Annotated in this window: 44 protein-coding genes and 2 pseudogenes (1 of these 46 running past the window's edge); 10 read left to right on the top strand and 36 right to left on the bottom strand. The window is 38.7% G+C overall.

Annotation, left to right across the window (positions count from 1 at the left end):
• From ACSBRB_RS04575 to ACSBRB_RS04565, 3 genes are all read left to right on the top strand, one after another.
• Window positions 1–1,062 carry the 3' portion of a gluconate:H+ symporter gene (locus ACSBRB_RS04575; protein WP_435031824.1) on the top strand. Its footprint begins 297 nt before the window's first position, so the window shows 1,062 of its 1,359 coding nt (coding positions 298–1,359); its start codon lies off the left edge, out of view; the stop codon is at window positions 1,060–1,062.
• Window positions 1,063–1,086: 24 nt separating this feature from the next.
• On the top strand, window positions 1,087–1,932 hold the full coding sequence (locus ACSBRB_RS04570) for a class II fructose-bisphosphate aldolase (RefSeq protein WP_435031823.1): 846 nt from the start codon (window positions 1,087–1,089) through the stop codon (window positions 1,930–1,932).
• Between the two features lie 232 nt (window positions 1,933–2,164).
• A complete protein-coding gene (locus tag ACSBRB_RS04565; protein WP_059106271.1) occupies window positions 2,165–2,515 on the top strand; it encodes a DUF3139 domain-containing protein in 351 nt (116 codons plus the stop codon).
• 237 nt (window positions 2,516–2,752) lie between these two features.
• Here ACSBRB_RS04565 and ACSBRB_RS04560 read toward each other — a convergent pair whose 3' ends face one another.
• A complete protein-coding gene (locus ACSBRB_RS04560; protein ID WP_258026025.1) occupies window positions 2,753–2,875 on the bottom strand; it encodes a hypothetical protein in 123 nt (40 codons plus the stop codon).
• 207 nt (window positions 2,876–3,082) lie between these two features.
• Here ACSBRB_RS04560 and ACSBRB_RS04555 point away from each other — a divergent pair, with 207 nt between their 5' ends.
• Window positions 3,083–3,232, top strand: coding sequence for a hypothetical protein (locus ACSBRB_RS04555; RefSeq protein ID WP_435031822.1), 150 nt, complete (start codon window positions 3,083–3,085; stop codon window positions 3,230–3,232).
• A 327-nt stretch (window positions 3,233–3,559) separates the two neighbouring features.
• On the opposite strand, the gene gtfB is transcribed toward ACSBRB_RS04555, so the two are convergent.
• From gtfB to ACSBRB_RS04515, 8 genes and pseudogenes are all read right to left on the bottom strand, one after another.
• Window positions 3,560–4,939 (bottom strand): accessory Sec system glycosylation chaperone GtfB, encoded by a 1,380-nt coding sequence (gtfB, locus tag ACSBRB_RS04550; RefSeq protein ID WP_435031821.1) that lies wholly within the window; start codon window positions 4,937–4,939, stop codon window positions 3,560–3,562.
• Window positions 4,932–6,440, bottom strand: a complete 1,509-nt coding sequence (gtfA, locus tag ACSBRB_RS04545; protein WP_435031820.1) for an accessory Sec system glycosyltransferase GtfA — start codon at window positions 6,438–6,440, stop codon at window positions 4,932–4,934. Before gtfA ends, gtfB begins: the two co-directional genes overlap by 8 nt.
• An 18-nt stretch (window positions 6,441–6,458) precedes the next feature.
• Window positions 6,459–8,845 (bottom strand): annotated as a pseudogene (gene secA2, locus ACSBRB_RS04540) (accessory Sec system translocase SecA2).
• Entirely contained in the window at window positions 8,829–9,596 is a 768-nt protein-coding gene (gene asp3 / locus ACSBRB_RS04535; RefSeq protein WP_435031819.1) for an accessory Sec system protein Asp3, read from the bottom strand. Before asp3 ends, secA2 begins: the two are co-directional and overlap by 17 nt.
• Entirely contained in the window at window positions 9,580–11,142 is a 1,563-nt protein-coding gene (asp2, locus tag ACSBRB_RS04530; RefSeq protein ID WP_435031818.1) for an accessory Sec system protein Asp2, read from the bottom strand. Before asp2 ends, asp3 begins: the two co-directional genes overlap by 17 nt.
• Window positions 11,132–12,691, bottom strand: a complete 1,560-nt coding sequence (gene asp1 / locus ACSBRB_RS04525; RefSeq protein ID WP_059106264.1) for an accessory Sec system protein Asp1 — start codon at window positions 12,689–12,691, stop codon at window positions 11,132–11,134. The genes asp2 and asp1 overlap by 11 nt, the downstream gene beginning before the upstream one ends.
• A gap of 10 nt (window positions 12,692–12,701) precedes the next feature.
• Window positions 12,702–13,913, bottom strand: coding sequence for an accessory Sec system protein translocase subunit SecY2 (gene secY2 / locus ACSBRB_RS04520; protein ID WP_435031817.1), 1,212 nt, complete (start codon window positions 13,911–13,913; stop codon window positions 12,702–12,704).
• 159 nt (window positions 13,914–14,072) lie between these two features.
• Window positions 14,073–18,179 (bottom strand): annotated as a pseudogene (locus ACSBRB_RS04515) (LPXTG cell wall anchor domain-containing protein); the annotation flags it as partial.
• Between the two features lie 769 nt (window positions 18,180–18,948).
• Here ACSBRB_RS04515 and ACSBRB_RS04510 point away from each other — a divergent pair.
• Window positions 18,949–19,221 carry a hypothetical protein gene (locus ACSBRB_RS04510; protein ID WP_435031816.1) on the top strand — a complete coding sequence of 91 codons (273 nt, stop codon included), beginning with the start codon at window positions 18,949–18,951 and terminating at the stop codon, window positions 19,219–19,221.
• Between the two features lie 573 nt (window positions 19,222–19,794).
• On the opposite strand, the gene ACSBRB_RS04505 is transcribed toward ACSBRB_RS04510, so the two are convergent.
• The 3 genes from ACSBRB_RS04505 to ACSBRB_RS04495 form a co-directional block, all read right to left on the bottom strand.
• Window positions 19,795–20,877 carry a KxYKxGKxW signal peptide domain-containing protein gene (locus tag ACSBRB_RS04505; protein WP_435031815.1) on the bottom strand — a complete coding sequence of 361 codons (1,083 nt, stop codon included), beginning with the start codon at window positions 20,875–20,877 and terminating at the stop codon, window positions 19,795–19,797.
• A 399-nt stretch (window positions 20,878–21,276) separates the two neighbouring features.
• On the bottom strand, window positions 21,277–22,698 hold the full coding sequence (locus ACSBRB_RS04500; protein WP_059106258.1) for a sodium:solute symporter family protein: 1,422 nt from the start codon (window positions 22,696–22,698) through the stop codon (window positions 21,277–21,279).
• Window positions 22,699–22,906: 208 nt separating this feature from the next.
• Entirely contained in the window at window positions 22,907–24,145 is a 1,239-nt protein-coding gene (locus ACSBRB_RS04495) for an aminoacyltransferase (RefSeq protein WP_435031814.1), read from the bottom strand.
• A gap of 469 nt (window positions 24,146–24,614) precedes the next feature.
• Here ACSBRB_RS04495 and ACSBRB_RS04490 point away from each other — a divergent pair, with 469 nt between their 5' ends.
• Window positions 24,615–25,115, top strand: coding sequence for a GNAT family N-acetyltransferase (locus ACSBRB_RS04490; RefSeq protein ID WP_059106256.1), 501 nt, complete (start codon window positions 24,615–24,617; stop codon window positions 25,113–25,115).
• Window positions 25,116–25,180: 65 nt separating this feature from the next.
• Here the strand turns inward: ACSBRB_RS04490 and abc-f are convergent, their stop codons facing one another.
• Together abc-f and ACSBRB_RS04480 are read right to left on the bottom strand one after the other, a co-directional pair.
• Complete coding sequence (abc-f, locus tag ACSBRB_RS04485) at window positions 25,181–26,797, bottom strand: ribosomal protection-like ABC-F family protein (RefSeq protein ID WP_435031813.1); 1,617 nt, start codon at window positions 26,795–26,797, stop codon at window positions 25,181–25,183.
• Window positions 26,798–27,184: 387 nt separating this feature from the next.
• Window positions 27,185–27,517, bottom strand: a complete 333-nt coding sequence (locus ACSBRB_RS04480; RefSeq protein ID WP_107393071.1) for a YflT domain-containing protein — start codon at window positions 27,515–27,517, stop codon at window positions 27,185–27,187.
• A gap of 317 nt (window positions 27,518–27,834) precedes the next feature.
• On the opposite strand from ACSBRB_RS04480, the gene ACSBRB_RS04475 reads away from it, so the two are divergent.
• Both ACSBRB_RS04475 and ACSBRB_RS04470 read left to right on the top strand, forming a co-directional pair.
• A complete protein-coding gene (locus ACSBRB_RS04475; protein WP_059106253.1) occupies window positions 27,835–28,023 on the top strand; it encodes a helix-turn-helix transcriptional regulator in 189 nt (62 codons plus the stop codon).
• A gap of 5 nt (window positions 28,024–28,028) precedes the next feature.
• On the top strand, window positions 28,029–28,532 hold the full coding sequence (locus tag ACSBRB_RS04470) for a hypothetical protein (protein ID WP_150888224.1): 504 nt from the start codon (window positions 28,029–28,031) through the stop codon (window positions 28,530–28,532).
• Window positions 28,533–28,595: 63 nt separating this feature from the next.
• On the opposite strand, the gene ACSBRB_RS04465 is transcribed toward ACSBRB_RS04470, so the two are convergent.
• From ACSBRB_RS04465 to ACSBRB_RS04445, 5 genes are read right to left on the bottom strand one after another with little or no spacing between them, the layout of a single operon-like run.
• The gene (locus tag ACSBRB_RS04465) at window positions 28,596–30,329 is read right to left on the bottom strand and encodes an ABC transporter ATP-binding protein (protein ID WP_435031812.1); all 1,734 of its coding nucleotides are present in this window, start codon (window positions 30,327–30,329) and stop codon (window positions 28,596–28,598) included.
• Window positions 30,330–30,361: 32 nt separating this feature from the next.
• Window positions 30,362–32,116, bottom strand: coding sequence for an ABC transporter ATP-binding protein (locus tag ACSBRB_RS04460; RefSeq protein ID WP_435031811.1), 1,755 nt, complete (start codon window positions 32,114–32,116; stop codon window positions 30,362–30,364).
• Between the two features lie 28 nt (window positions 32,117–32,144).
• Window positions 32,145–33,599 (bottom strand): ABC transporter ATP-binding protein, encoded by a 1,455-nt coding sequence (locus tag ACSBRB_RS04455; protein WP_059106249.1) that lies wholly within the window; start codon window positions 33,597–33,599, stop codon window positions 32,145–32,147.
• Complete coding sequence (locus tag ACSBRB_RS04450; protein WP_059106248.1) at window positions 33,596–34,324, bottom strand: energy-coupling factor transporter transmembrane component T family protein; 729 nt, start codon at window positions 34,322–34,324, stop codon at window positions 33,596–33,598. Before ACSBRB_RS04450 ends, ACSBRB_RS04455 begins: the two co-directional genes overlap by 4 nt.
• Entirely contained in the window at window positions 34,321–34,899 is a 579-nt protein-coding gene (locus tag ACSBRB_RS04445; RefSeq protein ID WP_059106247.1) for an MptD family putative ECF transporter S component, read from the bottom strand. The genes ACSBRB_RS04450 and ACSBRB_RS04445 overlap by 4 nt, the downstream gene beginning before the upstream one ends.
• 654 nt (window positions 34,900–35,553) lie before the next feature.
• Here ACSBRB_RS04445 and ACSBRB_RS04440 point away from each other — a divergent pair.
• Entirely contained in the window at window positions 35,554–35,688 is a 135-nt protein-coding gene (locus tag ACSBRB_RS04440) for a hypothetical protein (RefSeq protein WP_258026017.1), read from the top strand.
• Window positions 35,689–35,747: 59 nt separating this feature from the next.
• Here ACSBRB_RS04440 and ACSBRB_RS04435 read toward each other — a convergent pair whose 3' ends face one another.
• The 17 genes from ACSBRB_RS04435 to ACSBRB_RS04355 form a co-directional block, all read right to left on the bottom strand.
• Window positions 35,748–35,987 carry a DUF3923 family protein gene (locus ACSBRB_RS04435; protein ID WP_435031810.1) on the bottom strand — a complete coding sequence of 80 codons (240 nt, stop codon included), beginning with the start codon at window positions 35,985–35,987 and terminating at the stop codon, window positions 35,748–35,750.
• A 156-nt stretch (window positions 35,988–36,143) separates the two neighbouring features.
• Window positions 36,144–36,347, bottom strand: coding sequence for a TM2 domain-containing protein (locus tag ACSBRB_RS04430; protein ID WP_059106244.1), 204 nt, complete (start codon window positions 36,345–36,347; stop codon window positions 36,144–36,146).
• A gap of 117 nt (window positions 36,348–36,464) precedes the next feature.
• Window positions 36,465–36,788: a hypothetical protein gene (locus tag ACSBRB_RS04425; protein ID WP_059106243.1), complete on the bottom strand. Its 324-nt coding sequence runs from the start codon at window positions 36,786–36,788 to the stop codon at window positions 36,465–36,467.
• Window positions 36,789–36,874: 86 nt separating this feature from the next.
• Window positions 36,875–38,617, bottom strand: a complete 1,743-nt coding sequence (locus ACSBRB_RS04420; RefSeq protein WP_435031809.1) for an ABC transporter ATP-binding protein — start codon at window positions 38,615–38,617, stop codon at window positions 36,875–36,877.
• Entirely contained in the window at window positions 38,614–38,814 is a 201-nt protein-coding gene (locus ACSBRB_RS04415; RefSeq protein WP_435031808.1) for a hypothetical protein, read from the bottom strand. Before ACSBRB_RS04415 ends, ACSBRB_RS04420 begins: the two co-directional genes overlap by 4 nt.
• Window positions 38,815–38,819: 5 nt before the next feature.
• On the bottom strand, window positions 38,820–40,340 hold the full coding sequence (locus tag ACSBRB_RS04410) for an ABC transporter ATP-binding protein (protein ID WP_435031807.1): 1,521 nt from the start codon (window positions 40,338–40,340) through the stop codon (window positions 38,820–38,822).
• Window positions 40,341–40,747: 407 nt separating this feature from the next.
• The gene (locus ACSBRB_RS04405) at window positions 40,748–41,911 is read right to left on the bottom strand and encodes a nitrate/nitrite transporter (protein ID WP_150888230.1); all 1,164 of its coding nucleotides are present in this window, start codon (window positions 41,909–41,911) and stop codon (window positions 40,748–40,750) included.
• A gap of 504 nt (window positions 41,912–42,415) precedes the next feature.
• On the bottom strand, window positions 42,416–43,069 hold the full coding sequence (nreC, locus tag ACSBRB_RS04400) for a nitrate respiration regulation response regulator NreC (RefSeq protein ID WP_239206953.1): 654 nt from the start codon (window positions 43,067–43,069) through the stop codon (window positions 42,416–42,418).
• A 2-nt stretch (window positions 43,070–43,071) separates the two neighbouring features.
• Window positions 43,072–44,115 carry a nitrate respiration regulation sensor histidine kinase NreB gene (gene nreB / locus ACSBRB_RS04395; protein ID WP_435031806.1) on the bottom strand — a complete coding sequence of 348 codons (1,044 nt, stop codon included), beginning with the start codon at window positions 44,113–44,115 and terminating at the stop codon, window positions 43,072–43,074.
• Between the two features lie 17 nt (window positions 44,116–44,132).
• Window positions 44,133–44,585, bottom strand: coding sequence for a nitrate respiration regulation accessory nitrate sensor NreA (nreA, locus tag ACSBRB_RS04390; RefSeq protein WP_435031805.1), 453 nt, complete (start codon window positions 44,583–44,585; stop codon window positions 44,133–44,135).
• A gap of 13 nt (window positions 44,586–44,598) precedes the next feature.
• On the bottom strand, window positions 44,599–45,279 hold the full coding sequence (gene narI, locus ACSBRB_RS04385; protein ID WP_059106238.1) for a respiratory nitrate reductase subunit gamma: 681 nt from the start codon (window positions 45,277–45,279) through the stop codon (window positions 44,599–44,601).
• A complete protein-coding gene (narJ, locus tag ACSBRB_RS04380) occupies window positions 45,272–45,847 on the bottom strand; it encodes a nitrate reductase molybdenum cofactor assembly chaperone (protein WP_059106237.1) in 576 nt (191 codons plus the stop codon). Before narJ ends, narI begins: the two co-directional genes overlap by 8 nt.
• Window positions 45,840–47,393 carry a nitrate reductase subunit beta gene (gene narH / locus ACSBRB_RS04375; RefSeq protein ID WP_435031804.1) on the bottom strand — a complete coding sequence of 518 codons (1,554 nt, stop codon included), beginning with the start codon at window positions 47,391–47,393 and terminating at the stop codon, window positions 45,840–45,842. The genes narJ and narH overlap by 8 nt, the downstream gene beginning before the upstream one ends.
• Window positions 47,383–51,066, bottom strand: coding sequence for a nitrate reductase subunit alpha (locus ACSBRB_RS04370; protein ID WP_435031803.1), 3,684 nt, complete (start codon window positions 51,064–51,066; stop codon window positions 47,383–47,385). Before ACSBRB_RS04370 ends, narH begins: the two co-directional genes overlap by 11 nt.
• Before the next feature lie 298 nt (window positions 51,067–51,364).
• The gene (locus ACSBRB_RS04365) at window positions 51,365–52,195 is read right to left on the bottom strand and encodes a CPBP family intramembrane glutamic endopeptidase (RefSeq protein ID WP_435031802.1); all 831 of its coding nucleotides are present in this window, start codon (window positions 52,193–52,195) and stop codon (window positions 51,365–51,367) included.
• A gap of 39 nt (window positions 52,196–52,234) precedes the next feature.
• Window positions 52,235–52,567 carry a helix-turn-helix domain-containing protein gene (locus ACSBRB_RS04360; RefSeq protein WP_435031801.1) on the bottom strand — a complete coding sequence of 111 codons (333 nt, stop codon included), beginning with the start codon at window positions 52,565–52,567 and terminating at the stop codon, window positions 52,235–52,237.
• 389 nt (window positions 52,568–52,956) lie between these two features.
• Complete coding sequence (locus ACSBRB_RS04355) at window positions 52,957–54,783, bottom strand: acyltransferase family protein (RefSeq protein ID WP_435031800.1); 1,827 nt, start codon at window positions 54,781–54,783, stop codon at window positions 52,957–52,959.
• 348 nt (window positions 54,784–55,131) lie between these two features.
• Between ACSBRB_RS04355 and ACSBRB_RS04350 the strand changes: the two genes are divergently transcribed.
• A complete protein-coding gene (locus tag ACSBRB_RS04350) occupies window positions 55,132–57,378 on the top strand; it encodes a LysM peptidoglycan-binding domain-containing protein (RefSeq protein ID WP_435031799.1) in 2,247 nt (748 codons plus the stop codon).
• Window positions 57,379–57,671: the final 293 nt, after the last annotated feature.

Genomic DNA, 57,671 nt, shown 5'->3' with positions numbered 1-57,671 from the left:
TACGTCACATGGGCGATGCTCATTACGTCCTTCATCATCGGAATTTCACTCTTCTTAGAGGTCGCATTCGTGTTACTCGTACCCCTTGTCTTTACATTAGCGAAAAAACTGAACGTGTCTAATCTGAAAGTCGGTCTACCAATGGCTACATCTATCGCCATCACACATGGGTTCTTACCACCCCATCCTGGACCGGTTGCGATTTCACAAGCAGTAAAAGCCAATATTGGTCACGTGTTACTCTACGGCATTATTATCGGTATTCCAATCGCGATCATCGTCGGTTGGTTGTTCCCTAAAATAGCATACCGTCTTGCGCCTTCAGCCTTCACCAAAGAAGGTAAACAGGAAGATTTAGAAGAAGCAAGTGCCCTCAGCAACGGTAGCACGCCAGGTTTCGGTATCAGTTTACTCACTGCCTTAAGTCCAGTCATTCTGATGTTATTTTCTACTGTTGTTCAACTCATCACTGGGAATGAAGACGGTAAAGCATCAGGACTCGAAGGATTCATCTACTTTATCGGATCTTCTACAACAGCCATGCTCATCGCGGTGTTATTTGCGATTTATACGATGGGCATTCGTCGTAAACAAAAAGTATCTGACATCATGGATACGGTAGCCAACGCGATTACACCGATTGCGATGTTATTACTCATCATCGGTGGTGGCGGTACCTTTAAACAAGTACTGATCGATGGCGGTGTAGGCGATACGATTTCTGAACTGTTCCACGGTACAGAAATGTCACCGATTATCCTAGCATGGTTAGCGGCAGCCATCTTACGTGTTGCACTCGGTTCTACAACTGTTTCAGCTATTTCTTCAGTTGGTATTGTTTTACCACTACTACAATCTGTCGACGTCAATATTTCACTTGTCGTGTTAGCGATTGGTGCTGGTAGTGTGTTCTGTTCTCACGTGAACGATGCCGGGTTCTGGATGTTTAAAGAGTACTTCGGCTTATCTATGAAAGAAACGTTCTTAACATGGACATTATTAGAATCAGCCATTTCAGTCATCGGACTTGGATTGATCTTAGCTATTAATATGGTGATATAGAGAAATAAATGAGGAGGTCATGGGATGACTTATAACGAAATGTTACAAGAAGCGAAAGCCAATCACTACGCTGTGCCACAAATCAACATTAACGACGCAATGTGGATTGAACCGATTTTAAAAGCTGCAATGTCAATGCGTTCTCCCATCATTATCGCAACGTCTGATAAACTAATTGATGCATTTGGCGGATATCACTTCATCGCGCAAACAATTAAACAAACGATTCAAACGATGGATATCGATATTCCTGCGATGATTCATTTAGATCACAGCTTATCCGTTGATCACTGTAAACAGGCGGTTGAAGCAGGCTATGACTCTGTGATGTTTGATGGTTCAAAATTAAGCATCGACGATAATGTGAAGTATACAAGCGAAGTCGTTGAAGCTGCACACCCACAAGGGATTGCGGTTGAAGGAGAAATCGGTGGTGTCGGTGGTCAGGAAGACGGCATCGAAGGCGAAGTGAAATACGCACGTCTAGAAGATTGTCTACGTTTAGTAAACGAAGCTCAAGCCGATGTCATCGCACCTGCGTTAGGTTCTGCCCACGGAGAGTACAAAGGCGAACCGAAATTAGGTTTCGACTTAATGTCTGAAATCAATGACGCAGTACAAGTGCCCCTTGCTTTACACGGTGCCACAGGTATTGGTGATGACGATTTGACCCATGCGATTCAGTTAGGACACGCGAAAATCAATTTTAATACCGAAGTCAAAAAAGCTTGGGCTCAAAAATTGCGTGAAGTATTAGATAATGACCCATCACTTTATGAACCACAAAGCATTATTCAACCCGCAAAAGATGCGATTGAAGCAGCGGTCACTAGATTAATTCAAACTTGTCATTCTGATGGAAAAGCTTAATTTAAGAAATGTAATTATATTAGACATGAACGTGCCGATTTTTTGAAACCGTCATGCACTAATCAGTCATTTAACCCCCTTATGTATGAATGTTGTCATCACATAAGGGGTTTTTATAGGTGTGCGCATCGCTTATCATTTCACCTCTCACTTGTATTTTTACATTTATAAGTATATCGTAATAAACGATAATATTAATAAAAAATCAAATTTTATTTTTAAGGAGGTTGAGATGAAAAAAGTATTAAAAATTTTATTTTCTGTGGTCATCATTGTGATTATATTTATTATATTAGTTGCTATCGACATGCACATGTACCAAGAACATGAAGAGGCAAAAGTTCGAGATAGAGTTCATCATGTCCTCAAACAAAAAGGGTGGGATGATAAAGTCGAAAGTGAAGAAAATATTTTCACTTTCAATACGGGTCATAACTTTTTATACGTGACTTTTAAAGATGAACCTTATAATACGTATACCTATTTTATTGATGAAGATAATAAAGTGAAGGGACATCCTGTTTTAAAAGACGAATATAATAAAAAGCCAAAGCATTATAAAAAATCCTATGTGTTGGAATAATGAAGTATACTAAATAATCCTCCCTTTACTATGTGCTGAACCTTAAACGTTGTATTATAGTATTATTTAATTTCAGAGGTTTGTTCCCTATAACTTTTAGGAGACAAGCCTTTTAATTCTTTCACTATTATAGTAATCAATATTTCTTTAAAATTAGCCTCTGATATAAGTTCCTACTCTTTTTGATTTTATAATGAAATTTCTTTTTCCCGATCGACTTTCTTCATCGGATTGCTCTTATTTTTGTTGTTCCTGCCATTCTTGTTCAGCTGTACGTCCAAATTCTTCTTTTTCTGTACGATCTCTCTTGGATTTGTCTCCACTACTCTTCTGTAATTGATTTGGATACAGTGCCTTCATCTTGGAGCTTTTTCAAAGAATGAGTACTTGTTGAACTATCAGTTTCAGCGTTAACACTTCCAGTAGTTAAAATTACGCCACATAATAACCTAACGAATCATTTTTTATGTCATTTCACCTCTCACTTGTATTTTTTACATTTATAGGCATATCGTAATAACCGATAATATTAATAAAAAATCAAATTTTATTTTTAAGGAGGTTGAGATGAAAAAAGTATTAAAAATTTTATTTTCTGTAGTTATCATCGTGATCATATTGATTACGTTAGTTGCTACCAACATGCACATGTACCAAGAACATGAAGAGGCAAAAGTTCGAGATAGAGTTCATCATGTCTTCAAACAAAAAGGTTGAGATGCTAAAGTCGAAAGTGAAGAAAATATTTTCACTTTTAATACAGGTTATAATGATCTAGAAGTAACTTTTAAAGATGAGCCATATAACATATATACTTATTCAATTGATGACGATAATAGAGTGACCGGAGAACCTGTTTTAAAAGACGAATATAATAAAAAGCCAAAGCATTATAAAAAAACCTATGTGTTGGAATAAAACAATATACCAAATAAAACGGACTGATAAGATTTGAAAATGACTCAGCTTATACGGCAGAGTTCAGTTTGTCTTACCAGTCCGTTTTTTATTTATAACTTTTTATAAAATACGTATGATTTCATTTTATTTTGAACGTTTACGTGGTTTGCGTTTCGTTTTGGTTTTCTTAAACACTTGATTTAACACGGTATTGAATTTTCTTCGTGTCACTGCATTCGCATGATCTTTTTGTAGTGAAAGGTAATCTTTAAACTGCGCTTGATCATGACCAATTTCATATAACACTTTAATCAAACGATCCGGTTGATCTTCAAGTGGGAACAACAGCTCAGGTGCCGTCTTCACTCGATTATGTGCTGTCGCTTCATAACTTATGATTAACATGTCATGTAAATAGGCTTCTTCCACTGCATTTAAGATTTCGCCACCATGATTGATGTCTAAATAAATATCGCATCGTTTAAATAGCTGTGCTGCAGTATCTAAATCGATCGCTGGGAACAGTCTCACATTGTTGTATTGTCCTAAGCGCAACAGTTTCGGAGACATTTCAGTCACTGCACCGATGTGGAACGTGTAGTCCGGACATGCTTTCACTGTCTCTTCAAGATAAGCGATTTGGTCTGAGTTCGTCATCGTCAAAATTTCTTTATTGTAGTTGTTTTGCTTGTGATAGTGATAAACATAACCACCACGATGGAGTTTCTTGTGTGCAGATGAATCAGTATGTTGCTTAATGACCTCGTATTCCGCTTGTTCTGGGACGATGACATCAAACTCACGTGGTACGCCACCTTCAAAGATTAATTCCATATTGCCAGGGGTGTTACCCTCGCATGATTCTTGCCAGTACAACACGTCATGACCTGGGTCATCCATGTTATACAATACCGCAAAGGACGTTGCGAGTGAGTTGATCGTAAACTGCTCGTTATCGATACCCATCGCTTCTATATAAAACGTAATAAACGCAACCTTCGAGTCAAAGAAGTATGACTTTCCTTGCCAATCGAGCACAATGTCTTGCGTCACATAGTTTTCATAGAGCACTTCTTTTCCTTGTTGATCCATATATTTTTTCAAGATAGCCTTGCCACTTAAATCATATACGGTTTGCGCATAAAGAATCCCTTGTTTCGTATAGTGGTCGACGAAGCGTAGACGCCCCGCCTTATCTAACCACTCAACTTCACTCACCACTCTCGATTTAAAATGAGGGCGGTAAAGGATATTCGCTCTTTTTTCACTCATATCTAAAATCTGGGCGTGATCATTACTACCTGTGATCTCCCAAAAACGAGGTATTTCAACCTCATTAAAGTAAATCGGACGTTGACGATTCGGGATGCGATAATCCGCAAAAAAGCGATACGGTGAAGAGACCTCATCAGGTAAAAAGCCGTCGTCTTCAAGAACGATTGTCTTATCTTCATGACCCGCTTCTTTCAGTGTGCTATACAGGATTTGGGTCTGTGCATCAAACTGTTCAAATAAATTAATCATGTCGCACCTCTTCTATTAAATTTTGCCATTGTTTCACGATGTTTTCCGTCTTAAACGGTTTCGCAATGTCATAAGACGCTTGATGTGGTTTACTAGGACCATCGTTAAAGTAACGCACCATATGTTCAGACAGACGTTGCACGAGATCCTCTAACTCATCTTGTTGCTGATCGATTGGAACGATATAGCCATTTTTCCCGTCACGAATAAACGTCGGGTTACCGTAGTTCACATCGAAGCCCAGCATACCTAAGCCTGAACCCACTGCTTCCATCAACGTCAGTCCAAATCCTTCACTCGTTGAGGCAGAGACGAATAAATCATAATTCACGTAACCCTCATCTAAATTCACGTGTCCGAGTAAGCGGATATAATCCTCTGCTTCATGCTCTTTAATAATCTCTGCAATCATACTTCTCTCACCACCTTCTCCATAAATATCAAAGGTAAGCTCAGGCACTTCCTTTTTCGCTAAAATGGCTGCACGAACGAGCCAGTCAATATGTTTCTCACTCGCAAGACGAGACGCACTCACCATTGAATACGGTTTGCGCTCAGCTTTTGGTTTCGTTAATTGATGGAGACTGCCTACTGGAATCGTATAAATCGGTGGGACGTAGCCGTAATATTGTTCAAACTGTTCACGCATGATTTGGTTTTGACGCTCTGTCGCTGTAATGAAGAAATCAAATTCGTCCGCGTTGTTAAACTGATATTCATAATAGTTATTCCACAGCACATGTTCTTCGTTGGTCGCATTTTCACTATAGTGTTCGGCATGAACCACGACACCCAGCTGACTGTCGCCTTTATGTTGGAGCACGGCTTGTGCTACATCTGTCGAACGGTCCAATATTAGAATGTCGTCTGACGTCAGACCGAGTTGATCGATAAAGTATGCCACAAATTCTGGTTTACTGTAGAGTTTTGCATCCGGAAACGCGTAAAAGCTATCCTCGCCATCGATATACTCATTGTAGACAATCGAGCCATCCTCATTATAAAACTGTCTCATGTAGAGTTTCGCAACATCGTTATGTGGTGCGTAGTATTCTGAGAATACACGCACATAGCTATAGAAATCCTTACGTACAAGCATACCGTTAATGACAAATTCTGCACGGTCAACGATATCTTTCTCTGGATGTTGTAAATAACACGTTACGAAAGAATTCTCATTGCGATAATATAACCGCTTCACCTTACCATCATGTTCTTCTTCAAACACAGTTTCACCAAGCTCACGTTTAATATCATCAATCGTATACGTCGTTGGTGCGATTTTAATATCGCTAAAGTATTGGTATAACCAAATGATTTCATCGTCTTTAAATCCCATATTGCTCGTGAGCGTTTGGATATTTTCCGACTGAATAAAATCTAAAAAGATAAACTTCGCATCTTCTGTCGTCTGACGTAACAGTTTCGCTCGATAGGCTTGTGCATACTCTACCCCACTACTTGCCCAGCCGATGCCGAAGTTAATATTATAAATTGTCACTCTGAACACCTCATCGTTTTATGGGAAATGAATTACGAGATCGCCGTCTTTATCGAACGTCGCCATACTTTGACTCAAGTTTCGTATGATATTTCCCTTAATTTTATTACACATGACTTCATAGGATTCTAACGCGACTTTATGATATTCAAAGATCGCATTGCGTTGCCCATTCTGTCTATTTCTCACACTTGCTTTTAGTTGTTGTAAATGATCGACCTGGTCTATCCATGTGGTATCGATCGATTTGAGTATCGTTTTTTGCAGGAAGCGCTGGTAAAAATACGGATCATTAATCGTTTGTCACTGCGTTTCTAATTGTGATTTAAACAAGTCCAGTAAAAATTGAATCACCGCATGATGGTCTGAAATATCGAGTGTCGATAAATCTTGATCAAATTGGAAACTGATATTGCGATAAATATATTCGGTTAAAGTCCGTGACGTCACCGGTTCTGCTTGAATGTAATCCCGGCGGAAGACTTCCTTCGCTAACGTATCGAACTCGATTTCATCGATATGTTCCAAATTCAATACGCGATCACGTTCATCATAAATCAGTTCACGCTGTAAACTGATACTCTTCTCATAATCATTGGCCATTTCACGCGCATTCATACCTTGTTCTTCGGATAAACGTTGCGCTTTCTTAACAATGTGCTTGACGCGACGTTTAAAGACCCCACTCGATTCTAAACGATCCGCATCCATCGCCGTTAAGCGTTCATTTTCCGTGAGCTTATCGTCGCCCCACCGTTTAACGAGATAATCTTCGAGTGAAATGTAAATTTGAGACATCCCTGGGTCACCTTGTCGTCCTGAACGGCCACGTAGTTGGCGATCGACACGACTATTTTCCATATGTTCATTGATAATCACCGCAAGGCCGCCTAAATCTTGAACTTCGGGATGTAGTTTAATGTCTGTACCACGTCCCGCCATACTTGTCGCAACCGTCACAGCTGCCAGTTGACCTGCTTCTGCAATCATTTGTGCTTCCTTCGCCACATTTTGTGCGATTAACAAGTTATTTGGAATATCCATTTTAAACAATGTACTCGAGAACTTTTCTGCTGCTTCAGCTGTCCGCGTAATAAGTAGAATCGGACGTTTTTGCGCATGAAGCTCCTGTACTTTATCAATAATGGCTTGGTTTTTATCCGCTTCGGTCTTAAACACACGGTCATCATAGTCGATCCGTTGCACCGGTCGATCGGTTGGAATCTGGATGACAATCTTTGAGTACAGATTAAAGAATTCAGGTCCATTTTACCCGTACCGGTCATTCCCGCAAAATCTTCAAATTGTTTGAATAGATTCTGGAACGTAATCGTCGCCATGACGCTCATATCTAACGAAATGTCGATCTGTTCTTTCGCTTCAATCGCTTGATGCAAGCCTGATTGTAGCTTCGTCCCCGGCAACATACGTCCCGTGATACGGTCGATGAGCACGACCTCACCATTATAGACAAAGTAGTCTAAATTAGACTCGAATAAATGATGTGCGCGCAAAGCGAGATTAATATTACGCGCGAGATCGAAATAAGGTTCGTCATAAATATCTGAGACATTAAAGTATTGATTCGCCGCTTCAATCCCTGCTTCTGTTAACCAAATTTCTTTTTTAGCCTTTTTCACTTTAAAATGAATGTCCTTTTCCAATGTTTCAACAAACGTTTTAACGATGTGGAAAAGATTGGACTGAACCCTTGGTGCACCTGAAATCACGAGCGGTGTTTGTGCCGCATCTAAAATAATTGAATCGACTTCATCGATGATGCCGTAATTGAGTTTCGGTAAAAACTTCCCTTCGATACTGTCTGCTAAATTGTCGATGAGATAATCAAAGCCAAGTCGTCCGTTTGTCGTATAGACGATATCGTGCTTGTAGAGCATCTCTTTTTCGTTTTTCTGGTACTCATAATCTGGAATATCGACAAAACCGAGGGACGTCGTTAAGCCTAACCATTCATAGAGTGGCTTCATCTCTTCGTAGTCACGACCGGCTAAGTAATCATTCGTCGTGATGAGATACGCCCCTTTTCCCGTCAATGCGTTCAAATAAAGTGGCATTGTTGCCGTTAACGTCTTCCCTTCACCCGTCTGCATTTCCGCAATATTGCCTTCATGTAAGACGATGGCACCGAGCACTTGGACATCTTTCGGATACATCCCTAAGACACGGCGACTCGCTTCACGTACCACGGCATACGCTTCAGGTAGGATGGTATCGAGGGACTCACGCGGCTTATTCAACCGTTTCTTAAATTCCTTCGTCATCGCTTTCAACTCCTGATTGGAATATGTCGCAAACGTTTCGCCTAGCCTGTTAATCTGATCGAGTTTCTTCTGCAATCGACGCAATCTCATGTTATTAATCGTTGTATTAATCTGTTGTTTCATGATAACCTCCACGATTCAGCATCGTTACATCCAAATATTGTAAGTGACGCGTAGGATTAAGTAACGGCGCCACATGTTGTTTAGCGAGTGGTTGAAGTTTGTGAATCAATAGTTCTACAGAGGTTGGATTAGTACTGAGTTCCTCATGCCAGTCCTCCACCAAGATCACGTTGTGCACATTCCGAATCGCATCTTGTGATAAGCCAAGCACTTGCGTGACAGGTTCTACAAAAATGATATTCCGCACGTTTAACTCAGGACGCTCATTCATCACCTCTGAAAAGCGACAAACGACTGTTTCCTCAATCGTAGGAACCTCTGTCACCTCAGTGATTGTGAATTGACGAAACGTTAAGTGCTGCGCAGCCGAGTTAATCATTTGGATTTCATACGTATACGCTGCTTTAGGATACGTAAAGTCATAGGCATGTGTCTGGATGATCTTCGCATCTAACTCCGTCCCATTTTTTCGGTAAAAGACCAGTTTAAAATAGATGCCTGTATCGGGTGTGACATCGTAATCAAACTCGATATGATATGTGCTTTCTCGTTTTAAAATAGGCAACGTCGGCACAGACTTGTCACTCGTATAATCGTTCGTCATCGCCCAATCATGAATGACAATCCCAGACGGCATCAATGGATTTTCAAAAATTGTCCCCGCATCGGTAAAGTCCAATTGGGTACCGTACATAAACGTCGACTTGTTCACTTGTTGCCATGTAATGGTAAAATCATGCTTTGTTGTCATACTTAACTCTCCCAAACTGACTTTCAAGAATCAGGTGATAGAAATTGACAAACCAACTGGTAATCGTTGGTGTATCATCATTATGTCGCCCTGGCACACCACGGCTCATCACCTTCGCATGTTGTGCACTGAGTATCGGTAATAACTCTGGGAATGCCCGCGGATCGTAGTCATCGTGCTGCATGTACGCAATCGCAAACGTCGTCTGTTGCACATCGGCCGTTTCAATCATATCCCAGAACTTTCTATCTAAATGATGAATATGTTCCTCCGTCATGCCGCCTTCATTGGCCACTAATAAATCATTGGCAGTTCCAAAGTCCTCTGGTCGCAACAGTTTCATATTATCTGCCACCGTACCAAGGCTTAATAATGGTTTCCCGACAATAATCGCTGATGGATTCAGCTGGGCACCATAATACAAGGCACCGAACGATCCCATCGACAATCCTGATAAAATTAATTCATGATCCGCAAAACTTAGACGCTCTAGTGACTGTTGAATAATATCCTTCACGCCTTGTTCGTACGTGTCGGATCCGATATAGAACGCGCCACCTTCTAAACGTGGATCGCTAATCAGTAAAAACGGTGCATCAAGTTTACTCATGAGGAAGAAAGCTTCGAATCCTTCTGCAGGACGATAACCACTAAAGTAAACGTTCAACGGCGGTTTCAAATCCCCAGGGTTAAAGTAATACATTAATTCTTCTTTTCGGTCATCCACAAAGCGGCTACCACCTAAGATATGTTGACCATATTCGAGTCTTGACCAACGTTTGTGGAGTGCACCAAAGTGTATCGTGCCTTGCCCTCGCGCTTTCACGGAAACACTGATGATCGCATCATCAGGCTTTCTACTGATCTCAAGTGGTGTTTCTAGTTCCTTATCTGTCAACACAATCTCTTCCATCGGTGCATCGATTGAACCACCCATCATTAGTCTGAAAGTATAGGTTAGTGAAACTTCCCCTTCAATGTTAAACTCCGGCCATACTTGAATGACTTTGCCTTTATCGTATACGAGATTCATTTTCCAAGTGACAATGGGTTGCAATGTTTCTCCAAAATCACCACTGACGACAAGTCGATAATTCCCGTTATAGTGCGCGGTTCCGTTGAAGTTCGGATTGACCTGGGCATATCTAGGAGAAATTCGGTCTCCATATTGCCCGGGAAATGTCACCGCATGTAACTTTTCGATGCGATCGGCTTCATCTTCATAACGAAACGGTCGAATCAATTGTGTACGCACGAACTCATCCGCTTCAAACTGCGCATCCCAATAGTGTTGATCAACGTGCGTCGTATAAGGTGTAGTTACACGACGTAACACACGCATCAAATCTTCAGAATACGGCGCTTCCACATAGACAAAATCAAATGCTTTAACCGACTCAATGACCTTGTCCAAAATGTCCATATATCCACTATCAAATGTGAATAAATCCGTGTCAAAATAATCCCATTCTAAACTCTTTTTGTGCGCAAACTCGGCTTCTAAATCTCTGCCACCTATTTGGAGTGCTTTAAATTTACGCGCCATGCATTTCACCTTCAATCAAACGATCTAACTGATCAATAATCTGTTCTGAAGCATATTCGTCGACTAATTTGATCGAATAAGCAAATGAGTAATTCCAATGTTTTAAGTGGTCTAAGAAATAATCTAAAGCCGCAATCATTTCTACTTCAGAGGAAATAATCTTGCCATTCTTATCGTGCGTTACATACTCCGTTTCACGCTGATTAATCTGTGGTAATCCAGCACTGATACTACAAATTTGTAGGAATAAATCTGGTTCTTGATTTAAGTCGATGACAATTCTCAATTTAGAAACAACTTCGAATAAATCCATCTCGAAAGGCACGTGTTGGAGCTCCAGCAATTTCACATAATCTTCATCCTCAGCTACGAGTTGATTTACACCCTCATCATCCGGTTCCACTTCGTTATATTTGTCATTGATAATCTTGATGTGCTCTTTTAACCATGGAGAGACTTCGTTTTGATCATGTTTGGTCAGTAACAATAACCGATACCCTTCGTGTGCTTGAATATAGGCTGTTAATGATGTAACGATGCGCTGCATATCTTGTTCTACCAATCCATCGAGCCAAAGCCCAATATACGTTTCGTACAATTGACTACTTATATTCGGTAACACTTGCGCATCAAATGGCGTAATACGCATCAACTGATTATCTAAATGATGTTTCGATTGATAAAGCATCAATGCCGCTTCATGATCCTGACGGTCCACCAACCAGTACTGACCTTTATGTACAGAGGCGAGTGTTTGATCATTTAGTTCTTTATTACGCTGACTATAAATGGAAAAGCACAAATGCTCCGGTGCGATATTTTCAGTAATCAGCGCATTATGACGGTCATCCGCAGCTGCGATTGTGACATCATCCACCTGATAGTGTTTCGCAGTATAATGTTTGAACTGTGCTTGGATGAATTCCGTCATCGTCGCATATTCTGCTTGATCAAAGCGATGACGATACTTATCACTCACGACGATCTGTTTCGTGACTAAATCTTCCGTTAAAATGCAGTCTCCATCAGCCGTCATATATTGCTGATTCACATCCTGACCGTTTTCATCATAGTTACGAATCGCAGACAACCATCCGCGATCGTCGAAGATATACCGGCGCTGCTTTTTCAATCCTTCAAAATCCTCCAGCCACACGATATATCCCTCTTGATTAAAATAAATATTCGTATACGTCGAAGGGCTTGTCACACCTCTCATCAGAAACGGTGTGAACACAAATTCGGTCTCTGCCGGCCACTGTAATTGACGATAATCAATCGCTTGAGGTGTCCGATGTGAAAATCCTTGAATCTCATCAAACAATGACCAATAGTTTGCTTCAAATAATTGATGTCGATGTAAAAAAGTTCTTAAATCTGGAAAATAATTCAGTACCAAGATATCAAAATCAATCTGATGCTTTTGATGCATATTCATCAAGCTGATCAAATCATCAAACTCGGTCACCAACCGCTTGTTGTAAAACGGTTCTGCTTTATCCGCCCACCAGCGTTTCTGGCTATACCAAGCTGGGATAAAATGTTTCATATAATTCTCCTTACCAGTATTTATTCAAAAATGGCTTATATTTATCAAAGTATAGGTATGTTCTTAATGTTTCGACGATGTTGATACCAATGTAGACGAGTACAATTAACTGAATCGCAAAGTAAATTTGTGGCGCGAGTTCTGGAATCAACAACGTACTATAGAGTGGAATCGCAATAATGAGTGTCACTAGGCCAGAACCAAACCAGCAGACACGACGCGCCATCCGATCTAAATAACGTTTCGTCTCTAATCCAGGTTTAACTCCGACAAAATAATTACCATTTTTCAGAAATTCTTTAGATTTTTGCTTTGTATTTAATAAGAATCGTGAAAGTAAATAACCTAATACCAATTGGATAAAGATGTATATCGTAATACCAATGGGATTAGTGAAACTAACCAATTGAAAGTTCACTCTCCCATCTGATGAAAAATAACTCAAGATTAAATGGATTAAGTTATTCAGTAAAATAAATACTGAGACACTAATCATGATTGAAATACTCCCAGATGGATTAATTTTCCATGCGAGATATGTCTTGCTGTGGGTTTGACTCACATTCATCGTATCGCGATAAGGTGTGCGATATTCGACGAACTCTGTAAACAGTAAGATAAATAATGCAATGATGATAAGTACAGAAAAAATGACGAGAATCGTCGTACTCGCACTGACATGCACAAGTTGTTGTTGGAACATAGATTTAATAATACTCATCAACACAATTGGCATAGGTCCTGCAATCCCGTATCGCGTATTCTGATCCGCCATCCACACAAGCAGCATCGTACCAGTTACTAAATACAACACTAAAATGTAGATATGGTCTGTCTGAATTAAATTATTTTCGACCAATGACAGAATAACGAAATAACCTTGGAGCACAGCGAGGACTAACGTTAACAATTTCTCTTTATAATGCTTTTCCTTCTTCGTTTGCTTTGCCGCCTTATCCATGTTTCGATAGGCAATTAACGTAAAAAATATCATAGACGTGAGCCAGGGCCCTAACCCAAGGGTAAAAATGTTCAACGACGTGATATCTCCGCCCATATTCGAAATTGCAATACTGTAGAATGAGCGGGTTTCTTCCCTCTCACTCGATTGCGCAACGATCGGAATGTTACTGCCTAGTATGTATATACCAAGTATGAAACAAGTAAATAAGATTCGTTTATATAACACTTTATATTCATATTGATTAAAGATACGTTTCATTCAATTAATCTCCACAATAAACTTCTATTGTTCAATATTATATCAAAGAGGTTAAGGACACGGGTCATTTTTTAGAAAAATTATAAATTTATTTCCCTTAATGAATGGTGTCCTTTCCTCTTCAATATTTATTAAACTGATTTAACGAATTTCTATCTCTTAGGCTTCGTCTTTGTTGCCTTTTTTGTCTTTTTTAGATCTCTTGATTAAACCTAATCCTGCAAGCATCGCTAATACTGCACCGAATAATCCAGTATGGTTAGATGATTGACCTGTATCAGGTAAAGCAGTGTTGCCATCAGTGTTATGGTTTCCTGAAGTTGAACCGCTTTGTTCTTGAGAACCTTGGTCATGACTACCGTGTTGATCTGTAGCATTCATTGAATGACTTGTTGAGTCACTCATTGAAGTATTTTCAGATGTGCTCATTGATGACACTTCTGATGAACTCATTGAGCTATTGTCAGAAGTTGATGTTGTCATAGAGTTACTTGTTGAAGCAGACATACTTGATGAAGTACTCATTGACTCACTCAATGATGTTGATGTGCTTAATGATTCACTCACTGATGTACTTGTTGAAGTACTTAGTGATTCACTTACAGATGTGCTTACTGAAGTAGAAGCACTATCTGATGCACTTATTGAAGCAGATGTGCTTTCAGAAGCTGAAACGCTTGTAGAAGCAGAGTCGCTTAATGACGTGCTTGTTGAATCGCTCGTTGAACCACTTACTGAAGCCGATAGACTAGCTGAAGTGCTTAATGATTCACTTACCGAAGTACTCATTGAAGCTGATGTACTTTCAGAAACTGAAGTGCTCGTAGAAGCAGAGCCACTCACTGATGTGCTGTTTGATGCACTCACTGAAGCACTTAATGACGTGCTTGTTGATAATGAGTTGCTTGTTGAGTCGCTCATTGAAGCTGATGCACTTTCAGAAGCCGAAACGCTTGTAGAAGCAGAGTCGCTCATTGACGTGCTAGCTGAAACTGAAGTACTTGTTGATAATGAAGTACTTGTCGAATCACTCATTGAAGCACTTGTTGATGCTGACAGGCTAGTTGAAGTACTTAACGATTCGCTTGTTGATGTGCTAACTGAAGTACTTGCTGAATCGCTTAATGACGTGCTTGTCGATAATGAGTTGCTTGTTGAATCGCTCATTGATCCACTTACTGATGCTGATAAGCTTGTTGACGTGCTTAACGATTCACTTGTTGATGTGCTCGCTGACGCACTCACTGAATCGCTTAATGATGTGCTTGTTGAATCACTTAATGATGTACTTGTTGATAACGAGCTACTTGTTGAATCGCTCATTGATCCACTTACTGATGTTGACAAGCTTGTTGATGTACTTAATGACTCACTTGTTGATGTACTATTTGACTCACTTACTGATTCGCTTAATGACGTGCTCGTTGAATCACTTAATGATGTACTTGTTGATGCTGATTCACTTTCCGAAGTACTTGTGCTTGCTGAAGTACTAGCTGATTCGCTCATAGATGTACTTGCTGAAGCAGATACACTATCTGATGCACTCATTGAAGCTGATGCACTTTCAGAAGTTGAAACGCTTGTAGAAGCTGAGTCGCTTGTTGAAGTACTATCTGATGCACTTACTGAACCGCTTAATGACGTGCTTGTCGATAATGAAGTGCTCGTTGAATCACTCATTGAACCACTTACTGAAGCTGACAAGCTTGTTGATGTACTTAATGATTCACTTGTTGACGTACTTGCTGAAGTACTTGCTGAATCACTTAGTGACGTGCTTGTCGATAATGAGCTGCTTGTTGAGTCACTCATTGAAGCACTTGTTGAAGTACTTAACGATTCACTTGTTGATGTGCTCACTGAAGTACTTGCTGAAGTACTTGTTGAATCGCTTAATGATGTGCTTGTCGATAATGACGCGCTCGTTGAGTCGCTCATCGATCCACTTACTGAAGCTGATAAGCTCGCTGATGTACTTAACGATTCGCTTGTTGATGTGCTGTTTGACGCACTCACTGAATCACTTAATGACGTGCTTGTTGATAACGAGCTGCTTGTTGAATCACTCATTGAGTTACTTACTGATGCTGATAAGCTCGCTGATGTGCTTAACGATTCGCTTATTGAAGTACTATCCGAAGCACTCACTGAATCACTTAGTGACGTACTTGTTGAGTCACTCATTGATGTACTTGTTGATGCTGACAAGCTTGCTGATGCACTTTCTGAAGTACTTACTGACGTTGACTCGCTGCTTGATACAGAAGCACTTGTTGATTCGCTTTCAGAAATTGAAGCTGATTCGCTCATAGATGTACTTGCTGAAACAGATGCACTATCTGATGCACTCATTGAAGCTGATGTGCTTTCAGAAGCCGAAGTACTTGTTGAAGTAGATTCGCTCATTGACGTGCTCACTGAAGTACTAGCTGAATCGCTTAATGAAGTACTTGTCGACAATGACGTACTTGTTGATGCTGATAAGCTTGTTGATGTACTTAACGATTCACTCGTTGATGCGCTTTCTGACGCACTTTCTGAATCGCTTAATGACGTGCTCGTTGATAATGAAGTACTTGTCGATAATGACGCACTTGCAGAGTCACTTAACGATGTTGAAGTACTCATTGATTCACTTTCAGATACTGAAGTGCTTGCAGATTCAGATTCACTTGTTGATGTACTCAATGAAGCTGATGTGCTATCTGAAATTGATGTGCTTGTTGAAGCTGATTCGCTTGCTGAAGTCGAAGCACTTTCTGAATTGCTTACAGATGTCGATTCGCTCTCAGATAATGATGTACTTGTAGATGTACTTAATGAAGCAGATGTGCTGTCAGAAACTGATGTACTTAATGAATTTGATTGGCTTACTGAAGTACTTTCTGAGTTACTTACTGATGTTGATTCGCTCTCAGATAATGAAATACTTGTTGACGTACTATCTGAAACACTCGTTGATGCACTTAATGATGTACTAGTCGATAGTGATTCACTTGTTGATGCGCTGTTTGAGGCACTTTCTGAGTCACTTAACGAAGTACTTGTTGATAATGACGCACTTGTTGAATCACTCATTGAACCACTAACTGAAGCTGATAAGCTTGTTGACGTACTTAACGATTCGCTTGTTGACATACTGTTCGACACGCTAATTGATTCGCTTGTTGATGCGCTTGTCGATAATGAACTGCTTGTTGAGTCGCTTATTGATCCACTAACTGAAGCAGATGTGCTAGATGAATCGCTCAATGAAGTACTTGTTGATAATGACGCGCTTGTTGAGTCACTCATTGAACTACTTGTTGAAGTGCTCATTGATTCACTCTCAGATAATGAAGTACTTGTCGATACAGATTCACTTGCCGATGTACTAACTGATGTACTCTCAGATACTGATGCACTTGTAGAAGCACTTTCTGATGTACTCATAGAAGCAGATGTGCTGTCAGACAGTGACGTACTCGTTGATTCACTTAATGAAGTGCTATTTGATAGCGATTCACTTGTTGATGTGCTACTTGATGCGCTTGCTGATTCACTTACTGAAGTGCTTGCTGATAATGATGCGCTTGTAGAATCACTCATTGAACTACTTGTCGAAGCCGATAAGCTTGTTGATGTACTTAATGATTCGCTCGTTGACGTACTTTCAGAAATACTGTTCGATTCGCTTATTGATGTGCTATCTGACAATGATGTGCTTGTTGAAGTTGAAGCACTTTCTGACTCGCTTACTGAAGTACTTGTTGACTCACTCGCTGATGTACTTTCTGATGTGCTCATTGAAGCTGATGTGCTTTCTGATAATGAAGTACTTGTTGATAATGAGCTACTTGTCGAGTCACTCACTGATGTGCTTGTTGAAGCTGATAAGCTTGTTGACGTACTCAATGATTCGCTAGTTGATGTGCTCTCAGAAACACTATTCGATTCGCTCACTGATGTGCTTGCTGACAATGATGTGCTTGTTGAAGCTGAAGCACTTAAAGACTCACTTTCTGAAGCACTTGTTGATTCACTAGCTGACGTACTTTCAGATGTACTCGTTGAAGCTGAAATGCTTTCTGATAATGATGTACTTGTTGATAAACTTTCAGACGTTGATGTTGAAGCACTTGTACTTTCTGATACTGAACTTGATTCACTAGCTGATGTGCTCGCTGAAACTGATGAACTTTCAGAAATAGATGTGCTTGTTGAGCCGCTCACGCTAGTTGAAGTGCTTTCTGATGTAGACGTACTTGCAGATTCGGATGCGCTAGTAGAAGCACTTTCTGAATTACTTACCGATGTACTTTCAGATACTGAAGTGCTAGTTGATGCGCTTAATGATTCGCTTTCAGATACTGAAGTGCTAGTTGATGCGCTTAATGATTCGCTTTCAGATACTGAAGTACTGTTAGATAATGAGCTGCTTGTCGAGTCACTCATTGAAGTGCTAGTCGAAACTGATAAGCTTGTTGACGTGCTTGCTGACAATGATGTGCTTGTTGATAAACTTTCAGACGTGGATACAGACTCACTTTCACTTGTAGAAGCAGATTCACTTTCTGATGTTGATGTTGAAGTACTTGTACTTTCTGAACTACTCTCTGAAGTCGAATTACTTAATGAAGTACTTTCACTATTTTTATCTCTTGCTGATTCGCTTTCTGATAATGATGCACTGTTTACTGAATTACTCGTTGAAGTACTTGCTGATTGTAAACGAGATAGTGAATCACTGATTGATGCACTTTCTGATTCGATTTTTTCTGTTGATTCACTTTCTGAATTACTCGATGAAGCACTTAATGATTCACTTTCGAATACTGAATCTTCTTCCGACTCTTCTAATGAATTAGAAATACTAAACGAATCTTGATTACTTTTACGTTGTGATTCACTCTTCGATAACGACTCATTATTTGAATCTCTTATTGATTCACTCTTCGATAAAGATGCACTATTTTCTGAGGCACGTTTTGAATCAGATTCACTTAGACTTTTGGTTCTTGATGCATCTTCTGAAGCTCTTTCTGAATTTACTTTGCTTATAGATGCTGACCTTGAAGCTTCTTGTGAGTTTCTCACTGAATCTGAGTTAGCTGTACTTTCTGATCTTGATTTCTCTTCAGAAAGTCGTGAGTCTTCTGATCTACTATTACTTTCAGATGCACGTACAACACTTTCAGATGCTTTTTTAGAATTGCTCTCTTGTTCTGAAAGACTCTTAGAAGTGCTTTTTTGTTCTGAAAGTCGCTTAGAATTACTTTGTTGCTCTGAAAGTCGCTTAGAAGTGCTTGCTCTGAAAGACGTTTAGAATTACTTTGTTGTTCTGAAGCTTTCTTAGAAGTGCTTTGTTGTTCAGAGGCTCTCGATTGACTTTGAGAATCCGCAATACTTTGGCTTGCAGATTTCGATGCAACAGATGGGTCTTCACCATGAATTACTGGTGCAGCGCCACCACGGCCTATAAAGAAGTTTCTATTTGAATCTGTGGAACTCGCAAATGGAACAAAGTCCCAAGTTGCATTATCAGCTATAATATTTGCGCTCCATTTTGTCGTTATACCGTAACCTTAATTAAGCAAACCATGACCAAATGGAAAGTTTCCCGACCAATAATAACCATCTCGAAGTGGATAGATATATTCTGGGTTTGGTCCTACTCCACCAGCAAAATTACCGTTCGAATCACTTGAACCAGTCTGAGCATTATAAGGTTTACTAAATCCTGGTCCTAGATAGAACATAGGTTGATTATTTTTTGCAGAATTATTTACACCCGCTGTAGTTTTAGGACTATGTGGTGATCTCTCAATTGTTGAAGTATTCGGGTTATCATAAGTAACTGTATAAGTAAAATCAACACGATTTCCATTTTGTTTCGTCGTCAATTTATAATAAATTGGTACGTTTTTTGATCATACCCCGCACCTGTATATGTTTGTGTTTGGGATGCATCGGCTGCTGCTCTCGCGCCATTTTCTGCTAATCTTGCAAAGTTGTCGAGAGCGATTCTACCTGCACTTCTTGCACGGAAGCCTGAATAACCACGTGATTCACTTGTTGAAGTCTTAAAGCTTATCACATCAGAGACCACGTCTTTGCCCGTTGTACTTTCAGTAGTACTTGTGCTTTGACGTTCTGCTTTTTGACTTGCTGAAGTGTCTTTCGCATTTTGTGAAGTTGAAGCTTTTTCAGAGGCTTTATCTTCTGAAGTTGCTGTAGATTGACTTGCTTGAGATTCAGATGTTTCATCTGCTTTCGTACTCTTTTGTTCTGCTTTATCTTCTTTTACAGATTCAGAAGATTGTTGCTTTTCAGAAGTTTGTTCTGCTGAAGTAGATTCAGAGTTACTTGACTCTGAAGCAGGCTGTTCCGCTTCTTCACTTGTTGTCTCTTTTTTAGCGCTTTCGCTTTCTTCTTGACGTTCAGAAGTAGAAGAGGCTTCAGTTGATTCTGATTGTTCTTCATCTGCACGGCTTGAAGTTGACGCTTTGTTTGCTTCTTCCTCGCTTGTTGATTCAGAAGTAGCTTGCTCTGCTAATGATGCAGATTCGCTTTCAGAAATACTTGTTGAGAGTTCTTCTGAAGCTGAAGTATTGGTTTCTGATTTACCAATTGCAGTGGAGTTTTGGTTACCTACTGTTTCACTATGCGCAGAAAGTTCTGATGTCACTGGCGCATCGGATGCAGCAAACGCCTGTTGATCATGCAACATATTGACAGTAAATATTCCCCCTGCCACGGCGGTCGTCTTAAGCGCTTGACGTTTAACAAATCCATCTGTCTTTTGAGACAAGTCTGGTTGTTTTTCAATGCTGCTGCTTAAGAAAGGCACGCCCATTATACCTAATAATTTAATCTCTTTAATCCCGGCTTTGACCCAATTTTTACCAGATTTATAAAGCCTTACCCGAGCTTTTTCATCTGCAAAACTTTGCCGGAATTTATTTCTTTGCTGCTTTGACATAAATTCGCCTCCATTAAGATCGTAAAAATTACACACAACTAATTAACTGAATTATATTGTTTTTGCCATTATACCCCAATTAATAAATTTTACAACTAATTTTCGAATTTTTTGTGTGGCAAAATTAAGTTTTTAAATACCTTTCTATTTTTAATATGTATTTTATACAAATGTGTTTTCCATTTAATAAACAGCACGATCTATACCCTGTATAAAGACTATGAAATCAGCTTTTTAAGGCTTTTTAAAGAAGCTGGAGACAAATTTGTTTTCCTTTATATAATAGAAATCTTCTATCCTATTTAACCTATAAAACATAAAAAAGACACTTCCATCTTCACTCTAATTTTCAGAATGAGATGAAAGTGTCTTACAAATAATTCAATTCAAAATGTGAATTTATTGAGCGACTGTACGTCCTTTTTTATCAAAAAGTGTCACAACTAGTAATGTCACAATAGAGAGTGGTAATCCAATGAGGATTGGATGCATGCCATAAGGATGTCCTAAGATTTGCCATATGATCGCTGAAATCAAACCGACCCACATAGAGAGATTACCTGCAAGTTTTGTCGGACGAGACCAGAAGAGGCCGAATACGACAGGTGCGAGTAATCCTGAAACTGTCATTGCAGTACCTGTCACCATTAACTCGACTAATCCTGGAATCATCAACGCGAGTATCAGTGCAATCATAGATACGAAAATCACGGATAATTTACTATAAAGTAACATGCGATCTTGATTTTCTACTTTCACGTGAGGTTTGATGATATCATTCGCAATCGATGACGCCCCAGCAATGAAGAATGAGTCCGCGCTTGAGATAACCGCAGCTAACAGCACGAGAATCATTGCGACCACAAGTGGGAATGGGAAGACATCTTGAATGACGTTATAAAAGATCATTGGTGTATCTTTGATGTTGATGTCTAAACCAAAATGACTGTACACCCCAATAAGCACAACCATAGCACCAAGTAATACAGCGATAATCATTGAAATAGTATAACCTGTACGCGCTGTTCTTAAATCTTTTGCGGCCCAAATACGTTGCCACACATCTTGTCTAATAAATTGATAGAACGCTAAAGTTAAGAGATAGATCAGAATTTCGTTAGGCGTAATATGTAATACATCTAACATTTCAGGTTGGTGTTGTTGAATGGCTTTTGCACTGACTTCACTCCAACCTCCTGCATCATACATTACGACAAAGAATAGTACGATGATACCAATCGTTAAGATAATCCCTTGCACTAAATCTTGCCAAATGACTGCTTTGAGTCCTCCAAAGTAAGTCTTAATTGTAAGTAAAATCCATCCGATGAGCACACCGGAAAACATCGGTACTCCAATAGTTAAATTTAAGACGGAAGCGATAGCCACAAATTGCATTCCTGTCATCGCACAATATGCGAAAAGATAACTAATCACCGTTGGAATTCGGGCACCTTCTCCGTAACGTAATGCGATGTAGTCACCAATCGTAACCATTTGATGTTTTTCACCGAGTAAGCGAATGCGTTTTAAGAAAAAGATGGCAAGCACGATGACCGCACTCAACATCGTAATATGGATCCATTGTTGGCCCATACCTGCAACGTATCCATTTTCCATATAACCGAGTAAAGTTGCGCCACCGACCCCTGTACTAATAAATGTCAGCATCAGTGGAAAGATTGAAACTGTTCGACTTGCGACATTGTAATCATCATATGTTTTTATATTTCTTTTTATGTATAAAGACATAAGTAATAAGAAGATAAAGTAAACGATAATAATCAAACCGAGCGTAAATTGTTCCCTATGATCAAACACCGGTATCCCTCCTTTAGTAAGTCACTATATATTTTGATCAATACTTATTCATTTTTCCTATTCCAACAAATAGACGGAGGTCAGATTCCCGTAACCCCTTGTGCTTCCAGAGTGACCTCCCGCATACTGCCATCCTAATACAAATAGAAAAAAAGCGATGTCACAGCCTGTTATATCGACCGTACCATCGCTTTACATCGTATCCTGTTTATCGATTCATTCGTTGATAAAGTTGATATAATACTGGTTTGATTGGCTTGATAAAGTCACCGATATATTCTTCGACGTGAGCGTTAAAGCCTTCTTTAAATCGTTGCACACCATAGTCTTCTGCATCTTCGCTGAAGTCACCGGTAATACCATAAAAGTTATAGCGGTCTATGTTGTGTGCTTTGGCGAACTTAATCATTTCCCATTGTAAACGGTAGGCGCCCATATAGGCATTATATTTAGGATTTGAACCACTCGATAGATAGTAAACTTCATGTTCATTGTAGAGATACAATGCGGCAGCTAAATCAAGTGTCGTACCATCCGTTTCAATGAGTGCTTTTGTTTCATTAATTTTTTTAGTTTGGCTATTTAATTGTTGTTCAATTTGTTTGGCTTTATTTTTACTTTTTTTAGAGTTAGGATTTTCTTCCAATGATGCATGAACTTCATCTAGTTGACTTTGACGTGCATTTTCCTTTTGTTGTTGCACATCAAGCAGTTCATCTAAATTGATGTATGCGAGTTTCAAGAAGGCACGATCACCATACATACGTTGCATTCTAATAAAATAGTCGAGTTCTCTAAATTTGAAACCGTGTTTTTCTTCGGCCATTTTAAATAGTTTGAAGAAGCGATCCGTTTCTTCAATTGGTAACGTTTTGACTTTGACGTGCATTTCGTATGTTTTTTTAATGTTTCTACGTGTTTGGTAATCCATTTCTTTTAATAATTGGTCTTCTGATTTATCTTTTAAATCGAGTACAGAGAGCCAACGTATTTGGCTAGTTTGTGAATAACCTACTGTATAACCTTGATGTTTGTATCCAAGTTGTTCTAGCGTTTTTACAACTGCACGGTTATCAAAGGATTTAATAATCTCACCGGTTGCAGTTCTGATATTTTCTAATATGTACGGGTCTACTAACACATATAAACAATTATGTTTTTTAAGATATTGCGTCAAATGGCTGAAAAAGAATTCGACTAATTTGACGTTGTTAAAATCAAGTACCGGCCCTCGATGTGTATAGAAATAACGAAAGAACTTTAAACATCTTGCTTCAGTTAATAAACACGCTGCGATCACTTCGTCATTTTCCTTTACTCCTACGAGATGCGCATCATCTTGATCCTGATGTCTGTAATTATAATGTCTCGCGCTTTGTGTATAATGAGAAGGCGCTTTCATTGTAAAACCATTAAACTCTTCAGGCGTCAATTGGACAAATTGCATTTTAATTATCCCCTCTTATGTAAATTAAAAATTTCCCAAAACAATAAAAATGAATAACCATTAATTACATCTTATATCATAGCATAATTTTTATAATAATTGGCTATTTTTATAGAATATTAGTCAGCCAACTTTAATACATTTTAATTATTTTTATTTCCGTAGCAAAAATTTGTTTGATGCATGCTTTAACGATGAAATTCATTAAGAAATGCGTTGTTTATTTTTGAGATGTATGATCGATTTGTGATTTTAACCAATCTGTCTATCTCTCACTACTTAAAATTAGCTTAAGTATTAGAAGTAGCGTTAAGTGATTTGTTCTTTTTTGAAGAAGAACATTAAGCAAAATCAATGAAAGTTATTTTCCACACTTTATTCAATATCCTTCTAACTTTCACTCTCTTTTTAGTTTATTATATAAGATAACTTAAGTAATAAAAATTTAATTGGAATAGGAGAGGCATGAATGGATATTTTAATTTTAAATGAAAAAGATGCTGAAGCTTATAGACAACTACGTCTTAAAGGGCTTCAAACTGATCCTTTAGCTTTTGGAGCTTCTTATGAAGATGAAATCACTTTAAATTTAGAAGATTTTAAGAAACAATTAATTCCAAAAAAATCTAGTTTTGTTGTCGGAGCTTTTGTAGAAAACAAACTCATTTGCACTATTAAATTCAAGAGATTTACCGGTTTAAAGATGAGACACAAAGCAATTTTGACTGCGATGTATTGTGATTCCGAATACAGAAAAAGAGGTATTGCTAAAAAAGTACTCCAATTTACATTAGAAAAAGCAAAACAAATGGAAGGATTAATAATGTTGCAACTTATGGTAGGTTCAAAAAACACTAAAGCTAAAAAATTATATGAAACATTTGGTTTTCAAAGTTACGGCGTTGAACCTAGTGCTATTTACTACAACGATCAATTTTATGATGAAGATTTAATGTACTTATACTTATAAAAACCACCTACTTCTATCCTGATGGATAAAAGTAGGTGCAAGCGATTTATTTATAACTGCTCAGCTCACAGTGCATTTTTGCTTTTAACATATTCGTAGTTGCCTTCAAATTTTTCTAGTTTTTGATCTTTCAACAAATATGTTGTATTAAACAGCTTATTTAAGAAGTATCTGTCATGAGAGACGGTGATGATTGTTCCATCGTAATCAAGCAATGCATCTTCTATCGTTTCTTTAGAATCGATGTCTAAGTGGTTCGTCGGTTCATCCAACACTAGCAAATTGTAGTCGCTATTGACGATTTGCGCCCATCTTAATCTCACTTTTTCTCCGCCACTTAAATCTTTCACTTTTTTAAATACATCTTTTCCATAAAACATAAAATTCGCAAGTAAATGACGTGCTTTACCTTCAGTCACATTGACTCTTTCTCTAAAAATGTTCAAGACCGTATCATCATTTTCATCTTCGAATTCATGTTGCGAAAGATAACCAATTTTTAAATTGGCCGCAGTATAAACGGTTCCCTCATCCGGATGAACGTTACCTAATATCATTTTCAGTAATGTAGATTTACCAGCACCATTGTCTCCGATAATCGCCACATGCTCGCCTCTACGCACTAACATATTCACGTCGTCATATAAGAAGTCATCATAGCACTTCGCAACGTGCGTCATTTCTACAACTTTGTTAGAAACGCGTTTCCCTTCTTTAAGCTCAATATTCATATTTTTCGGTTCAAACACTGGCTTTTCTAGTCGTTGAATCCGATTTAAAGCTTTCTCCATGCTTTTCGCACGCTTATACATCGCCGCATTGGGTGGCTTCGCTTGGCCCGCCCAAATTCTCAATTGCTTAATCGATTCTTTCATCTTTTTAATTTTCTTTTGTTGGTTTTGGTAAGCTTCAAATTCAGCTAATACTCTTTTTTCTCTTTCTTCTACAAAGTGTGAGTAATTGCCTTCGTAGACATGTAAATTTTGTTGATCAATTTCCATAATTTGATTGACCGTTTCGTCTAAAAAGTATCGATCATGTGAGACAATCACGACTGAGCCCTCATAATTGGCGATATACTGAGTGAGCCACTCGATTGCTTTGATATCAAGATGATTCGTCGGTTCATCAAGAAGCAATAAATCTGTAGATTGAATGAGTATTTGTGCAATACCTACCTTCGTACGCTCGCCGCCAGAAAGCGTTCCCCATTCTGAATCAAGTAAGTGCGATATATTTAATCCACTTGCGACCTTGCGTATTTGAGCTTCTATTTCATATCCACCATTTTTCTCAAAATAAAGCTGCAATTCGCCATATCGTGTCATTAACCGTTCAATGTCATCCGGTGATGCGCTCATCTCTTTTTCAATCGTTTCAAGCTGATCAGCGACTTCATTTAACGAATGGAAAACGGATTTTAAACATTGATAAACTTTGGCGTGCGCTTCATATTGCGGTGTTTGATCTAAAAAGCCGATTGCTATATTTTTCTTCCAACTTAAATCACCTGAAGTGGGTTGTTCTATGCCGGCTAAAAGTCTCAATAATGTCGTTTTACCTTCACCATTTCTACCGGCTAAACCGATTTTGTCTCCTGCATTTAAGGTGATTTTAATATGATCAAACAAAATATCTTCTAAATATCGTTTAGAAATGTTCGAGCCATTTAATATATTCATTTTACTTCCTCCATAGCGCCTATAAGGAAGCAAACGAAAGGTGTCAGTTCCTTATAGACCGTTGATTAATCTCAAAAAAGACAGACTCCACCAATTTTGAAATTAATGCGGCAAATTTGTTGCGAATGATTTGTAAAAATCTGCAACAAAAAGCTATAAGAAACATGTCGACACCTCCTCTATAATCGTTTATTAACATTCTACAATAAATGACCATTATAAAAAAGAATTCTTCTGCTTAATTTAATTTCAGGCAAATTGAATCAAAATATTTCCCGAGTCATACTCTGTTCATTTTAGACAAACAAAAAAACCACCAAGGTAAACACCTTGATGGCGAGGTAAGGAAATGAAGCCGAAAGGAAATTTTATTATTTTAAGCTGAAATTATAAATATTCTTCAGCTTTTTCATCTTTAACAAGTAGGAATACTTTACCTTCGTCCATGTCTGCTTCGTATTCGCTAGCTTGATCTTCTGTTAATCCAACTTCTTGAAGTTTTTCTCTTAATTCGTCACCTTTTTTGTCGAATGATTCACCTAAATCATATTTATTGTAGTTAATATGATTGATGCCAGTATTATTTACGATACGAGTTGTTCTGTCATCATCGTGAGATAATACAAAAATATCTTCGTTACTGATACCATTGTCTACTAATTTTTCAATAATTTCTTGTAATTTTTCGTCATTTGTATATTCTCTTACTACTGTACTCATGATAATACCTCCTTAAATTGGGTTACATTTTGTTATACCCTGCACATTAACTTTTAATTACAGATTTTAAAAGATTTAATTTTTGGAAAAATCAGTCATTTTAATTGATAATAATCTGTCTTACATGTGAGAAGAGCCATTAATGTGAAACCGCAACACTTCCCGAATAAAAATCTACTTTTTGTTTGGTCTAAAAATGATTTGTGAGCACTCATTTTACTAAATTTAAAATAGAAGTGTCATGTATATTTGACATTAGTGAAAAGATACCTTATGATAAATGTAAAATATATAAGACACTTTCGAGGTGGGATCACATGAACCGTTTATCAGAATACCGAAAAAGTAAACAAATCTCACAGTTGGAATTAGCAAAAAAAGTAAATGTTTCAAGACAAACCATCAACATGATTGAAAACAACAAATATAATCCCTCTTTGAATTTGTGTATCAATATTTGTTTGGCTTTAGATGTAACTTTGAATGATATCTTTTGGAAGGAGTAATTCATATGGATAAATTTAAACAATCATGGAAAAAATTTACTTTAGGGATAGTTGCAGACAGAGATGAAAGAGAAGAACAAATCATGAATTCCAAATTGGCTACACTTTTTTTAGCTTCCTATTGGCTCATATTATTACTTACGTTGATTAGTTTTGTTTTTGATGCTTATAAGCATACATTCTCTACGGGCACGTTCTTATTCCTTGTACTCGTGTTGATTGAATCTTTAGCCATAATGTTTTCACTCAAAAATGCAGGTGTCGATAAAGAAGTGGTTTATTCTAAAACAGAATATAAAGTCATGCTTAAAAAATTAAAACTACAATCTGTAATTGCTTCAATTCTTTTCGTAGGACTTGCCTTTTTATTAAACATATTTTTACAATTTATAGGCCAAACGCATGTTATCTTAGCTAATTTGGACATCTTCGGATGGCTTATTGGCGGCATCTTTTTTGGCGTATTAATTTACTTCCTCGGTAAAAGCAAAATTAAAATAGAACAATAATGTTAGACCCACCGTGTCCTCTAAATTCACGGTGGGTTTGATAGATTTTGATTACTATTACAGTTACAATCTCCAGCCTTCTGATTGATGACGTATATGAATGAAATCTCTGTATTTCCCAGGTTGTTGAATCAATGTATCGTGATCCCCTTTTTGAATGATCTCACCTTCATCCAACACAATAATTTGATTGGCATTCTTAATGGTACCAATCTTATGGGCAATTGTTATGACCGTTTTCCCTTTACTTAATTCATCAATCGCATTTTGAATCAGGTGCTCATTTTCAGGGTCAATGCTCGCAGTCGCTTCATCTAAAATAATGATCGGTGCATCTTTCAAAATCGCACGCGCAATCGAAATCCGTTGCTTTTCGCCACCTGATAAATTTGTGCCCTTTTCATTCACCATCGTTTGATAACCATGCGGTAATGCCATGATAAAATCATGACAACACGCTTGTTTCGCAGCTTCAATCACTTCTTCTTTCGTCGCATCGGGTTTACCATAAAGGATATTATGCTCAATCGTATCATTGAATAGATAGACTTTTTGAAACACTGCACTGATTTGAGACATCAATGTGCTGAGTTTCATTTCACGAATATCCACGCCACCGATACGTATATTACCTTGATCGACATCATAGAATCGCATCAGCAAATGACACAATGTAGATTTTCCGCTTCCTGAAGGACTAATAATGGCAGTCGACGTCCGTTCTGGAATATCAAATGTCACGTTATGAATGACTTGCTGGTCACCGTACGAAAAGCTCACATTTTCGAATGCAATCGAATCATTTTCAAGCACTATTTCTTTACCGCTTTCATCTAAAAGTGGCGCAGCCTTGATTTCCTCAATATCATCGAGTGTGGTATCGATCATTTCTAGCACATGCGCAGCACTATTCACGTGCTCTACGCTATCAAAGATAACAAATGAAAAGATTGCGACCATAATGAGCGTCGGTAGATCCATACTTTGATTCATAAATAAGATACAAGCCACGAGTACAATCAACACAGAAACCAATTTCAAACTCAATAAATGTAACAGATTAAACGGCGTGTACTGTAACTCAATCTTTGTGTTTTGGCGTTTACTCTCATCTACTGCATGGTTAAAACTCTTCAAACTCGTATTTTCTTTCGCAAACGTTTTAATCACCTGGATACCTCTCACCACTTCTAACACTTTCTCTACAAGTTGACCTTGAACTTGGTGATATTGTGGTGCGTTGCGATGGCTTTGCTTTTCTAATAAATGAAGACTCAAGAGAGACAGTATCACTCCGATAAGTGCCAACAGTGCGATTTCCCATGATACAACGAATAGCGATAGTATCAGTACCGTGATGAGAATGTAACCATTAATAACAATATCAATCATCTTCATCGCGAAATTTTCTAGAAATGTTAAATCTGTCGTGACCATCGTCGTTAATTCATTGGTATGATGATCATCAAAATAGCCTAACCGCACACTCTTTAGCTTTTCTCCAATATTTAACCGTTCTGTGGCACTCATTTCATATGCGATGCTTTCCTGGAGTTTATTTTTCATATAAGCCGTGACAAATCGCGCTAATACTAATAAAACCATGATGCCAAAAACGCTGAATACTTCATACAACTGAATCGGTTGATCCGATAATATACGATTAAATACTTGCGCTGCTAGGAAAATCGGTAACGCAATAAATAACGAATTAATAAACGACATGAGAAAGCCTAAGATAAGTCTCGTTTTATAGGGGGATGCCCATTTCAATATTTTAAATGTGATGTGAAACATAAGTCACTTCCTCCCTTCTTACATCTTTCATATTATGAAGACACGCCCCAATCTTTAGCACCTACATGCATTTGCCACATATGGTGATACGTTCCTTTCTTATCTAAAAGCGTTTGGTGATCGCCTTTCTCAACAATATGTTGCTCGCCCAACACAATAATTTGGTCTGCTTCTTTAATTGTAGAGAGTCGATGTGCGATGACGATGAGTGTTTTATTTTGCGTGAGTGCATTCAAAGCGCCTTGAATCTTTTGTTCATTATCTGGATCCACATATGCAGTCGCTTCATCCAATACAATAATCGGTGCGTCTTTCAAAATCATCCTCGCTATCGTCACACGTTGCTTTTCACCGCCGGAAAGTTTATCGCCAACAGTACCGACCAATGTGTCATAACCTTCAGGCAATTTTTCAATAAAGGTATGGCATTGCGCGAGTTTCGCCGCTTCTACCACTTCTTCGTCTGTCGCTTCTGGATTCCCAAGTTTAATATTTTCTTTAAATGTAAGATTAAGCAAGAAATTATCTTGTCCCACAAAGCCAACGAAATCATTTAACTGTTTCGGATCAAGTTCTTTGATATTGACGCCACCATTGGTAATTGCTCCTGATGCCACATCCCAGAACCGTGCCAGTAACTTCGCAATCGTTGACTTCCCACTTCCTGACGCACCTACGATAGCGGTAAATGTCTGTTGGGGAATAGAAAAGGACAAATGATCAAAAACGAGATCATCCTTATCTCCACTATAAGAGAATCCGACATCATTAAACCGAATATCATGATTTTGTGGCGTTTTAAACTGGTCCGTCACTGCTAATTCATCTAAATCTAATACATCTCGTACTTCCGTAATCGCATATTGAATCGACTTCAACTGGTTCACATAGTTTGTAAAGTTCTTGATTGGGGCGACCACGCCTAAAGACAATACCAAGCACAGAAAGAACTGCGCATAGCTAAGTTGTTGGATTGAAACGAGATACATCCCCACCGGTAGCACGCCTAAAAAAGTAGATGGTAAAACACTAGCACCTAAGTTCATGTAGCCCCATGTCTTTTCGAACCAACTGAGCGTATGCGCTTTGTAGTTATTAACGGCATCTTTATACTTTTGATACGAATTTTGTGATTGGTTAAATGTTTTAATGACTTCGATCCCTTCAATATATTCGACGATGGCACTATTCATATAATTGTTAGATGTCATTTGCGTTTCATACGTCTCATTAAAGCCTGACATCAACCTTTTAAAAGCGAAAAACGCAATCGGTACAGTGATGAGCATCGCACAAGCCATCCGCCAATCAATCACGACGATGTAACAGAAGATTGCAATCGACAGCAGCAAATTCCCAATCAATTCGGGAATCATATGGGCTAAAGGCAATTCGATCGTTTCAACTTTATCGACAAAGATGCTTTTCAGTTCACCAATTTTCTTAGATTCTACAACGCCGAGTGGCAATCGCATCAATTTCTGTGCGAGTTGCTTTCGAATCGTCGATAAAATATCGTAAGCGGTTACATGAGAAAGCATCGTTGAGCCTCCAAAGCTAAGTAGTTGTAAGATGTAGGCTCCCGCTGCAATACCTATATATGGAAGGACTTGATCTAGTGTGTGAGGACCTTCTATCATTAAAATAATGATTTTATAAACTGCCCAGTAAGGCACGAGCCCAGCAAAAACGCTGATAATCGATAATAGTACAGATAAGATAATTTTAAATTGGCTGTCTTTCCCAAATCCAATTAAAGATTTGATCCAATGTTCACTGGTGTTCATCCTTTGTTCGCTCCCCTCTTCCCCTCAATTACACATCAAAGTAGGCATCTAGCTTTTGTTGCCCTTGTTCATCTAATGGATATTGGTCTATAATTTTCCCTTCCGCAAAATGCAGCACATAACTACATATTTCAGAAATGAGTGCTTTATCATGGGTAATAATCAAAACCATTTTATTGTGGTTCTTAATACTATGAATCAACGCTGCGACCTTTTTCATATGAAATAAATCAAGTCCTGACGTTGGTTCGTCGAAGATAATGATGCGTTTATGACTCATGATTGCTGTCGCTATCGCTAATCTTTGCTTTTCTCCGCCAGATAGTGAAAATGGATGGGCTGCCTTTTTGTCGAGTAAATGAATTTGCGCTAACATCTCATCCACTTGGGCATCATCGACCTGTTGATCTAATAATTTCAGTTCTTGTTCTAGATTTTCAGTAAAAAGTTGATTATTCACATCTTGAAATACCATATAACTCTGTTTGAGTAATTGTCGTGATTTAAAGGTATGATTGTCATATGTGACGCGACCTTTAAACCTTTTATTCAAGCCACTCAAGCTTTTCGCAAAGGTAGATTTGCCACTCCCGTTATTACCGATAATAGCCACGACCTCGTTAGTAGGTATCTGAGCAGTTGCGATATCTAACTGTTTTCGTTTGCTGAATCGATCATACGCATAGGTGAAATCTTTAATTTCGATATGCTTGGTCTCTTCAGCAGGTTGTACCAACTTCGCTTTAGTTGGCACAAATCGTAGTCCCATCTCTTCATATTGTGCCGTACTCAATGACTTAAATTGCGCTAAGTCGTAAACAGAAGCTATTTTTCCGTCTTCGATATAAACAATCCGATCTGCATCATTCATAATGTAATCCAAACGATGATCTACAAGGACAATTGTTTTGCCCTCATCTTTTAAATATTGAATCATTTCTTTCAATTTTTTAATACTGTACATATCGAGGTTGGAAGAGGGTTCGTCCAATACAATGATATCTGGATTAGCCAGTAAGACCGTCGCACAAGCGATGATTTGTTTTTCACCGCCTGATAACTCAAAAATGTTGCGATCTAATAAATGCGTAATGTCGAACTGCTGCATCACTTTATCTATACTTGCGGTAATGACAGCGGGATCGATACCTCTATTTTCCAAATTAAAGGCAAGTTCGCTCGTCGTGTCTACATTGTAAAATTGTGTCTTCGGGTTCTGAAACACGCTTCCGACCATTTCCGAAAGTGCATACATCGGTAACTTTGAGATGGGTGTATCGTTCACAGTCACTTCCCCCGTCAGTTCGCCTTCGTGTCCTCTTGGAATGAGCCCATTAATCAATTTCGTAATAGTAGATTTCCCACTTCCTGATTTTCCGCAGAAAAGCACGAGCTCTCCTTGTTTAATGTGTAGCGTAATGTCTTTAATTGCAGGTGTTTCAGCAGCGTCGTATTGAAATGTGACATGATCGAATTTAATCATTGAAAAAATTTCTCCTTAAAGTAAATGACCCATAGAATAAGCATGATAAGCATCAATAATTTATCTAACCAACCCAATTTAACGACACACACATTTGTCCGTTGATTGGGTGCATCAATCCCTCGTGTCATCGCCGTAAATGAGAGATCATTACCGATTTGAACGACGGAAATAATCAGTGGAATAACGCGGTATTCAATTAATTTGGTAAAATGGCGTGTAAATGTGATGCCTCTTAATTTCATTGCATGACTAATATGTTGATATTCTTCTGCAATCGTCGGGAAAAATCTAAAAATAACGGAGATGGGAATAATCACAGTTCGTGGTAATTTTAGTTTCTCCATCGCTGCAATAAATTCACTCACTTTTGTTGAAAATAAAGTAAAGAAACCGACGATGAACCCCGGTAAAATATTCATAAATATGCCAACAATCCCTAATAAAATGAACTGAAGTAGTCCATCGGTAATAGGAACCAACCATTGTTGAATTGCAATAAGTGCAATAAAAACGAGTGTAAAATTGATAAACAAACTGTATCTATGAATACTTAGCAGCAACATTAATGAAAAAAGAGTTAAAATCACACGTAAAATACTTTGCGAACTCCCACTCGAAATTAATATCGTGCTCACGGTCATCGTTAATAAAAGTTTTGTTCTAGGGTCTAGTTGAGCGATGCGATTACGTTGATCCCTTAATGCACTAACCGCAACACTCACACGAGTCCCGCCTTTTTAAAGTGTTTACTGAACATTTTTTTACCTAACCAAGCACCGATTAATGCACCCAGAACCGTTAACACTGCCATTACTGGTAGCGTCCAGAGTGGTGTAACCGCCTCTAATGTAGCCGCATAATCCTGTCCGTAAGATTGTGCAGTTTCTTTCATATATGCATCGCGTGCGATATACATGCGTGAGAAAAAGCCCATAATCCATAACGAGAAGACGACATATCCCCAAGTGATGTATTTGCCATTTGTATAATTACCTTTTTTCATTAATAAATCAGCGAGGAAACCAAAAAGGATGCCTGCAGGAATAAGGATTAAACCACTACCCATGGCCATGAACACAATCCCTAAAATTGCCCCAGTTAATGTAATCATGCCAAATTTATTAATTTTCATGACATACAAAATGAACGGAATACCACAGACAATCGGGCATAAAAATCCTAAAAACGGAATTAAAAATGGAATATACCCCACCATTGACGTTGCAAAAAAGAGTACGATATAAATCGCTGTAAAAATCCCTACGGTAATTAAATCTTTGACTGTTAACTTATTCATTATTTCACTCCCTTAATAGATGTCTTTTTAGCGTGTACAGATATGGTGAAAGACGTTGAGATATAGCTTAGGCGAGGCGAAAGGTGAATATTATTGTTAGATTAATCTGAATTTTTAAATATGATGTTGCAAGCTATACACATCACATTCACTCTCCGCCTAAAACCTTTATACAATCTACTAGAATTTTACAATATATCTATACATCTGCTTTTCATATGTAATTTGATATTATATGATAACTTTATGATACAACAGTTGAAAATCATTATCAATTGTAATCTGCATAGTTTTACATTTTAGTGGTGGTGTATACAGCTCGAAATTTTGGAATATCTATATAAGATGGGAATAAAGTGATAGAAATTTATTTTAATTTTGTTATGCTTATAGTGAAGATAGTAATGTGTAAATTAACCATTCAACTGAAGGAGATGGACATGCTACTTAAAAACAAATACTATATGACAATTGTCCTTTTACTTTTAGCTATCGCTATAATCATCTCATTTAATAAACCGTTGATTGCAAACCCAGTGTTTGAAAGGATATTCTATATTTTGCTATCTATAGATTTCATCTTAGTATTTTTTGGAACATTTACTATACATAAGGATAAATAATATGAAGACATCATAGGGGGAGTGGCGTTTCATGGATTTCATCATAAAGTTAATTCATTTCTGCTTTTCACTTTTTTCTATTTGGAGTGGTGCATCTGATCAAATTAGAGATGTAAAAAGAGGATTCAAACGAAAAAAGAAACAAGATACGCCAAAAGCAGAATAACTCACACAAAAAAGAGATTGGACAACACATGATTGCCCAATCTCTTTTTTAATATTCTTTTAATTAACCGACGTTTTCTTACTTGATATTGTAAAGTTTAAGATTGCCCATCCAACCTGAATGACGAATGGAACTAAATAAGCGCAAGCGAGTACCGCAATGTTCAACCATTTCAATTCGGTAGTCTGAACTGCACCTGACGCATCAACATCTCTCATCCATAAGAATACTGAGAAGATCACAAATGACGCAAGTTCAAGTAAGCTGACAATCCACCAAAAATTCCATCTTAATTTCATAATCATCTTCTCCTTAAATTTTAATTTAACTCGAAAATGAGCTGATTATTACTTTTACGTACAATAAATATTTCTTTATGGATTAATTATATCATATTTGATTTTTTAACATCTTAAAAATTAAAATCTAAATATAAATTGTGGAGTCAAAACATGTTAAACTGTGATTTGATTATCTTCATCTGCATCTTTAAGTATCGCTATGATGCCCTCAATCATGCCAATCACGCCAGGTATACCTGTCCAACAAAACAGAATACAGAGGATTCCTAATCCAATTTTCTTACTGTAAAATTTATGGACACCGAACCCTCCTAAAAAGAATGATAACACTGCATAAATATACTTATTTACTTTCATAGTGGCACTCCTTTTTAATAATTCATTTATATATTAGCCTATTCTAATAAAAATAAACAGTTTAAATAGCGTCGTTTCCCTTTTGGCCACTAATGATATGCAACATAATTCCCTTCATTATTTTGAGTTTGTTTTTATTATATTTCCAATAACCTTACTTGCACGATAGCCTTCATAGATATCTTTAACGGTTTTCATCGGTATCTCTGGTAAATCCCTAATTTCGCACATTTTTGCTTTTAATTGTCTATAGGTTATTTTTTCTTTATTCAAAGTTAAGTTCAATAAATACTTATCTAATTGTTCTGTTTCGTCATTAGAGAAACCATATCGTAATAACATTAAATCTCTACTTTTTAAATCAGGCGCTAATTCCTCACGAAGTACATCAATAGCATTTTTAATCAATGAAAGATTGTGTACTAACTCTTCATTATTCATAGGTACCTCCGTAATATATTAATAAGGTGATCGTATTTATTATATTACCCACTTAAAAAGTTTTTAGATGTCACATGCCATCCGCTTCACACTTCATTAACTTGCCAATCGCCGCTTTTACGTTGGAGTGTGACAAGACGATTATATAATGAATCATTGGCCATCAGTTGTTCGTGTTTACCTTTTTCAACCACTCGACCTTCTTTGAGTATGACGATTTGGTCGCAGTGTTCTATCGTTTTGAGTCGATGCGCAATGACGATTACAGTCTTATCTTTAATGAGTTCACTAATCGCATTCTGTATCAGGATTTCATTTTCAGGATCGAGGGATGCGGTAGCTTCATCTAATAATACAATCGGTGCTTGTTTTAAAAAGGCTCTCGCTATAGATAAACGCTGACGTTCACCACCAGAAAGGGTTTGTCCGTTCTCACCGATGACCGTGTCGAATCCATTGGGTAGTCTTTCGATAAACGCGGTACAGTTTGCTAGTGCAGCAGCTTGATAAACTTCCTCATCCGTCGCTGCACGATTACCAATCTTGATGTTATTAAATACAGTATCGTTAAACAGAATGACATCTTGGAACACTATCGAATAGTAAGATAATAATTTCTCTGGATGGATGTCATTAATATCGTGGCCATCAATCATAATCGAACCATGATGTGTATCCCAAAAACGTGCAGCTAGCTTAGCTAACGTACTTTTACCACAACCAGAAGGACCGACTAATGCGGTGATTTCACCTTGGTGTGCTGTAAAAAAGACACCATGAATCACTTCTTTATCGTTATAACCAAAAGCGACATTACGGAATTCGATGTCAAATTGTGTTAGTTCAACATCTGAGGAGCCACCTTGTTCTTCAATTTCGAAAATTGTTTTAATACGTCTCGCGCTAACAAGCGAATAAATAAATTCTCCAATTTTATAAAGTGAATTCGTTAACGGATCATATATCCGCACGGCTACGAAAATAAACAGTATAAATCCGAGCACGGTTAACTGCTGCTGTACCAATAAGTAGGTTCCAAGCAACACCACAATACCTAAACCAATTCGTAAAATATTATACGAAATAGAGATGAAGATCCCTACAAGCATTTCATATAACACAGCCCATGGGACTACCGATTTAATCGTACGTGTTAACCGTTGAATGTAATGCTCTTTTTGACTTGAAGACTTAATGACTTTGATATTCTCAAAGAACTCTTGAAGGCCTTCTGAAATATTTAATTTCAACTGTCTATTTTTCCGATTCGTTGGTGTCGTCGCAAATTTCGAAATGACTATAAAAAGTAACGCAATCGGCATGCATAGGAAAAGTGCTAAAGCCATTTGCCAATTGTAAAAGGCCAATACAAACGTAATAAAGAAACTAGATAAAATGCCAGCCGCTAAATTCGCAAAGTCACTCGTCAATTGTTTTTCTATCACGGACACATCATCCATCAAGGTACTGGTAAAATCACTCAGATCCTTTTCACCTAAATACGATAATGGTAATTTACGAAACTTTTCCGCTAAACGCAGCCGCATTTTCGCGGATTCTGTACCAGAATTGATATACATTTGTTGATAGGTTACCAAATAGATAACGAAAATCACGATTAAGAGTGCGATACATGCAACGAGATAACCCCATAGTGGAATTGGACCTGATTGAGTCCCTTGAATATGCTGAATCATGTCATCAATCAGCATGATAAACAGAATGACAGGTAACATGACAGAAATTTGATGTAATGTAGTCAAAAACGTCGTTTTATATAAATCTTTCTTCCCTTGATCGGTCAATGAAAATAATTGTTGTATGTTCATCCTGTCACCCCTATCTTCCAGCTCACACTTTGTTGATAATCTCGATACATCTTCGCATAAACACCATCTAATTCCATCAGCTCAGCATGTTGTCCTCTTTCGACAAGCGCACCTTCATCCATAACTAAAATTTGATCCGCATGTGTAATCGTTGATAAGCGGTGTGCGATCATGAGTACCGTCTTATCCTTCATCACTGAATTTAATGCTTTCTGTATTTTGTATTCATTTTCAGCATCACTAAAGGCAGTTGCTTCATCCAACAATACGATAGGGCATCTTTTAATATCGCCCGCGCAATCGCAATACGTTGAATCTCGCCTCCTGAAAGATAAACACCTTCCGTGCCAAATACGGTATCCAACCCTTGAGGTATCTTGTCTATAATTTCTCGACACTGTGCTTGATCTACTGCACGTTCCACTGCTTCTATGCTCGCATCCGGACGGTAGAAGCGTATATTTTCCAACAAACTCATCTTAAATAACTTGGTTTCTTGAAAAACATAACTGATATGGGCCATTAAATCATCGTAGTTTAACTCTCGCACATCAACGTCACCAATCTTCACGTCTCCTTCATCAATGTCATAAAAGCGTGTAATCAAATTAAAAATAGTAGATTTTCCGCTTCCTGAAGGCCCAACAATAGCAGTCACTGAGTTAGAAGGACTTTCAAAGGTCAAATCACAGATTGCAGGATGACGCATACCTTCATAAGTAAAAGATACTTCCTCAAATTTGACGTCATAATCTTCTGACATTTTTAACTGATGACCAGTGGGTAATGGTTCAGCTTGATAAACCGTTTCTTCCAAACTGTCCATCGCATGAAAAATAATCATCGCTTTATAAGAACTTTCCATGATACGCATTAACATAAATGCGACTAATGGGGTGAAAATGACAAAGAACGTATAGCTTAATAACATGTCTACCTGGCTATCTGTGTGATTGAAGAAGATAATCGCTGCTGGAATTAAGAAAGCGAATATCCCGTAAACACAAACGATGTAGCCACTCATCGCATTTTTCATCGACAGGGCATATTTAATCGTAAAGTCTCTATAATTTTCAATAGCTTGGTTGAACACTTTAAATGAAAAGACGGTTTGCCCAAATACTTTCACTACTGCGATGCCTCGCACGTATTCGACTACATCATTTCCCATACTTGTCGATGCAGCCTGATACTGTTCAAGGAATTTTTCACTCTCTCCACCCATCATAAATCGCAGCAACATAAAGCCGAGAATGACCGGTACGAGACACACGAGTGATAATCTCCAATCAAAGATGAAGATCAATACTAAGAACGCGACTGGTGTCGTCAGTGCTTGCGCCATGTCAGGCACTTGGTGTGCGATGTAATGTTCCACCTCTTCTGTGTTCTTTTCAACGAGCTTTCTCAGTTTCCCTGTTTGATGCTTTTGAAAATATCCGAGTGGCAGTTTCTTCATATAGTCGATCAATTGGATGCGATACCTAGCGACCGTATTAAATGCGACGATATGTGAAAGTAATAACGCCAAACCATACAATGCAAAAGCACCCGATACGTATAAGACTGCTTGCCATCCATGTGCTGTCATATGGTCGATGACGGCTTGCGTTAAACCGTTTTTTGCCGTTAACATCTCTTCTACGACGTAATAAACGTGTAAGTATGCACCGAGACTCACCACACTTGAAATAATCGAGATCGCGATAGCACCATAAAACAAGTAAACGTAATTTCCCATCAGTTTCGTTAGTTTTGACAGATTTTTATTTTTCATAGGCGTTGTCGTGTAACTTACTCCCTCAATTACACATGCTCCTTCCCTATTTCATACGCATCATACACTCCCATGTCTATATTGCGAGTTGGTGAAAATATATGATGCGATTGTGTTTTGATTACATACTTCTTCCTATTCTCGGTTATTTTTTTAAATATTTATTGAGAATCGTTTTCAATTATCATCTTATGAGACCGCTCACATTTTGTCAAATAGGGATGAGATTTTATAGACTTGGCTCAACTCAAAAACACCAATTCCTACTTAAAAATAGAAATTGGTGTTTCATATTCATTTTCAATATTAAGCTTTCATTTTCCCAAACTATCATGCGTGCCTATAACTCAAGCTTATTTCGCAGTGGCGTATTCTTTCTTGTACAGATGTAACATCGTTAAGAAAGCGATGACCCCGAACACTGCGAGTAAGATAAATGCGAGATGACTTGTTCCGGTTAATCCTGTGACGTATGTAATCACAAGTGGTGGGAAGAAACCACCTAAACCACCCATCATCGATACGACACCATTGGCTGAACCTGCTGCGCCTGTAAAGTATGAAGGCACGAGTTTGAAGATTAACCCATTACCTAACCCTGCACAGATACTGATTAATAAGCAGCCGATTGTAAAGAGAGCGATGTGACTGGATAAGCCTAAGATGACTGCACCCGCAATCAAGAATACAAAGTCTACCATCAAGGCTTTTACGGCATTGAATTTGTCCCCGATAATCCCTCCGAGTGGTCGAAGGAATGTCGCTAAGGCAATGAACACGCCTGAACGAATACCGGCATCGACCTTATCAATGCCAAATTGTTCTACGAGATAGTTCGGTAAGAATAAACCGAATGCGACAAATGCGCCGAAAGTGATAAAGTACCATAAGCTGAGATAGTACGTTTTATAGTTCGCAAATAAGTCTTTCATTTGTGATACGAGCGGTACTTTCACTTTTTTCTCGTTACCGTCTCCAAGGAAGAACATCAATATCGCAAAGAGTGCGATAAAGATTAAGTAAGAACGAACCGTTGTTTGCCATCCGATGATTCCTGCAATCGGTGGTGCTAAGAATGAAGATACGGCAGTCCCAATATTACCCATGCCGTAAATCCCGTTAGCTAAACCGACTTTTTCTTTTGCGAAGTATTTCGGTACTGATGTTACACCGACTGAGAAAATCGCGCCCCCAACACCTAGGAAGAAACCAGATGCCATTAACATGCCGGGAGATTGTGCTTGGCTTAAGAAGTAAATTGGAAATAATAAGATTATAAAACTACAGAAGAAGACCCATTTGGCACCGATGACATTGGTTAAATAACCAAACGGTACACGCAAAATAGACCCGAGTATGACAGGAATCGCTACGATAATCGATAACTGCCCCGCTGACATGTTGATGTCTTGTGAGATGTATGGCATCAAGGGCGAGATGATGCTCCAGGCCATAAATCCAACGACCAAACTCAACGTTTGTAATGTAAGCTGAAAACCACCTTTTGTCTTAAACATTTTTTCACCTTCATTGAATAAAATTCAGGTTAGTACATCGGTTGTAAGCGATTATCATACTGTGAGGCATGTGTCTGTCGTTCTGTTCTAGCAATGTACTAACGATAATTTTAGTCTAGAATAATTGTGAAAATATGAACATAAGGAGATCCCCTATCTTTAATCGGTGGTTTCCCTATACCTGAAACGGGGAGGTTATGAGGCCAGGATGTGCCTAAGTTTCGGGGGACTTCTACAACTGAAACGGCGAGATGATGAGACAAGGATGCACCCAACTTTCGGAGCTTCCACACCTGATTTAGCCATCTCACATGGCCAATTCGTGTCTAAATTTAGGAATCCCTCCACCTGAAATAGCAAACTTATAAAAGCCTTCCTCAGCTTGTCCATCCCCGCTACACCACCACGCCAAAGCATGATTGGGGTGTTTTTAATACTCAGTGGACAATCGCACCACGACAAAAAAGCAGGGACGTGAGAGACATCCCTGCTAATACTAACAATTTAAAATTCGAGTAGTTTCTTTTTCAATGCATATTCGACAAGCTCTGGCTTAGACTTCAAGTCGAGTTTCGTCATGATATGCGTTTTATGTGCCTCAACAGTTTTCACTGAGACGAATAATTTTTCTGCAATTTCTTTGTTGCCGTAACCTTTTGCGACGAGTGGTAGAATTTCAAGTTCGCGTTTGGATAAAATTTTAAATGGATCGTTCGTCGCTTCTTCTTCCGATTTCGAATTGTTCACAAACTCGTTGACGAGTGAGGTGGTCATTTTCATATCGACGTAAGTATCCCCTTGATACACGGTACGCACAGCTAACACGAGTTGTTCGTCGGGTGCGTTTTTCAATATATAGCCCTTTGCGCCGTTTTTCAGCACATGAAATAAATATTCTTCATCGTCATACATCGTTAAGATGAGGATTTTCGTATCTGGGAAGCTCTCGGCAATCTTACTCGTCGCAATCAAGCCGGACTCCCCTGGTGGCATACTCAAATCCATGATTAAAACATCGGGTTTGTGCTGCATGACTTTCTGATACGCTTCTCTTCCATCAGCGGCAGTATCGACGACTTCCATATCTTCTTGAAAGTTCAAAATCATTGAAAATCCCGTTCTTACTACTGCATGGTCGTCTGCGATAACTATTTTCAAATCTATTCCCCCAACATGTGCGAAATAGGTACATCGAGTGTAATAATGGTGCCCTTACCAAGTTGTGTATCGATGTTTACATTCCCTCGCACTAATTCTGCACGTTCATTCATGCCGTACAGTCCGAGCGCTGTGCCTTTAGGGCGGCTATGTGGATTAAAACCTTTACCCCGATCGATCACTTCCGCAATCAAGTGGGTATCCATATCTTGAATACTGACCTCAATTTGATCAACCCCTGCGTATTTTAACGCATTGAGTACCCCTTCTTGGACAATGCGATATACGACGGTTTCAATCTCACTATCGTAGCGGTTTTTTCCTGTATTGGATTGATAATTAATCAACAATCCATAATTTTCTTCAATTTGTTTAAAATAAGACTTAAATGCGGCGTTGAGACCGAGATCATCTAACGAAGAAGGTCTCAGTTCAACGGATAAGTTACGAATACTATCGATTAAATTAGACATCAATCCTTCGATATAATCCGTTTTATCGGTCATTTTTTCAAAATCTTGTTGATATTTTAATAAGCGGAGTTCAATATCAATATTTAACATTTCTTGGACGATACTATCGTGTAATTCACGCGAAATACGCTTGCGTTCATTTTCCTGAGCTGCGATCGTTTTACTGATCATTTGACGCTGATAAATCTTCTCTTGGCGTTCAATTTGTGGTGAAATATTGAGGAGCGTCAACGCATAAATACGTCGTGTCTCATCGATGCACTTGTATGTCGCAATAAAGGGTTGAACGGTGCCATCCACGGTCTTCACAAACACTTGAAAGCTTGAGTCATTCGGTGTCGTCGTATCGAGGAAACAGTTCACACAACTCTGGAGTGCATACTCATTCGTATAACCTTCACAGTGATTACAAATCGCATTTGGCATCATGCCGTAATTATTATCTTCTGAGATGATTTCTTTTGCGACATCATTCATCGCGATGACTTTACCTTCGTGATCGACAAACACAATCTTCTCATTTGTCGTTTCGTAGTATCGCTGTAATAATTGATCTAATTGTCTTTCTTTCATACGTTGCAATTGATCACCTACATTTCTTCACTAAATACGCTTAATCTACCCTTAATATCGATCGTTTGATAATGTGCAGGCAATGCCTTCCCGTTGCGTTGACCTAACAGTAAGACACCCCAGAGCTCTCCTTCAAACCATAAAGGGATGGCGATGACACTCGTTAAATTTTCACTTAACAAGATGGGGAATCTCACGCGATCTTTGTCTGGGACTTCTTGGCTGACATCTTCAATGATCATGCGCTTCCCAGTCTTCATGACATTGCCAGCGAGCCCTCTACCCTTTTTTAAAATAATCAGTTTATACCTTTCATTCGTATTCCCAGATACGAACTGCCATTTGATCGGTGCACTTGGTCGAAATAACTCAGGTGTTGCAATGGCTGCAAAATCAAAGCCTTCCGCTATTCTTAATTGTTCTAAATCATTTTGTAACGTACGCGTCTCCACATATGGTACAGGCAACAATCATTCTTCCTCTCTAACTGATTTTGTTCTTACGGTAAATGATGTATCTTCTATTCGCGTAAGTGAGTGGCACACTCCATACGTGGACCAATCGCGTGAACGGCCAACATGCTAAAATTGTAAATCCAAGGAAAATGTGGATTTTAAATGATAGCGGCACATCTACCATAAGGTTTGCATTCGGTGAAAATGTAAAGAGATGTCTAAACCAGATTGAAATCGTCTGACGATAATCAAAATCTGGTGCCACTGCGTTCGTTACTAATGTGGAGTAACATCCCATAAACAAAATCACAATTAATAGGAAATTAACAAACATATCTGATGCAGAACTGAGCTTTCTGACGTTCTTTATCGTCACTCTTCTTGCAGTTAATAACAACATACCTATTAACGTCATTATACCAAAGATGCTCCCAATATACACGGCACCGAAGTGGTATAAATGATTGCTCACGCCTAAACCTGAGATCCATTCTGCTGGTATGGCAAGCCCTACCACGTGTCCTAAGAATACCGGGATGACACCGAGGTGAAAGAGCAAGCTTCCCCATTTCAGACGTTTCTTCTCTATGAATTCACTGGATTTCGCAGTCCATGAAAATTGATCGTATTTATAGCGTGCAATGTGTCCGACGACAAAAATCGCGACGCATAGATATGGATAAATAATCCATAAGAATTGGTTAAGCATGCGAGCTCACCCCTTTAGGATCAGCAAGGCAAGCTTTGAGCGTTTCTCTCAATGCACGCACGACATGCGCATACGGGTTGTGTTCTTGTGCTAAATGATTGGCCATTTCATATGTACCATCTTCAATGATCATGATGACGAGTTGAATATTACCCTCAGCGCGAGGATCATTCTCCCAGTTCGCGACTTGTAAAAATTGCAGCATGAGTGGGAGATAATCCGATAGTTCGTTGTCTACCATTTTTAAGCCGAACATTTCATAAAGTACTTTGAGTTTCGCTAACATTTGCCCACGCTCTTTTTGGGTATCAAATTTGTTGTAAGTCATGTAGAGCGGGGCTTTTTTACTAAAATCGAATGTATCTGTATAAATCGCTTTGATTTCAGATAATGAATATTGCTGCATTTTCTCGTGGTATAATTTCAATTCTTCATAACCTGGATGGGACGGTTCGATCGTTTGTTGAAAGGTCTTCGGATGAAACGTTAATTTTTCGGGAAAATTTAATTGTTGCGCAATGTAACCGAGACTGTCTTGGTAATAGCGATAATTCGTTAAATTAATCACGGAAGATCCCTCCATAGAAATTATCATTATAAATTTCTTGTCCTGTCTTACCTGCGCCCACCGGTACACCACAGCCTTCACAATTTGCGCCAAAGTATTCGCCACCATAACCTTGACTACCTTGGGCACGATACGTATCTAGGTACGTTTCTTTATGAGATGTCGGAATGACGAAACGATCTTCGTACTTCGCGATTGCGAGCAAGCGATACATGTCTTTCATTTGTTGTTCGGTTAACTCAAGGCGTTCGAGTTTATGTGTTTCAAACGGTTTGCCTGTCACTTGTGCTCTCATATAGCTACGCATCATAGCCATGCGTTGTACTGCGAGTTTCACTGGTTTCGTGTCTCCTGCCGTAAATAAACTTGCGAGGTATTCGATTGGTAAACGCATTTCTTCAATTGCAGGGAAGATCATATCTGGATTTTGGCCTGCGTTTTGCCCTTCAAAATAACTCATGATTGGGCTGAGTGGTGGGCAATACCAAACCATCGGCATCGTTCTGAACTCTGGGTGTAATGGGAATGCCATTTTATATTCGATCGCTAATTTATAGATTGGAGAGTTCTGTGCTGCTGCGATCCATTCATACGTAATACCATCTTTTTCAGCTTGTTCAATGACATCTTCATCATAAGGATTTAAGAAGATGTCGAGTTGTTTTTCGTATAAATCTTTTTCATCTGTCGCAGAAGCCGCTTCTTGAACACGGTCTGCATCGTAAAGTAACACGCCTAAATATCTCATACGGCCGGTACATGTTTCGGAACAAACAGTCGGTAACCCTTCTTCAATTCTAGGGAAGCAGAATGTACATTTTTCAGCTTTATTCGTCTTCCAGTTGAAGTAAACTTTTTTATACGGGCAACCTGTCATACAGTAACGCCAGCCACGACATGCATCTTGGTCGACGAGGACGATACCGTCTTCATCACGTTTGTACATCGCACCTGATGGACAAGACGCCACACAACTCGGGTTAAGACAGTGTTCACATAGACGTGGTAAATACATCATGAATGTTTCATCGAATTGGAATTTGATATCTTCTTCGATGCGTTGAATGTTCGGATCTTCCGGGCCTGTCACATGTGCACCTGCTAAGTCATCCTCCCAGTTTGGTCCCCATTCTAAATCCAGCTTTTCACCTGAGATGAGTGAGTGTGCTTTTGCCACTGGAGAATGATTCCCTTGTTTCGCTTGTGTCAAATGTTCATAGTTATATGTCCAAGGTTCGTAGTAATCTTTAATCAATGGCATATCTGGGTTGTAAAAGATTTTACCGAGTGCAATCTTCGAGATACGGCTCCCTGATTTGAGTTGGAGTTTTCCTTTTTTATTGAGCACCCAACCCCCTTTATATGTTTCTTGATCTTCCCAGCGTTTTGGATATCCCATGCCTGGTTTCGTTTCTACGTTGTTAAACCACATGTACTCAGCACCTGGTCGATTCGTCCACGTGTTTTTACATGTGACGCTACATGTATGACATCCGATACATTTGTCTAAGTTCAATACCATTGCGATTTGTGCTTTAATCTTCAAGCCAATTGACCTCCTTCATTTTTCTTACTGCGACATAAACATCTCTTTGGTTTCCAATCGGACCATAATAGTTGAAGTGGTAACTGATCTGCGCGTAACCACCAACGAGTTGTGTCGGTTTCAAATGAATTCTTGTAGGTGCATTGTGTGAACCGCCTCGTGTATCTGTAATTTCTGATCCAGGTGTTTCAATATGTTTATCTTGTGCGTGGTACATGTACATCGTGCCACGTGGCATACGGTGAGACGTCACGGCTCTCGCTGTAACGACACCGTTTCTGTTGTAGACTTCTAGCCAGTCGTTATCGTTAATACCGTGCGCTTTCGCATCTTCATTGGATAACCACACGACCGGGCCACCACGGAAGAGCGTTAACATGTGTTGGTTATCTTGGTAAGTAGAGTGAATGTTCCATTTACCATGGGGTGTTAAATATCTAAGAACGAGCGCATCTTGTCCGCCTTTCACTTGTTTATCTCTCGTACCAAAGACCATCGGCGGTAATGTCGGTTTATATACAGGTAGACTTTCGCCGAATTGTTGGAAGACTTCGTGATCGATGTAGTAACTTTGTCTGCCAGTTAACGTTCTAAATGGTACAAGGCGTTCCACGTTCGTCGTAAAAGGTGAGTAACGTCTGCCGTTTTTGTTAGACCCTGGGAAGACTGCGGTCGGGATCACTTCCCTCGGTTGTGCTGTAATATTAAGGAACGATAATTTTTCCGCTTCACGCGCACTAGAGATATCTTTCAATTCCATACCAGTTTGCGATTCCAAATCCCCATATGCTTTTTGAGATAATTTCCCGTTCGTTGCTGAAGATACATTTAGGATCGCATCCGCAACTTTTCGTGCAGTATCGAGTCTAGGACGGTCATTTCTAATCGATTCCGTATCTTCGTCATTCCATGTACCAATCATGCTTTTCAGTTCTTGATATTGATCGTAAGCACTATAGCTCACACCGTGTGCACCGATCTTGCCATTTTCTAATAATGGGCCGAGTGTGACGTATTTATCGTAAATTTTTGTATAATCACGTTCGACGATTTTAAAGTTTGGCATTGTTTTACCAGGTACTGCTTCGATTTCACCTTTCGTCCAGTCTTTCACTTTGCCGTATGGTGTTGCGATCTCTTGTTTAGAGTCATGACCAAGTGGCGTCGTTACCACATCTTTATACGTGCCTAGAAGATAATCCTTCGCCATTTCTGACACGGCTTTGGCTAATGTTTTATAAATATCCCAGTCTGAGCGTGACTCCCATAATGGATCGATTGCTGGATTAAATGGATGGACGAACGGATGCATGTCCGTTGATGAAATATCGTGTTTTTCGTACCACGTCGCTGCAGGGAGTACGATGTCGGAATAAAGTGGTGTCGCTGTCATTCTGAAATCGAGCGATACGAGTAGATCGAGTTTACCGATCGTATCTTCACGCCATTTAATTTCTTCTGGTTTATCATCTTCGTTCGGTTCTGCCATGAGTCCTGATTTCGTACCTAATAAGTGCTTCATGAAGTACTCTTGACCTTTAGCGGAACTTGAGATTAAGTTCGAACGCCATACAAATAATGTCTTAGGATGATTTTTCTTCAAGTCTGGGTCTTCAATCGCAAATTGCGTTTCTTTAGATTTCACCGATTCAACGGCATTTTTAATGATCGCTTTATCTGAATCATCCCCATTTTCTTTTGCTTCCTCACCGAAGAGTAAACTGTTTTTATTAAACTGCGGGTAAGAAGGAAGCCAACCTAACCGTGCTGCTAAGACGTTGTAATCAGCCGGATGCTGATGTTTGATGTTGTTCGCGAGTGGAGATTTCAATTTATCGACGCTTGATTCTTCGTATTTCCATTGATCTGTCGCAAAGTAGAACCAGCTTGTTCCATTTTGGAGACGTGGTGCTGGAATCCAGTCTTTCGCGAATGCGACCGTGTTCCAACCTTCGATCGGACGACATTTTTCCTGACCTACGTAATGCGCCCAACCGCCACCGTTAACGCCTTGGCAACCGCACAACATCACGAGATTTAAGATTGAACGGTAAATCGTGTCTGAGTTAAACCAGTGATTAATACCAGCCCCCATGATGATCATGGAACGCCCTTCTGTATCGATCGCATTTTGCGCGAACTCTCTCGCAATTTGAATGACTGTCGCTTGTTTCACGCCAGTGATCTTTTGTTGCCAAGCCGGTGTATATTTCGAATCTGCGTCGTCATAAGATTGTGCTTCTAGTTCATGGTTAAAACGCTTGATACCATATTGACTCGCCATCAAATCATAGACCGTTGTCACTTTAACGCTTGAGCCATCTGCGAGTTGGATCGTTTGTGTCGGAATCGGACGTTCGAAGATGCCATCACCGTCACTGTCAAAATACGGAAACTGCATTGTTTCAAGTGCATAGGTTGAATCCACCATCGTCATAGCTGGATCAATCGGTGTGCCATCATCCGTTTCCAATTTCAAGTTCCATTGTTTGACTTCTTCCCAACGTTGCCCCATCGTGCCGTTCGGTACTACATAACTTTGGCTGAGTTGATCTAAAATGACAGGTTTCCATTCATTATTTTCACTGTCCATACCTAAATCGCTCGCACGTAAAAAACGACCTGCTTTATAGCCATTGTCATCTTCATCTAACATGATGATAAATGGCATGTCGGTATATTGTTTGGCATATTTAATGAAGGTTTCGTTCGGTTCGTCTTGATAATATTCTTGTAAAATGACATGCGTCATCGCTTGAGCAACCGCTGCATCAGTACCAGGATGTGGTGCAATCCAGTTGTCTGCGAATTTCACATTTTCCGCATAGTCCGGCGCAACAGAAACGACTTTCGTTCCTTTATAACGGACCTCAGTCATAAAGTGGGCATCTGGTGTACGTGTGAGCGGTACGTTCGAACCCCACATAATAATGTAAGAGGCGTTATACCAGTCACTGGATTCAGGTACGTCGGTTTGTTCACCCCAAATCTGCGGTGATGCAGGTGGTAAATCGGCATACCAGTCGTAGAAACTCAACATTTCCCCACCGAGTAAGTTGATGAATCGTGCACCTGCTGCATAACTGATCATTGACATTGCTGGGATTGGTGTAAATCCAGCGATACGGTCTGGACCTTCTTTTTTAATCGTATATAAAATTTGTGCTGCGATAATGTCTGTGACATCGCGCCAATTCGATCTGACGTGGCCCCCCATGCCGCGTGCTTCTTTGTATTTTTTCGCTTTCGTTTCATCTTCAACAATAGACGCCCAGGCTGCGATACGGTTACCGTTATTTTCTACGAGTGCTTCGCGCCATAAATCGAGTAAAACCCCTCTGATATAAGGATATTTCACACGTAACGGACTATATTCATACCATGAGAATGACGCCCCACGCGGACATCCTCTAGGTTCAAACTCTGGCATATCTGGGCCACAGCTCGGATAATCGGTCTGTTGGTTTTCCCAGGTAATAACCCCATTTTTCACAAATACTTTCCAAGAACATGAGCCAGTACAGTTCACGCCATGTGTCGTACGGACCACTTTGTCATGGCTCCAGCGTTCACGATACATTTTCTCCCATTCTCGACTCTTACTATCTAATACTGACCAGTTTCCATTAAATTTTTCAGTCGGTTTGAAAAAGTTCAATCCAAATTTTCCCATCTATATGTCCTCCCATTAAAAGGCTAAACGGCGATTGTCGTTTGTAATTGCGTACTCCGTGTTGTCTTAATTTCATTGTATGTTTTTTCACAAGTAAGAGGTATTAGGGAATTACCTAATTGGATAGGGAGAACCCCTGATTTTTATAATAAAAACCTAGAAATCATGTTTTAGTGGGTAAAATGAGGACTTTGATCGCAAAGCTGCGGAGGCTAAAAATATCAAATTGGTATATTTTGAGGAATAAAAAACACTCTTCTAAGTGTAAAACACGTAAAAGAGTGATAAAGGGATGACACTATGCTGTTTTTTTCATTTTATGTACAATAAGGAGCACTGCAATGACTATGATATAACTGATGATAGCAAAAATGGATGTATCTACACCGTAGCCACCGCCTGTAAACAAAGGATGATTTGTATCCATAATATATTGAACAAAACCGTAGTTCTCTTTTTCAGTAGTGATATGGATAAGGTCACTCATATTCCAAAACATATGTATGATGCAGCTGGCCCAAATGGAATGATACAAATAAGCAGTGACACCAAACATGATGCCTACCGTTGTTCCAGCTATAATTAATAAGAAAAATTCTGTAGCCGAAGAGATGCCATTTAAGATATGTACGAGTCCAAATAAAAAGGATGGTACAACAATGGCTACAACAATGTTGGCCTTGTCTTCGATGTATTTAAGTAGAACCCCTCTGAACATCGTTTCTTCAACAATCGGCGCGATGATACCACCTATAAATACAATTTCAATAAACATTTTGAAATATTCAACACCATTGTCTAAATCAGTCATCACAAATTCACCTGGCACGAATAGGACCATGCTACCAATCACAATGATAGGTGCTAAGATAGCTAAGCCGAGTGGTAATAGATAAATTCGGAAATGATTAACTCGAAAATAGGCTAAATCCTTTTTCAAACCTTTATTCACAAATAGCTTAATGAGTAGTAAAGCAACAACTCCATAGGTTAAGCCATGTAGAATGTACTCTAAACCACCCATATGAATGAAGTTCCATAACTGTCCTAACACCTGAGATAAAATGACAAGTACTAATAATACAAAAAATACACCAATTATTTTTAATACATTGATTAAAGCTTTCATTTTTTGACTCCTCCAAAATGATTTAAGGAGACTTATGTATTAGTTAAAAATAGAAGAAAGTGTGCCAGCTAGAATTAACGCTAAGATGATTACGACCCACCATTTTTGTGAAGTAAATTCCCAGAAGTTCATTTCATGAGATACTTTTACCGTTTCATCATTTTTAGATTTTAGTTCTTTGCCAGTAATTAATTGGTCTAAACTGACATGAAACAATTCACTTAATTTCACCAGCGTTTGTACATCTGATTCAAGCGTTCCTTGTTCCCATTTAGAGATAGTCTGTCTCGTAGTATTGAGTTGTTCTGCTAACCCTTCTTGAGTGAAGTCCATCTCTTTTTTATACTTTCTAATATTCTCTGATAGTTTCATAGATAAGTCCACCTCCCTTTCAACGTATCAAATCGTCATGTCACTTGCTGCATGTATTTCGGTGCACGGTGTCACTAAATACGTGCATGCTTGTTTAACGATGTCGCTCAAAAGCTGTCATTTCGATTTGCATCATGTTATTTATGTCATATGTTATGTGAGCTAGTAGGTACGCACGATGCCTTCAGACAAACCGAAGTCTACCCCGTACAATATATCGAATTACGATTGCATACTAGTATATTGGTGAATTTTAGAAAGTGTATATTCAATGTTTACCTCACTTTCATAAGCAAATGACAGACGAATTGTGTTCGATTCACCCCCGTATATATATCGGACCCCTCAAAAAAAGCCGTTACTTTATCGTAGCGGCTTGTTCCTTATCATTATCCATCTTTTGAATGTTCTTCAATAAGTTGATTTGTAATTAATTTTGAAAGTGCTTTGGAGCCTTCGTATTCAAGGTGAATACCATCGTATGCAAAGTATTTCGGATGGCCTTCTGACGCTTTGTACCAATCTACCACATGAACGTTTTGATGTTGTTTTGCTGCGGCGTGCATGAGTTGGTTCACGTGTTGCTCGTAATCTCGTGGCACTCGTACCGTCACGAGATAAATATTTGCCTGATCTACATGTTGCAATAATTCTTCTAATTGATCTTTGGTAAAGTCACCATTTGTACCGAGTTCTAATACGATATCATCATCTGAAGTATTATAGTCTTGGTATTGTCCTTCAATTAGGTCGCTTGCCTCAATCAATTGTCGTCCTACCTTACCATCAATCGTCGCATTAGACACCTTATCTTGGAATACAGCGCCGATATCAACCATGACAGAGTCACCGATTAACAGCGGACTTAAATCATCTGGTTGTACTTTATCCTCTTCATCCTCATCTTTTGTTGAAGCAGTTTCTTCTTCATTCTCTTTATGATCTTTCGTCGCATGTTTCGTTTCATTATTTGTAAAAGTGGACTGATGTTGAACCTGGTGTGCAGCTCCTTTTTCATCAAAATATCCACTAAACAGCATAATCGTTGGTGCTAATAAGAGTAATGCAAGTAATAATCGCAATGTTTTCTTATACTTAAGTGGATTTAACGAGAATGATTTCAAGCCATTTTTTCTAATTGGTTTTTCAATAAAGCGATATGAAAACTCAGTCATCACTATCATTAACGCTATATCTATGAAATAAGCATAGAACGGGATTTGTCCATTAACGAAATGACTATGTGTGAAGACTATAACTGGATAATGCCATAGATATAAACTGTATGACCGTTTACCTATGTATACAAACAAACGATTCCCGAGTAGTTTCGCAAAATAACCCGATGGATGGACAGCACTGGCAATTATAAATAATGTTAAGAATGAAATAACATAAAATCCGCCTTTATAAAGCCAACCATCTTCGTTACTGATTGTGAAAAAGAGTACGACAAGCGCTACTAATCCTGCGAGACATAGCACATCAATGAAGCCTTTTAACGATGGTGCAACATTTTTCCGCAAACGAAACGGAGGCCAAATCAACGATAAGAGCGCCCCTAATAACAACGTTTGTAATCTCGTATCAGTGCCGAAATAGACACTTGAATTATCCCCTTGAAAATCAGAGAGTAAGATCATGAGTTCAAGAGATAATAGTGATACCCCAAGCAAAGTTATAAATGTGATTTTTTTATCAGTAAATTTTAAGAAAATCAGTAAAATAATAGGATAAAATAAATAGAATTGTTCTTCTATCGCAAGTGACCATAAGTGTTTGAGAGGGGCGATATCGAATTGGTTAAAGTAATCTACATCTTGAAAAATATACCACCAGTTCGATACATAGACAACTGCCGCAAGCACATCCTTTTTGATGTCTAAGATAATACTAGGTTCAAACACGATGGTGTAAGTGAGCACGATAGCCAATAAAAAGAAGATAGCCGGAATCAGTCGCTTAATTCTGCCGCCCCAAAATGAAAGTAAATCAATCGTCCCTTCCCTATCAAATTCAGAAATTAATAGTGAAGTAATCAAGTAACCCGAAATAACAAAAAATGTATCTACACCTAAAAAGCCACCCGGCAACCATTGTGCGTTTAAATGGAAAATGATAATCGCTAATACCGCGACTGCCCTAAAACCATCCAACCCTGGTAAATACCGATGGCTATACAATCGTTTAGATCTACTCAAGTTTTCATGAGTCATAGAGAAACCATCTTTCTTTTTTATTTTTCTACTGTACGCAAAAACCAAGAGCCAAATCATTCTATTGTTTAAAAAATGAGTTCAACTTATTAACTATCCATCCAAGTAGGATCAAACTTTTACAAAATATTACTCCCAAGTTAAAAATATAACAATTGTGTTACATACACAATACTATCAAATTATAAATGTTACCCAACATTACTAGACGTTTTTCTCAAAAATATTTTGTTTTTACAAAGATTTACAGAATTGTAAATAAGAATATATATTTAATTTATAGAAAAACTATTTTAAACATGTAATACTATAAACGTAATATTAATTAATATAGAAAGGGAGTAACATATGAAAGCATTTTTTAATAAAGCAAATCGGTTTTCCATCAAAAAATTAACAATTGGTACAGCCTCAGTGGTAATCGGCAGTGTGTTATTTTTAGGATTTTCAGGAGAGGTTCAAGCCTCAGAACAATCAGATGAGGTCACAAGTGAACATTCAGATCAAGGGACAGATGATCTCAATGAAGACACTGACTCAACTGATGCAGTAGACGAAACATCTCGTGAAAATGGAGAAACACAACCAAACGAAGCAGAAAACGAAGCCATTCCCCAATCCGAAGCAAACACAGATACACCACAAGCTGAGGACACTGAAGCACATGAAGAAGTAGAAGAAGTTCCTTCAGAAGGCGAAGATGCGGACAACGTAACGACTGGACAAGAAGACACACAAGACGATAGTGAGACTGACGCACCTCAAGATAATCAAAACGAAGCAGATGAAAGTGATGAGGCAGCCGCTTCAGCTTCAAATGAATCTAAACAAGACGATACAGAAGAAGCACCAGCAGCTGAGAAAAAAGACGCAAGCTCAAACGAAGACGACCCTCAACTCAATGAAACTACCGCTACCGATGTCCACGAACAACAAATAGACCCACTACGTCAAAAGGAAATCGAAGAGCTTGAGCACGAAGAATCCGAAGTCACTGTTGATGACGAAGATGCAGATAACGAAGAAGCTCAACTTCAAAAAGAAATTGAAGAGCTCGAACACGAAGAATCCGAAGTTACTGTTGATGACGACGACGAAGATGATGAAGAAGCCCAACGTCAAAAAGAAATCGAAGAACTTGAACACGAAGAGTCTGAAGTTACTGTCGATGACGATGATGATGACGACGAAGAGACGCAACGTCAAAAAGAAATCGAAGAGCTCAAACATGAAGAATATGAAGTTAATGTCGATGACGACGATGCAGATAACGAAGAAGATGATGCAGACGACGAAGAGGCCCAACGTCAAAAAGAAATTGAAGAGCTCGAACATGAAGAGTCTGAAGTCACTGTCGATGACGATGATGCAGAAACAGGCGAAAACAATGATTTTGAAACTGATACGAAAGATGCTATCCTTAGTGCTAATCATACCAATTTAAAAGCACATCAAGATGAATTAAATACTTACTTAGCAGAAAATCACATCAGTGAAAAGACGATCCAATATATTAATGAAAACTGGGATAATATGAACGATAAAGCAATCTATCAAGCCATTCTTAAAGATTTCAATGATAAAACGAACAAATATAAAACATTTGCAACGACTCCTACTACCAGTCGCTCACGTGCAACGGATGCGATATCTAGAGAGGCAGCCCCTGAGAAAACCATGGACTATACAGTCGAAGAAGGCGACTTTTTAGGTGGCATTGCGGATAAATTTGAAACGTCGACTGAACATTTACAAGAACTCAATGACATCCCGAATCCTGACGTCATTCATACTGGGCAAGTGTTGAAAGTGCCAGATCACTCAAACGCTGAACCCCCTGAGCCTCCAGCACCTGAAGCACCTCAAGTCAAAGATTATACCGTAGAGTCAGGAGATACTTTGAGCGGTATTGCTGGAAAATTTGATACTTCTACAGAGCACTTACAAGAGTTGAACCATTTACCTAATCCGGATCAGCTCGATGTAGGTCAAGTACTCAAAGTCCCTGATACTGGCGCAGCTGAGCCTGCAACGCAACCGCCTCAACCTGAACCTGGTAACGATGCGCAACTCGTTACGATGGACCAATTACAACGATTTGGTTGGAATGCTGAAGATCTCAACGAACATTTCTTAAATGACTTAAATCATGCACTTCATCGATATCAAATCAATACACCTCCGCGCATCCAACACTTTATGGCTCAAGTGGGAGAAGAATCCTCGTTAGGTCAATTCAGAACAGAGCTTGTTGATGGCACAGGCTATGAAGGGGTGGAAGAAATTGGTAATACACAACCTGGTGATGGACCGAAATATAAAGGTGGCGGCTACATTCAACTTACTGGAAGAAGTAACTATACTGCTTTTTCTCAATCTATGGGTGATCCAGAAATTCTAAATCAAGGTACCAATTATGTAGCGGAAAACTATCCATGGTCTAGTGCAGCATGGTTTTGGGACAGTCGAAACATCAATAGCACTGTAGATAATGGTGGCAGTGTCGTTGATGTAACGCAAATTGTAAACGGTGGGCAAAATGGTTATGATGAACGTTTACGACTATACGAAAAAGCAAAAACGATTTTTGTATAACAGCTCTACGTTTTAAAAAAACACAAAAGTACCCCATTTACATCCCCCGAAAGAGAGGTTGGAACTTGATTAAGTTCCAACCTCTTTTTTTATATTCTGCTCTATTTGCCGCATGATTTTTTACATATTTATTTTTTTATATTGCATAGCAACCTTTTTATGATATAATTGAAAGTAATTATCAATTACGATACAACTGAATAGGAGGATTTTTTAGGTTCTGTTGCAAAGTTGAATTTATAGTATAATTTTAACAAAAAGGAGTCTTCTGTATGAACTATTTCAGATATAAA

Source organism: Staphylococcus auricularis, from assembly GCF_051172115.1.
In the GTDB taxonomy this organism is placed as follows: Bacteria; Bacillota; Bacilli; order Staphylococcales; family Staphylococcaceae; genus Staphylococcus; species Staphylococcus auricularis_A.
The sequence above is the reverse complement of the archived record's forward strand: the minus strand, read 5'-3'. Positions and strand labels throughout refer to the sequence as shown.

Excerpts from the sequence above, each read along its gene's own strand:
- ACSBRB_RS04425 (WP_059106243.1), bottom strand. The coding sequence starts at position 36,788 with ATGAATAATGAAGAGTTAGTACACAATCTTTCATTGATTAAAAATGCT.
- ACSBRB_RS04405 (WP_150888230.1), bottom strand. The coding sequence starts at position 41,911 with ATGTTTAAGACAAAAGGTGGTTTTCAGCTTACATTACAAACGTTGAGT.
- gtfB (WP_435031821.1), bottom strand. The coding sequence starts at position 4,939 with ATGATTAATTTATTTGAACAGTTTGATGCACAGACCCAAATCCTGTAT.
- ACSBRB_RS04565 (WP_059106271.1), top strand. The coding sequence starts at position 2,165 with ATGAAAAAAGTATTAAAAATTTTATTTTCTGTGGTCATCATTGTGATT.
- narI (WP_059106238.1), bottom strand. The coding sequence starts at position 45,279 with ATGCTTAACCAATTCTTATGGATTATTTATCCATATCTATGCGTCGCG.
- secY2 (WP_435031817.1), bottom strand. The coding sequence starts at position 13,913 with ATGAAACGTATCTTTAATCAATATGAATATAAAGTGTTATATAAACGA.
- ACSBRB_RS04475 (WP_059106253.1), top strand. The coding sequence starts at position 27,835 with ATGAACCGTTTATCAGAATACCGAAAAAGTAAACAAATCTCACAGTTG.
- ACSBRB_RS04465 (WP_435031812.1), bottom strand. The coding sequence starts at position 30,329 with ATGTTTCACATCACATTTAAAATATTGAAATGGGCATCCCCCTATAAA.
- nreB (WP_435031806.1), bottom strand. The coding sequence starts at position 44,115 with ATGAAAGAAAGACAATTAGATCAATTATTACAGCGATACTACGAAACG.
- ACSBRB_RS04350 (WP_435031799.1), top strand. The coding sequence starts at position 55,132 with ATGAAAGCATTTTTTAATAAAGCAAATCGGTTTTCCATCAAAAAATTA.
- ACSBRB_RS04470 (WP_150888224.1), top strand. The coding sequence starts at position 28,029 with ATGGATAAATTTAAACAATCATGGAAAAAATTTACTTTAGGGATAGTT.
- ACSBRB_RS04570 (WP_435031823.1), top strand. The coding sequence starts at position 1,087 with ATGACTTATAACGAAATGTTACAAGAAGCGAAAGCCAATCACTACGCT.
- ACSBRB_RS04430 (WP_059106244.1), bottom strand. The coding sequence starts at position 36,347 with ATGAAAGTAAATAAGTATATTTATGCAGTGTTATCATTCTTTTTAGGA.
- ACSBRB_RS04360 (WP_435031801.1), bottom strand. The coding sequence starts at position 52,567 with ATGAAACTATCAGAGAATATTAGAAAGTATAAAAAAGAGATGGACTTC.
- ACSBRB_RS04490 (WP_059106256.1), top strand. The coding sequence starts at position 24,615 with ATGGATATTTTAATTTTAAATGAAAAAGATGCTGAAGCTTATAGACAA.
- ACSBRB_RS04555 (WP_435031822.1), top strand. The coding sequence starts at position 3,083 with ATGAAAAAAGTATTAAAAATTTTATTTTCTGTAGTTATCATCGTGATC.
- ACSBRB_RS04420 (WP_435031809.1), bottom strand. The coding sequence starts at position 38,617 with ATGAACATACAACAATTATTTTCATTGACCGATCAAGGGAAGAAAGAT.
- ACSBRB_RS04435 (WP_435031810.1), bottom strand. The coding sequence starts at position 35,987 with ATGAAATTAAGATGGAATTTTTGGTGGATTGTCAGCTTACTTGAACTT.
- ACSBRB_RS04440 (WP_258026017.1), top strand. The coding sequence starts at position 35,554 with ATGGATTTCATCATAAAGTTAATTCATTTCTGCTTTTCACTTTTTTCT.
- ACSBRB_RS04445 (WP_059106247.1), bottom strand. The coding sequence starts at position 34,899 with ATGAATAAGTTAACAGTCAAAGATTTAATTACCGTAGGGATTTTTACA.
- ACSBRB_RS04480 (WP_107393071.1), bottom strand. The coding sequence starts at position 27,517 with ATGAGTACAGTAGTAAGAGAATATACAAATGACGAAAAATTACAAGAA.
- ACSBRB_RS04460 (WP_435031811.1), bottom strand. The coding sequence starts at position 32,116 with ATGAACACCAGTGAACATTGGATCAAATCTTTAATTGGATTTGGGAAA.
- ACSBRB_RS04355 (WP_435031800.1), bottom strand. The coding sequence starts at position 54,783 with ATGACTCATGAAAACTTGAGTAGATCTAAACGATTGTATAGCCATCGG.
- asp3 (WP_435031819.1), bottom strand. The coding sequence starts at position 9,596 with ATGACAACAAAGCATGATTTTACCATTACATGGCAACAAGTGAACAAG.
- asp2 (WP_435031818.1), bottom strand. The coding sequence starts at position 11,142 with ATGGCGCGTAAATTTAAAGCACTCCAAATAGGTGGCAGAGATTTAGAA.
- abc-f (WP_435031813.1), bottom strand. The coding sequence starts at position 26,797 with ATGAATATATTAAATGGCTCGAACATTTCTAAACGATATTTAGAAGAT.
- ACSBRB_RS04495 (WP_435031814.1), bottom strand. The coding sequence starts at position 24,145 with ATGCAATTTGTCCAATTGACGCCTGAAGAGTTTAATGGTTTTACAATG.
- asp1 (WP_059106264.1), bottom strand. The coding sequence starts at position 12,691 with ATGAAACATTTTATCCCAGCTTGGTATAGCCAGAAACGCTGGTGGGCG.
- ACSBRB_RS04370 (WP_435031803.1), bottom strand. The coding sequence starts at position 51,066 with ATGGGAAAATTTGGATTGAACTTTTTCAAACCGACTGAAAAATTTAAT.
- ACSBRB_RS04505 (WP_435031815.1), bottom strand. The coding sequence starts at position 20,877 with ATGTCAAAGCAGCAAAGAAATAAATTCCGGCAAAGTTTTGCAGATGAA.
- ACSBRB_RS04560 (WP_258026025.1), bottom strand. The coding sequence starts at position 2,875 with ATGAAGGCACTGTATCCAAATCAATTACAGAAGAGTAGTGGAGACAAA.
- ACSBRB_RS04455 (WP_059106249.1), bottom strand. The coding sequence starts at position 33,599 with ATGATTAAATTCGATCATGTCACATTTCAATACGACGCTGCTGAAACA.
- ACSBRB_RS04365 (WP_435031802.1), bottom strand. The coding sequence starts at position 52,195 with ATGAAAGCTTTAATCAATGTATTAAAAATAATTGGTGTATTTTTTGTA.